This window comes from Coriobacteriaceae bacterium, assembly GCA_025992705.1.
In the GTDB taxonomy this organism is placed as follows: Bacteria; Actinomycetota; Coriobacteriia; order Coriobacteriales; family QAMH01; genus QAMH01.
Window position 1 is genome coordinate 403700 of the sequence record DAJPGJ010000001.1, and the last position, 57671, is coordinate 461370.

Sequence of the window (57671 nt, forward strand, 5' to 3'; positions counted from 1 at the left end):
TCTCGATCGATCCGCGCTCCAATTGGCTCTCCACGCGTGCGGTCTATCACCTGCAGCTGCGCCCTGGTACCGACACGGCTCTTGGCATGGCGATGCTCAACATCATCATCTCCGAGGACCTCTACGATCACGACTTCGTCGACAAATACTGCTACGGCTTCGAGCAGCTCGCCGAGCGCGTGAAGACCATGACTCCCGAGAAGGCGGCCGAGATCTGCGACCTCGACGTTGACGACATCTACGGTGCAACCCGCATGTACGCCTGCGCCGACAATGCCGCAATCCTGTGGGGACTTGCCACCGACCAGAAGGCCAACGGCACTCAGTCAGGTCACACGATCATCGCACTCGAGGCCATCACCGGCAATCTCGACATTCCCGGTGGCCAGCTGCTCGGTGATGTGAGCGACTCGCTCGGCGACCTCGGCTTCGGTTGGAAGGAGCTCGGTCCGGAGCTGCAGAACAAGATCATCGGCCTGTACGAGTATCCCGCATATGTCGGCATGGTTCTCAACTCGCACGCCGACCTCACGCTCGAGGCCATGGAGACGGGCGAGCCCTACGAGATCCACGGCGGCTTCATCGCGTCGACCAACCTGCTTGCCGGCACCTGCGCCGCCCAGCCCAAGCGCTGGCATGACGCCATGGTCAAGCTCGACTTCGTCTTCGCGGCCGATTGCTGGATCACCCCGACCGTCCAGTGCTGTGCCGACGTCATCCTGCCGCTCGCGACCTACGCCGAGCGCCAGTCCATGGTCGGCACGCACTACGGCGCATCGCCCAACATGCTCGGTGCCGTCGTCGACGCCGTCAAGGTTGGCGAGACCAAGGGTGACCTTGAGATCCAGTACGAGCTTGGCTGCCGCCTCAACCCCGGCACCTACGAGCGATTCAAGGATTTCGAAGATTTCCGTGCCGAGTTCCGCCTCGGTAACCTCGGCATGAGCTACGAGGAACTGCGCGAGAAGGTCGTCGTCCAGCGCAACGTGAGCTACAAGAAGTACGAGACGGGCAAGCTGCGTCCCGACGGCAAGCCCGGCTTCAACACGCCGACCGGTCGCGTCGAGCTCTACTCGACCATGTACAAGCAGTTCAACGAGGATCCGCTGCCATACTACGAGGAGCCGCAGCGCTCTCCGGTGTCGACGCCCGAGCTCATGGAGGAGTATCCCTTCGTGCTCACGACCGGCGCCCGCACCTACGCGTACTTCCATTCCGAGGGAAAGCAGATTCCGCTGCTGCGCGAGATCAATCCCGATCCGCTGCTCGAGATCAATCCCAAGGATGCGGAGAAGCTCGGCATCATCGATGGCGAGTGGGTCAACGTCGAGAACGAGTTCGGCAAATGTGAGCTCAAGGCCAAGGTCACGCCCATCGTGAAGGAAGGCGTCGTGCATGCTCAGCATGGTTGGTGGTTCCCCGAAGAGGACAGAGAGGAGCCGCATCTGTTCGGCGTGTGGCGCTGCAATATCAACGAGCTCGTACCGCATAAGTTCGTGGGCAAGCTCGGTTTTGGCGCGCCGTTCAAGTGCCTGCTCTGCAAAGTCGAGAAGCTGAACAAATAGGAGGGGAAACCATGAGAAACGGACTGCTGATTGACTACGAGTTCTGCACGGGCTGCCAGTCCTGCGAGGTCGCGTGCCAGAAGGAGCATGGGTTCGAGGCTGGCACCTGGGGTATTCGCGTCCTTGACGAGGGCCCCTGGGAGGTCGATGCGAAGACCATGAACTGGAACAAGATTCCCACGCCCACGACGCTGTGCGACCTGTGTGCCGAGCGCGTGCAGAAGGGCAAGCTCCCGAGTTGCGTGCATCACTGCCTTGCGGCTGTCATGAAGTTCGGCCCAATCGACGAGTTGGTGAAGGAGATGGACAAGAAACCCAATCAGGTCATGTTCGTCCCTGGACCGTATATCTGCAAATAGCATCGTGCGTGGGGCCGGGTCTTGTACCCGGCCCCATTGCATCGCCGCAGGTGGCAACAAGGGGACAGACCCCCGGCGTTGTCATTTCGAGCGAAGCGAACGAAGTGAGCGTAGTCGAGAAATCTCGGTTTACGCTCCGCTAGCAGCGACGGGGAAGATTTCTCCACTCCGGCGCTTCGCGCCTCCGGTCGAAATGACAAAAGGAGCTACGGCAACAAGGGGACAGACCCCTATCAGCGCGAGGGATTTTATAGGAGAGCAACCGAAGGGATGGATATGGCGTCTTTTAACGATTACGAGTACGTGTTTACGCCGCTCAGGGTAGGTAGGCAGGTGCTCAAGAACCGCATTATCTTTTCGCCCATGGTTTCTGATTACACGACCGCAAATGGCGAGCCGACGCAAGGTTACATTGACTTTGTCGAGGAGCAGGCCAAGACGGGTGCGGCGCTCATTACGTTGGGGGCGACGCCGGTCAACTGGGACACTGCCCCCGATTATCCCGCCGAGCTGAACGTTACCGAGGATACGCGCATCAATGGTCTGGTACTGCTGTCCGAGGTCGCGCATCGCCACGGGGCCAAAATCTCCGTCGAGCTCGTTCACGCCGGTCGCGGCGTGCACCCCGAACTCATCCAGAGCGAGTACGGACTTGCGCCCACGCCGCTGCCCATTCCGGGGCAGTACCCGTATCTCAAGGAGATGGAGTTCCGCGACATGGAGAACATCATCGCGGACTATGTCGATTGCGCGGTGCGCCTCAAGAAGGCCCAGTTCGACGGCGTAAACATTCACGCCGCACATGGCAACCTGATTGCGGCGTTTCTTTCGCCGCTCACCAATCACCGAAACGACAACTTCGGCGGCAGTTTCGAGAACCGTTGCCGTTTCCCGTTGATGCTGCTCAAGGCCGTACGCGAAGCCGTCGGTGACGACTTCATCCTTGACATGCGCATCAGCGGCGACGAGATGGTCGATGGCGGCATGGAGGTCGAAGAAGTCATCGAATTCCTCAAGCTCGCGCAGGAATACCTCGACATGGTCAACATCTCGGCCGGCCTCATCGTCGATTGGCGTGCGCAGCTCTTCACGATGCCGCCCTACTACCAGCCGCATTGCCTCAATAGGGAGCTGTCGCGCAAGGTCAAGGAATGCAAGGAAATCACCATTCCCGTCTCCGTCGTCGGCTGCATCACCAATATCGACGAGGCCGAGGACATCATTGCGAGTGGGGCTGCCGATGCGTGCTACATCGCGCGTGCCCTGCTGGCCGACACCGAGATTCTCAAGAAGTCGTATCGCGGCGAGCCCGAGACGGTGCGCCCCTGCCTGCGTTGCCATTCGTGTGCGGCGGGCGGCGGCAACCACATGTCGTGTGCCATTAACCCGCAGCTTGGGCGCGGTTATCGTTACTGGGAGATTGTGCCGGCGGCCAAGAGCAAGAAGGTCGTCATCATCGGCGGCGGTCCGGCTGGCATGATGGCGGCGCAAACCGCGATCAGACGCGGTCACGAGGTCGTGCTGTTCGAGAAGTCCGCATCGCTGGGCGGTGCGCTCAACGACATCAACAAGCTACCGTTCAAGAGCGATTTGCTGAAATATACGGAGTGGGACGTCAAGCAGACGATGGAATGTGGTGCTGACGTGCGTCTCAACACCGAGGCGACCCCCGAGCTCATCATGGCCGAGAAGCCCGATGCGCTCATCGTCGCGCTGGGCTCCGTGCCGGTCAACCCGCCCGTTCCTGGTCTCGACCGCGACAACGTGTATGGCGTGCGCGATGTCGATTCCGGACGCAAGAAGGTGAGCGGCAAAGTCGTCGTCTGCGGTGGTGGCGCGAGCGGCTGCGAGTCCGCGCTGGCGCTTGCCATGGAGGGCTGCGAGGTCACGCTCGTCGATCGTGTTCCGCTCGACAGGTTTGCCGCTGGCATGATTCACATCACGCGCGGCATGTTGATGGCGCTGCTTGAGGAGTACAAGGTCCGCATTCTCGATGAGCGCAACGTCGAGGCCATCGACGATGATGGCGTGCACGTGCAGGACAGGAATTGGCGTCGCGAGGTCATTCCCGCTGATTACGTGGTCAACGCCATGGGTATACGCCCCGTCGCGCCCGACCAGTTCCGCGAGCTCATCCCCGAGACGTACGTTGTGGGTGACTGTGCGGATATTGGCACCATCAAAAAGGCGAACCACAGCGGCTTTGACGCAGCGCTCGAGGTGTAAACGCGCAGGTGGCAATAAGGGGACAGACCCCCGTTTGTCAGGTGTGGCAAGCGGGGGACAGACCCTCCTGCATCATCGCAGATGGCAATAAGGGGACAGACCCTCCATTGTCATTTCGAGCGCAGCGCAGCGAAGTCGAGAAATCTTGGCGATAAGGGGACAGACCCCGGAGAGGAACGATCATGGACAAGATCATCATTGAACCTATCACCAGCATGAAGAACGCGTTTTCCGTCGCTGGCCAGAATGTCGTTATTACTGGCGGCAATCGCGGCCTGGGCCGCGGTATCGCGCAGGCGTTTGCCGAGTGCGGCGCCAACGTCGCGATTCTGTGCCGGAATGAGGCGTCTGGTAACGAGGCCGCCGAGCAGCTGCGCTTGCTCGGATCGCGCGCCATCGCCGTAAAGTGCGATGTGGGGGATTTCGATTCCGTGCTGAGGGCCAAAGAGGTCGTCGCTAGCGAGTTCGACCACATCGATACGCTCGTCAACAACGCGGGCATTGATGGCAAGCACGGCGTCTTCGACGACGCGCGTCTCGAGGAGTTCAAGCGCGTCATGAACGTCAATCTCGATGGCGTCGCCGCCATGATCCAGGTCTTCGGACAGTGGATGATGGACGAGGGCCGTGGCGGCGAGATCATCAACATCTCGTCGATTGGCGGCCAGGCCATCGGCGACCCGCGCTCTCATCCCATGCCTTCGTACAATGCCTCGAAGGCCGCCCTCGATCACCTCACGCGTCACCTGGCGATCGTCATGGGCGACTACGGTATCCGCGTCAACTCGATTGCGCCCGGTCCCACGCATTCCGATCTCGATGCAGGCCTTCCGCCGTCGATTACGGAGTTCATCGACGTGACGATGCCGATGCATCGCTTTGGCGAACCGCTCGAGATTGGTGCGTTGGCGGTCTTCCTGTCATCGCCGGCTGCGGCGCAGATCACGGGCGTTGTCGCCAATCATGATGGCGGTACCATGTGCGTCGGCCTGACGTTCTAATGGCAATAAGGGGACAGACCCTCCCGCATCACCGCAGGTGGCGATAAGGGGACAGACCCCTGTTTGTCATGCGTGGCAACAAGGGGACAGACCCCTGTTTACGGACCCCTGTTTACGCCGCCCGCTTCCCGCCGCGCGTGTGAGTTGCAAGGGTCTGTCCCCATCGCGTCATCGTCGTAAAATCGAGGAGTACATATATGCCGAGTTTCAACAATTTCCCTCACATCTTCACGCCGATTAAGATTCGCAATTTCGAGCTGAAGAATCGCCTGGTTTTCTCGCCGGTCGTCTCAGGTCATGCGGGTGTTGTCGATGGTCAGGTTACCGAGGCGCTCGTGCAGTTTCTCGGCGCCCAGGCTCGCAGTGGCGTCGGCATGGTCACAATCGGCGCATCGCCCGTCGACCAAGGCCGTGCACGCGATTTCTTCGGAAGCCTTTCCGTTTGCAAGGACGAAGACATTCCCGGCCTGCATCGCCTCGTCGAGGAAGCACATCGCTATGGCGCAGCGATTTCGTGCGAGATCCTGCATGCGGGGCGCATCGCGCAACCCAACGCGCTCGCCGGACGCAAGGCATGGGTGCCGTGGCTCACGCCCGACATGGACCCCGAGCTGTTCGAGGAAGTTACCGAGGAGCAGATGGACGAGGTCATCGACCTCTTCTGCAAGGCGGCCGTGCGTCTGCGCGACGCGGGTTTCGACATGGTGCTCATCCACGGCGCGCATGGCAACTTCGTGAGTGCGTTCTTCTCGCCGCTCACCAATCAGCGTACCGACGAGTACGGCGGATCCTTCGAGAACCGCATGCGCTTCCCGCTCAAGCTCGTGAAGGCTGTGCGTGAGGCCGTGGGCGAGAACATGGCCATCGACTTCCGCATCAGTCAGAACGAATACGTCGAAGGCGGCACCACGCTCGAGGATGTCATCACCTTCCTCAAGGCGGCCGAGCCCTATATCGATGATGCGAATCTCTCGGGCGGCTGGATTTTCGACCCGGTCTACGTCAAGTACATGATGCCGGGTTATCCGCAGGAGCTGTGCCTCAACATCCCGCGCACGGCCATCGTCCACGAGCAGCTCGATATTCCGGTCACCTGCGTCGGTAACATCCCCAACATCGAGACCGCCGAGCAGATTCTTGCCGAGGGCAAGGCCGACATCGTCGCCTTCGCGCGCAATATCCTTGCCGATATGGACTTGGTGAACAAGGCGTATCGTGGCGAGGAGGACACTATCCGCCCGTGCCTGCGCTGCATCGAGTGCGCCTCGCGGCCTGCCGTGGGCGGTGGCGTGCGCTGCTCGGTCAATCCGCAGCTTGGCCGCGAGCTTTACTATCGCGAGATACGGCCGGCACTTACCAAAAAGAAAGTGGTCGTCATCGGTGGTGGTCCGGCTGGCATGATGGCGACGCAAACCGCCGTCAAACGCGGCCATGACGTCGTACTATTCGAGCGCGATGAAGAGTTGGGAGGCCGTCTCAAGGAAGCGTCGGTCCTCTTCTGCAAGGAGCCGTACCACAAGCGCTATCTCGCCTGGGACAAGCGTGCAACGCTCGAGAGCGGCGCGGACATCCGGCTGGGTGTGGAAGCGACGCCGGAGCTCGTCATGGCGGAGAATCCTGACGAGGTCATCGTCGCCATTGGCGGCGAGCACATCTGCCCGCCCATCCCCGGCGCCAACGGAGACAATGTCATCACGGTGACCGAGGCCGACCTGGGTCTGGCGCCCATCGGCAAGCGCGTCGTGATCGTGGGTGGCGGCTTTTCCGCGCTCGAATGCGGTATCCAGCTCGCCTACGAAGGCCATGAGGTCACGGCCATCGATGCGCTGCCCGAGGACAAGCTCTGGCGCGAGGTCATGAACGAGCTACGCAGCGGTCTCATCGAGCTGCGCGATCGTTACGGCGTGCAGCTCGTTGACGAGGCCATGGTGAAGGAGATTCGCGAGGGGTCCGTCGTGTATACACGTGGTGGCGAGGATTTCGAGATTCCCGCCGACACGGTTGTCATGGCATGCGGCTTACGTCCGAACAAAGAGATCGTGCAACAGTTCGTGGAAATGATGCCGCAGGTCACGGTCGTGGGCGATGCGCGCAAGACGGGCAACATCTTCTCGGCGAACATGAGCGCCTTCGATGCGGCGGTAGAACTCTGACAAAAAGGGGACAGACCCCTAGTTGTCATTTCGAGCGCAGGCGCGAAGCGCCGGAGTCGAGAAATTCCGCTCAGCAAAAAGGGGACAGACCCCCACGGGAATGGCGGGGACAGGCCCTCAGGGTCGTCCCCGTGGCGCCCGCGCGCAAAAAGCGCTCACCTCTAGGGTCGGGTGATGTTCCGCGCGCAAAAACGGCGGGAGTCTAGGCAGGCGGCGTGGCAAATCCTAGAGAGGAGGCAGATACGCGCACCCGGCCCCCGCAAATCCTAGAGAAGCGCCAAAAACGCGCAGCGGGCGGGCATTCGCGTATGGGAAGATGGAAGACCTCATATTCCCATCTCGTATTTACACGCTGCGATATTGCAATTTCACCTTTTCCGTCCCGGTTGAATACCATATGAATCGGAAGACGGATCCCAAGCAATTGGATATGCCCCCCAAACCCTCCTCGGATCCATATTCCTTTCCCTCATTATCCGAGCGCCCTACCCCCCCCCTGGGCGCTCGGACCCAAACATTTCATTCACGCGCACACATTGAGTCCTCCCGCATTTGAAATGCCGGATCGTCTGCCAAGCCCTATTCCCGTTGGGAATGAAATACCCCCTGAAATGGCATTTTATGTATGCCTGGCATTCCATCTATACTCGCGCTGTTGGTCACGCACGCAACGGAGGAGAGGATTATGCTTACTGTCGAATCTCACGAGTATGATGCCAGCACGGGTATCGATACCTACGTCTTTAGTCCGGGCAGCATGAAGGCCAAGGTCAAAGTCATCCAGGAGGATGGCGATCCTGAGGTTCTTCTTGGCGTTGACGGCATGGCGGTTCAGCAGGATGTTGTGGGTGAGCCCACGTGGACTGTCTGCGCTAACAAGGAGATTGTCAACATTGCCCTCGAGGAGTGGGAGAAGCGCAAGGCTGCCGAGAAATAGGCGTCAGCGACACCACGCATCATAGGTTCAATGAGAGGGGAGGCACACTGCAAGGCGTGCCTCCCCTCCTTGTGTTTGAGTGCTGGGTTTCCTAGTCTTGCAGCAAGGGATTGAACTCTCGTACCTCGCCAGTCGTCTCGTCGATACGCCCCATCTTGCCGCGATGCATGTTGCTGGCATACGACGCGCCGCATGTTGGGCAGTTGCTGACGCCCGGTCGAATCGGCTCACCACAAGCTGAGCACGTGAGCTCCATGCGCGTCGAAAGCATTCCGCACTTGTTGCATCTGCTGCATTGATAGCAGGGCATCGCTTCTCCCTTTCCAATCACGAACTCTCGGCAAGGGTATCCTTGCCAATAATCTCGATAGCTTCGGGAACGAGAGGGTTGCGGCTATTCTTCGAGAAGAAGACGGCAACCGGGAACGTTGCATCAGCATCGGATATGGGGATTTGCTGACAGAACGGAAGGATGCCAATGCCGACTCGCTTGATGAAGTTCTCTCCGAGGATGAGCACCTCATCGGTGAGGCCTGCTGCCACGGTGATAAGGTCGGTGAGGCGCATCGAGTAGCAGCGTCTGATTTTTGGGGCAAAACCGTGGGCCCTACAGCGTTCTTCGATAAAACGCCATGCTTCGGAAATATGGGATCCTTCAATCTTGATGAAAGTCTCATTTTTCAAATCATCAAGAGATATCGTTTCCTGACCCGCAAGCCTGTGATCTTTGCTAACGACGGCAACCCACGAGAGCGTCCCTATGGGGACCGAATCGAGCATGTCATCCATGCTGCTGATTTCATAGGCATAATCAAATACGATATCGACATCATCTTCTCGAAGGAGCTCAGACGGGAGCCTGTGCTTTGCCGGTCGCACTTCGAGGAAATTGCGTCCATGTCTTTCGCTCATGGCCACGAGCATGTTGCTTAGTGTTTGCGAGACTAACTCCTCTTCAACGAAACCGCCCACTCTTAGTTGGGGTGGTGGAGTCGCTCGCAAGCTTTTGACCATGGCATAGAAGCCTTTTTGGCTTTCTATAATCTTGTACGCATAGGGCAACAGCTCAGTGCCGGCTCTCGTGAGGCGAAGGGCACTGCCCGATCTGTCGAAAAGCTCGATATGAAGCTCGCGCTCGAACGAGCTGATATGTTTGCTCAAAGTGGGTTGTGACATGTTGAGCATGCGAGCCGTTTCCGTGAAATTCAGCCGCTTTGCCAACTCGGCGAACTCCTGAAGAATATCCGTGTCCATGCCTTACCCCCCGGTAGCAACAGTCTGACGTGGTATTCAATTGCGATTCGGTGTAGGACGCCCCTGAATCGTCCAAACAGAATCATGGAGAACGAAAGAGATGATAGGTCAGAATGAGACTATAAACGAAATAGCAAAAGTGCATATATTCAATTCCAATTATGGCATCGCCTATCAATTCTCTTGCACTTTCGGCATACCCCAGCTTTCGTTATTGAAACATCGCATTTTTAGTATGCATCGCCATGTTGTTATACCTAGCTCGGTGGTTTGGATTGAGGAGAATCGAATAGTGCCACCCACGGTGCTATTCACAATCTAGGGAGAGGTGAACTATGACGGCTGCAACTGCTAACAAGGTCAATCAGCATATTGGCAAGCTGATGGTGCCTATCATGGCGATTTATGCGCTCGGCGCTTCGCAGGGTGGTATTAACGCTGGCATTGCTACGATGGGTGCTGCATTTCCGGAGGCCGGCGCAAACATCGCCTGCGTGGTCTCAATCGTTGCCCTTGGAATGATTCCGGCGGGCGCCATCACAGGAATTGTTTCGGGTAGGTACATCAAGTACCGCACGTCCATCCTCGTCGCGATCGTTCTGTACTTGATTTCGGGTCTTCTTCCCGTTTTCATGGGAGATTCGATGGGCTTCACCGGCCTGCTTGTATCGCGCTTCATTTTTGGCGTTGCGGTTGGCTGGTGCTATCCGCTTGCACAAGCTCTCGTCTTCAAGAGCGTTGACGATGAGCACCAGCGCGCAAAATGGCTCGGTATCGGCTGGGCTTTCGTGAATATCGGCTCGGCTCTGATGGAGCTTTTCGGAGGTTATCTGGCACTTGTCGGTTGGCAGATGTGCTTCTGGGTTTATGCCATCGGCATCATCCCCTTCATCTTCGTTCTTCTTTTCCTGAAGGAGCCTGAGACTGACGCCCAGCAGGCTGCGGAACGCGCCGCCGCTCATGGCACGACCGCAGGCAAGGCCCATATCCCCGCACTCGCGTTTGTCTACATGATCATGCTCACGCTCACGACCGGCTTCGCGATGCCGACGATTCTGTATTGCTCCTTCATCGTTCCCGATTCCGCTGTTGCGGGCATCACGCTTTCCGTCATGACGCTCGTTGGCGCGGTGTCCGGCTTCACCCTTGGTCCCGTGTATAAAGCCATCGGCAAGTGGACGCTTCCGGTTTCCGTCCTTGTGCTCGGCATCCTCTACTGCGTTGCCGCCGCCTTCTCGGCTGATTTCCAGATGATTCCTTATCTCATCGGCTTCCTTGCCGGTCACTGGGGCTTTGCAATCGTCATTCCGGCCACAGCGGATATGATCACCAACCTCACTCCGATCGGTGCTGCAACGCGCGCGATGGGCTGGAACACGGCTTTCCATCAGATTGGCTGCTTCATCGGCACGCCGGTTGGCGTCTTTGTCCTGGGTCTCGTAGGGAGCCAGAATCCCGTCGATTGCGTCATGCCGTGCTCCATTGCAATTGTCGTGCTTGGCGTCATCTACTGCATCATTGCTGCCTTCACCAAGATGGAGAAATACGGCGAGAACTATGAGATTGAGGCTGAGGCGAAAGCAAATACCGAGGTCTAGAGAACTCGTTCGAACACAGCCCGACATAAGCGGCTTTTATAAGCTAGCGAATTGCCAAGTGGACCCCCAGACTTCATCAGGTCTGGGGGTCCGTTTTTTTGAAAATCGGAGATCAGAATCAGAGAATCAGGGGTCTGTCCCCATCTTCCCACCAGCGGCGATGAGGGCCTGTTCCCGCTTTTCATTCTTCTGCGGCATATGGCGATGCGACGGGCGAATGACCGCCACGTAAATCATCATTTTTAATATGCAATTCCCCCTTCATATACTCCATCTGTTTGACAGCTGAATGCGTCGTCAATCGTGCGTCCATGTGACACAAACCACCACCTTGTGCACGCATGTGCCGTAGGAGTCGCAGGGACTTGGCGATCGAGCATGACATGCCACCCAAGAGGCATGTCGCGAATCGCGCATTCTGCAGTGTCGGAGTTGTTAGTTTGCACGAGAGTGAGAGGAGTGACGATGTCGGAAAACTACTACGAGAGCCATAAGGGCGAGTGGCAGTGGCAGGATGGCGAATACACCGTGACCCGCACCACTACCTGGTCGGGCCCCGGCTGCCATGACGGCTGCGGCGTTCTCTACTACACCGACAAGAACGGAAAGCTGGTAAAGGTCGAGGGCGATCCCGACAATCCCTTCAACCAAGGCACGCTGTGCATGCGCTGCCTCGAGATGCCCGAGTACGTCAACAACCCCACGCGCCTCGGCCATCCGATGAAGCGTGTCGGCGAGCGCGGCGAGAACAAGTGGGAAGAGATCAGCTGGGACGAGGCCCTCGATATCATCGAGGAGAAGGTTCGTGCCATCTGGAAAGACTATGGCCCCGAGGCCATCGTCGCTCATGTCGGCACCGGTCGCAATAACAACGATCACATTCCGTACATGACCTATTCGGCATTCGGCTCGCCCAACTTCTCGATGGGCTACCTTGCCGGTGACTCTTGCTTCTGCCCGCGTTCTGCCTCCATGGCGTCCATGAACGGCGATTTCTTTATTGCCGACATGTCTCAGCAGTTCGAGAGCCGCTATGACGAGGAGAACACCGAGTGGCGTTGCCCCGAGGTCATCGTGAACTGGGGCTGCAATGCTGTCGTTTCCAACTCGGATAACTTCTTCGGCCATTGGATCGTCGACTGCATGCAGCGCGGTGCCAAGATGATCACCGTCGATCCGGCTCTCACCTGGCTCGCGGCGCGTTCCGAGGTTTGGCTCCGCGTGCGTCCCGGTACCGATGCCGCCCTGGCCATGGCCATGATCCACGTCATCGCCAAGGAGAACCTCTACGATCACGACTTCGTCGAGAAGTGGTGCTACGGTTTTGATGAGCTCGTTGAGCGTTGCGAGGAGTGGACACCCGAAAAGGCCGCCGAGGTTTGCTGGGTCGAACCCGAGAAAATCGTTGCTGCTGCCCGCCTATATGCGCAGGCAAAGCCCGCCACCATCCAGTGGGGCCTCAAGGTCGATCAGACCACGAACGCCACCGCGACCGCAAACGCCATCAACGCCCTGTGGTCCATTACGGGCAACGTCGACATCCCTGGCGGCAACATCATCATCCGCAACGCCTACCAGCAGAACCTGTCCTACGGTTATAGCTATCGTGACCTCACCCCCGAGGTCCAGGCCAAGCGCCTCGGTTCCGAGTTCCCGCTCATGAGCCGCGCTGGCTATAGCTCCTCGGCCCATGCGGACTCCGTTCTCAAGACAATCGAGACCGCCGATCCGTATCCCATTCGCATGGTGTGGATGACCTCCACCAATCCCATCGCCAACATGGGTGCCGATGCTCCGCGTCTGTATCGTGCTCTGCGTAGCGTCGATTTCGTTGTCGTGAACGACTTGTTCATGACGCCCACCGCGGTCGCATTCGCCGATCTCGTCTTGCCTGCGGCCATGAGCCCCGAGCGCAATTCCCAGCGTTGCTGGTGGGTGCCTCATCGCACCATGGTCAAGGTCACGCAGCACGAGGAATGCGTGGGCGATGATGAGCTGGCTCTGATGGTCGGCAAGCGTCTGCATCCGGAGAACTTCCCCTGGAAAGATGGTGTCGAGTGGATTGATCACATCCTCCAGTACGAGACCGATGACAAGCTTCCGTACAAGACGCTCGAAGAGGGCAAGAAGCAGGTTTGGTCCTATCCGGACTTCGAGTACCGCAAGTACGAGAAGGGCCTTCTGCGCTTCGATGGCGGCCCCGGTTTCAACACCCCGACTGGGCGCATCGAGCTCTACAACACCAACATGATGCTGTGGGGTTACGACGCGTTGCCTGAGTTCAAGGAGCCCAGCTGCTCGCCGTACGAATCCCCCGAGCTCTACGAGAAGTACCCGTTCGTGCTCACGACAGGCGCCCGCTCCTATGAGTTCTTCCACTCCGAGCATCGCCAGGCCGGTACGACATCGCGTGAGATGCATCCGAATCCCATGTTCGAGATGAACCCCAAGGCCGCGAAGAATCTCGGAATCGAGGAAGGCGATTGGTGCTGGCTCGAAAACCAGCGTGGCCGCTGCCGCCAGAAGCTGCGTTTCAACCCGTCGCTCGACGAGCGTGTGGTCCGCGCCGAGCACGGCTGGTGGTTCCCCGAGACCGAGGGCGCCGAGCCCAACCTGTTTGGCGTGTTCGACTCCAACATCAACAACCTGACGCCGCAGTGCGAGAACGGCGACACGGGATTCGGTGCCCCGTATGCCAACCAGCTTTGCAAGGTCTACAAGTGCACCGAGGAGAACAGCAAGGTCATGCCGAGCTACCACGTGACGATGGAGGACGGCTACTCGAAGGACATCGACGAGTCCAACGGTGACGTGAAGGTGGGGAAAACTTATGAGCGCTAACGCATTGATGATCGACTACGAGTTCTGCACCGGCTGCCACGCCTGCGAGGTCGCCTGCAAGAAGCACCTCGAGGTCGGCGAGGGCCAGTACGGCATCCACGTCCTGCAGGACGGCCCCAGGGAGCTTCCCGACGGGCGCTGGGAGTACAACTTCCTGCCCATGCCCACGTCGCTTTGCGACATGTGCGCGGGAAGGATCGCCGAGGGCAAGGACGCCGCCTGCGTGCACCACTGCCCGGCGCACTGCATGTACTACGGCACGGCCGAGGAGATGGCGGCGCTGGCCGCCGGCAAGGCCAAGAGCGCGGTGTTCGTCCCCGTCGCCTAGTCGGAACACGAGCTGGGGGCGTCTCGTGACGCCCCCTCACTCTGTAGTAAAACGATTGAGAGGTTGAGACTTTCATGGCAAGCAAATACTACGAAGAGCATAAGGATGACGTCACCTGGCAAGATGGCGAATACACCGTGACCCGCACCACGACCTGGTCGGGCCCCGGCTGCCACGACGGCTGCGGCGTCCTCTACTACACCAAAAACGGAAAGCTCGAAAAGGTCGAGGGCGATCCGTATAACCCCTTCAACGGTGGCACCCTTTGCATGCGTTGTCTCGAGATGCCGGAGTTCGTCAATCATCCCCAACGTGTCACCTCGCCCCTCAAGCGCGTGGGCGAGCGTGGCGAGAACAAGTGGGAAGAGATCTCCTATGACGAGGCATACGACATCATCGAGGAGAAGGTCCGCGAGATCTGGCGTGACTACGCCCCCGAATCCATTTCCTGCATGATGGGCACTGGCCGTAATGCTTGCTGGCAGGTTCCTTATCTCTGCTATTCGGCATTCGGTTCGCCCAACTTCTGCCTTGGCTTCCTGTCTGGCGAATCCTGCTTCCAGCCTCGTTCCGCTGCGATGGCGTCCATGAACGGCGACTTCTTGATTGCTGACATGTCGCAGCAGTTCGAGAGCCGCTATGACGAGGAGAACACCGAGTGGCGCGTCCCCGAGGTCATCATGATTTGGGGCAACAATCCTGTCAGGTCGAACTCGGACAACTTCTACGGCGGCTGGGTCGTCGACTGCATGCAGCGCGGCTCCAAACTCATCACCATCGATCCTTCGCTCACCTGGCTCGCGTCACGTTCCGAGCATTGGCTGCGCCTACGCCCCGGTACCGATGGCGCGCTGGCTCTCGGCATGCTCCACGTCATCATCGAGGAGGACCTCTACGATCACGACTTCGTCGAGAAGTGGACCTATGGATTCGACGAGCTGCGCGAGCGCTGCAAGGATTGGACGCCCAAGAAGGTTTCCGAGATTTGCTGGATTCCGGAAGAGGAGATCGTTGCGGCTGCCCGTATGTACGCGCAGGCAAAGCCCGCCACCATCCAGTGGGGTCTCCCGATTGATCAAGCGGTCTGGGGTATTCCGTCGGCCATGGCCATCAACGCCCTGTGGACCATCACGGGCAACGTCGACATCCCTGGCGGCAACATCATCATCCGCAACGCATTTGACCAGAACGTCTCCTACAACTATGGCTTCAACAACCTTGCTCCCGAGGTCCAGGCAAAGCGCATCGGCGCCGAGTATCCCCTCATGGCCAAGGCGGGCTTCAGCTCCACGGCCCATTCCGACTCCATTCTGAAGGCCATCGAAACCGGCGACCCGTACCCCATCAAGATGCTCTGGCTGCAGTCGACCAACCCCATCGCCAACATGGGCTCGGATGCTCCGCGTATCTACCGTGCGGTAAAGTCCCTCGACTTCGTAGTCGTGGTCGACATGTACATGACGCCTACCGCGGTCGCATTCGCCGACCTGTTCCTGCCGTGTGCCATGAGCTGCGAGCGTGATAGCCAGCGCGTGTGGTGGGTCCCGCTGCGCGGCATGAAGAAGGTCACGCAGTTTGGCGAGGTCAAGTCCGATGAGGACATCATCATCGATTTGGGCAAGCGCTTGCACCCGGAGAACTTCCCGTTTGACAACGAGATCGAGTGGGCTGACAACATCCTCAAGAACGAGACGCCCGCCTATGGTGGAGATTTCGACCAGCTCGTCAACCATGACGTGTGGAAGTATCCCGAGTTCCATTACCGCAAGTACGAGATTGGCGAGGGCCGCTACGACGGCCAGGTCGGTTTCAACACTCCGACAGGTCGTGTCGAGCTCTACAACACGACCATGATGCTGTGGGGCTACGATCCGCTGCCTGATTGGGAGGAGCCGACGAGCTCTCCGTACCGTACGCCGGAGCTCTTCGAGAAGTACCCGTTCGTGCTCACGACGGGCGCCCGCTCCTTCGAGTTCTTCCACTCCGAGAATCGTCAGCCCAACACCACCTCGCGCGAGCTGCATCCCATGCCCAAGTTCGAGATGAGCAAGAATGCGGCCGAAAAGCTCGGTCTGGAAGATGGCGAGTGGTGCTGGCTCGAGAATCAGCATGGCCGCTGCCGCCAGATTCTGCGCATCAATCCGTCGCTCGACGACCGTGTGGTCCGCGCCGAGCACGGCTGGTGGTTCCCCGAGACCGAGGGCGCCGAGCCCAACCTGTTCGGCACCTTTGATTCCAACATCAACAACCTGATCCCGCAGTGCGATAACGGTGTCACCGGCTACGGAGCACCCTATAAGAACCAGCTTTGCAAGGTCTACAAGTGCACCGAGGAGAACAGCAAGGTCATGCCTGGTTATCACGTGACGAGGGAAGATGGTTATTCCAAGGACATCGACGAGTCCAACGGTGACGTGAAAGTAGGTATGACGTATGAGCGCTAACGCATTGATGATCGACTACGAGTTCTGCACCGGCTGCCACGCCTGCGAGGTCGCCTGCAAGAAGCACCTCGAGGTCGGCGAGGGCCAGTACGGCATCCACGTCCTGCAGGACGGCCCCAGGGAGCTTCCCGACGGGCGCTGGGAGTACAACTTCCTGCCCATGCCCACGTCGCTTTGCGACATGTGCGCAGGGCGCATCGCCGAGGGCAAGGACGCCGCCTGCGTGCACCACTGCCCGGCGCACTGCATGTACTACGGCACGGCCGAGGAGATGGCGGCGCTGGCCGCCGGCAAGGCCAAGAGCGCGGTGTTCGTCCCCGTCGCCTAGCGTGTCGTAAGGCCTAGGGCGCTAGGCTCATGGCCGGGGCTAGCAATCGGGGGACAGACCCTTTATTCCGTCGCCAGCGGGAAAAGGGGGACAGACCTTCGATTGCCTGAAGCAGGACCGTCTCGCTTGATAGTGGCGGGGCGGTCCTGCTCCTTATTCAGCTAGACATGAACATCCGATTTGATGAGAGGCGGATTATGAGCAATACCGCTGAACCGGCGGGAAAGGCCGGTCCATACCAAAACGTCTTCGTCGTCGCGATCGTGCTGTTCCTGGTGGCGACGGCGGTCACCATCATGCAGTACAAAATCCCGACGATCATGGTTCCCATCATGGAGCAGTTTGCAATCGATGCAAACACGGCTGCATGGACCATGTCCATCTTCACGTTTACGGGCATAGTCCTTGCGTTGCCCGTGGGCATGCTTTCCAGGAAGTTTGGTCCCAAGAACCTGATCATCGCTGCGCTCATCCTGGATATCGTCGCCAGCGTGGCGGGGGCCTTCGTCAGCGACATCGCCCTGCTGCTCGTGACTCGCGCGCTCGAGGGAGCCGCCCTGGTCTGCGTCATCGCGTGTGGACCGGTCGTGTTGCAGCAGACGGTCGATCCGGCCCGCATGGGCATCGCCACTGGCATCTGGATGCTTGGCGGCATGCTGGGTGCCACTTTCGGTGGCATCTTCACGCCGCTGCTGTACTACAACACGGGCTTTGCCGGCCTGTGGATTGGCTACGCGGTTTTCGCCGCCATCGCCCTGATTGCCTTCGTACTCGTCATCAAGATGCCTCCCGTTGACACGAGTGCGGCCGAACAGGTGGCGCTTGCCAATGCGGACAAGACCTTCGGTGAACGCTTTAAAACGGAATATCGCGTCTTCTTCAAGCCGAACACCTGGCTGTTCTATCTGCCGCATGCCATTTTCCAGATTTTGCTCCTCGCCGTGCTTTCGTTTGCGCCTACTGCTTTGCAGCAGCAGGGGATGGATCCGGCGCTTTCCGGTCTGGTGAGCACCATTCCGATGCTTCTCGCCATCATCTCGTCGCTTGCGTTTGGTGCCATTTCTGACGCGATGCATCGCTGCAAGCCGCTCGTGATTATCGGTATCGTCTCCATGGCAATTTGCACGCCCATCATGCTCAACGTCACAGGCCCCGTCTTCTGGGGAACGCTCGTGGTCATGGGCTTGCTCTCCATGGGCATGCCCACCGTTGTCATCGCGGCATATCCGCAGGTGCTGGGCGATCCCAAGCTCATGACCGTTGGCATGGGCGTTTTGCTGCTCGTGCAGAGCATCGGCCAGTTCCTGGGCTCCCTTGTTCCGGGCATGCTGTTGGGTCCCGACATTTCGAACTGGTTTGTCTGTGGTGCGGTTTTGTGTGTGCTGGGCCTTGTCGGCGGCCTTTCGGCAATCCTCTGCAAATTCAAGTAACCGCAGGTGGGAAGAAGGGGACAGACCCCTGATTGCCGATGAGTCCATGTCGGGGAGGAGCGTTATAGCGCGATGGGTGGCGTGAACCGCGGCGACCGGACGATGCTCGCCGTTCTCATTGGCATGGGCTTCGTCGCCGCATTCAATGAGAACACGGTCAACGTCGCTCTCGTCTACATCCAGGCGGAGTTCGATGTCTCGAGCGTCGCATCGCAGTGGCTGGTGACGGGCTACATGATCGTCTCCGCGATAACGAGCGCGATCTGTGCGTTCCTGCAGCATCGCTTTCCCCTGCGCCGCATCGTCTTTGCCGCTGGGATTGTCTTCGTGGCAACTTCGTTCGCGGCGATGCTGGCGCCGGGCTATCCGCTTCTCCTGACCTTTCGGTTGCTGCAAGCGATCGGCACGGGGCTCTTCGTTCCCATCATGGTGACGACAATACTGAAGGTGACGCCACGCGAGCAGATGGGGACGGTGCTCTCGGTCGGAAACATGTGCCTGACGCTCGGCCCGGCGCTCGGACCGGTCGTGACAGGCGCCATGATCTCGCTTTTGGGCTGGCGCACCGTCTTTCTCCCCGGCGCCATCGTCATGGCGCTCTTGCTGGTGGCAGCGGTGTTCTTCGTATCCAACGTGCACGAGACAGCTGCGAGCAGGCTCGACGCGCCCTCGGTTTTCCTCGCATCGGTTGGGCTCACTTTCTTCATGTACGGGCTTACCCAGATATGCTCGGACATCGTCATGAGCGCCTGCACCCTCGCGATAGGCATCGTGTTCCTGGGAGTCTTCGCACGCAGACAGCATCGCATCCCCGACCCGTTTCTTAATCTATCCCCGTTTACCAATCCTGCGTATGTACTTGCTTGCCTAATGCTTGGGATTGCAATGATGACTTCGTTTTCCACGACGGTTCTGCTGCCGCAATACCTGCAGGAGGGCCTTGACGTGTCGGCGCTGGTGACCGGGACGCTCATCTTGCTGCCCGTCATGTGCAACGTCGCGTTCAGCGTTCTGGGAGGGCGCCTGTTCGACACCCATGGCGAGACGCCGTTGTTGCCATTGGGATATCTTCTCATGGCAATTGGGATGCTCGTGATGTGCTTGGCAGGACGAGGGCTTTCGCTGGTATTCGTGATCACGGGTGCCTGCGTCACATTCGTTGCCTTGGGACTCGTCTACACCGCGACGCAGGCGGCGGGACTCAAGCGCTTGTCCCAGGCCGAGCACGCACACGGCGTCTCGATCATGAACGTTCTGGTGATGGTGGCCGGCGCTCTGGGAACCTCGCTATATGGTGGGGTTGCCCAGGCGGGCACGGGCGGAGCGATTGCACGTGGGATTTCGGAAGGCGCGGCCCAGGGAGCCGGTTTTGGCGATGCGATGATCCTCGGCACCGCGCTTGCGGCTGGTGCTCTCGTCCTCGCCCTCATCCTCGGCAAGAAGCGCGCTGGGAATTAGGGGACAGACCCTTCCTTGTCGCCGGTGGCAACAAGGGGACAGACCCTCTTTGGTGGACCTTTTTGGCATGTGGAGACACGGCGATGATTACGAAAACGAATGCCCTCTCGCAAATCGGCATGGGACATTCGGCGCTGCATTCCTCATTTGGAGACCCTTGCAAGCGGATACTGAATTGGAATTATCTCCATTCTGCATAAATCTCCTATGCTTTTCCCAATGTTGGTCGAAAGACTTAGAGAGGGAGGGAAAATGAAGAAAAACATTTTCGCTTTAGCGGCCGCCATTGGTCTGACGATTGCTCTTGGAGCAAGTCTGGTTGGATGTGGTGGATCATCGGGTGGAAGCAACGCTGCATCTGATGCCAGTGCACCCATCAAAGCGGACGCTAAGTGGGAAAAGGTTGCGACCGTTCCCGACACGGCCATTATCGAGGGCATGAACTTTCGTGATGGTGAGCTCTGGTTCATCGACGTCGGCACGTCGCGTATCTTCAAGCTCGTAGGCGATGAGGTGCAGACCGTATACGCTGATCCCGAGAAAAAGGCCATGCCCAATGGTGCCAAGTTCATCGACGAAAACACGCTTCTCATCACCGACCGTGCGCAAGGACTTTGCACCTATGACGTGAACACCGGTGAGTACACGGTGAAGGTCTCTGGTGTTGACGGCCAGAACTTCCTCGGTCTGAATGACATCGTGCTTGATGGCCAGGGCGGTGCCTACTTCACTGATCCGGGTCAGTCCGACTACCTCAATCCTGAGGGCAGTGTCTACTATGTGAATTACGGCGATGGCAGTTACAAGGTCGAGAAGTATGCCGGCAACTTTGCGTATCCCAACGGCATCACCATCTCGCCCGATGGAAAGTTCCTGTACGTGGCGGAGTTCAACACCAACTCCATCGTGCTCGTGCCTTCCAAGACCTACACCGATAAGAAGGACACGCCCTACGTCTTTGCTCGCCTGAACGGTGGCCATGGTCCTGATGGCGTTCTCACCGATGAGGCTGGCAACGTTTACGCCGCCCACCTCAATGCCGGTGAGATGGTCGCGGTTTCGCCCAACGGTTTCGAGATTGGTGCCTGGAAGCTTCCCGAAGGCGCTACTGACCTCGTCAGCAATTTGTGCATCGGCCCGGATGGCTACATGTACATGACCGAGTTTGGCAGCGGTACGATCTGGAAGATCCCCACCAGCGCAAAGCCGAATCCTCTGGCGTAATTCATATAACAGAAAGGCTTTCGAGAGGGTGCTGCGCGTGCGGCACCCTCCTTTTTCATGATATGGCAATAAGGGGACAGACCCCCGATTGACGGAAAGAAGCGAATCCGCCAGCGTTCCTTCGCAGGCTTCGAAGGAATACTCGGTCTAAAATCCCCGTTGAGAGGCATCGATGATCAGGGAAGCTCCGCTGGTATAGGAAGACTCATCTGACAGCAGATACAACGCCCCATAGGCCATCTCGAGAGCCGTAGCGGCGCGACCCGCTGGAAGCCGCTCGACGATGGCGTCAAAGCCCGCAGTTCCCGGCCCGGTGAGCACCATTTCGGTTTCCACGAGCCCAGGGCACAAGTTGTTAATGCGGATGCCCTTGCCGATGAACTCCTTGGCGATGCAGTGGGTCATATGGTTGACGCCAGCCTTCACGAAGCAGTACAGCGCGCCACCAGGTACATCATTGTCAATGGCGGCGAGGGAGGTGCAATTGCAAATCGCGCCTCCGCCCTGGCGTTCCATCTGGGGGATGACGAGTTGCATCATGCGCAGGTAGGAGTAGCCGTCCAAGTCGGTGAACCTGTCCCAATCCTCCCGTGTGAGTTCCAGCGTCGGCTTCGATATGAGGCAGCCGGCGTTGTTGAGCAGGCCGTCGATAGAGCCAAAGGCCTTGAGGGTGCCGTCAACGATGGCCTGGCGATCGGCTTCCTTCGTGATGTCGGCGTTTACGAAAACGGCTTGCCCGCCGTCGCGCCTGATGCGGTCCACCACGGCTGCACCCGCGTCTTTGCGACGGCCGACCACCGTCACCTTTGCCCCTTCCCAAGCAAAGAGGATGGCGCACGCCTTTCCTATGCCCGAAGTGGACCCCGTGACAATCACGACCTTGTCCTTCAATCGTCCTGAAGCGGGTCGAAGGTCGGTCACATCCGGTTCTTTTCGCACGTCCATGAAATGTCCTCCTCAGGAATCCGGTGGTGAATTGATTCACGTCGATTCTAAGGTCCTGAACTGGCATTTCCCTCATTCGACTCTGGAATGGGAACCGGGGGACAGACCCCCGATTGCGACCCTCGATTGTCGGAATACATCCTGCAGCTTTGGCACAACGTTTCCGTTGGCATTTCGCTCACAATCGAACGGGCTCGCATCTATGTCGCCTCAGCCGTGATATAGTTGTACTAGCATCTCGCGCTTGGCGCGAGGGCAGCCAAGCGCGCGGGGATGTCCCCGCGCATTTTGTTTATCAGGAGGGTGGGAGTGTCGGGTACTCTTCAAGCTCTTTGGTGGCCGCCGTTCCTTCAAGGCCAATCACCTCAAGCAGATGCGTAAGAAGCTGCACCATTAATTGACATTTCCAACCTAATCACCTGTCCTTTGTGTCACTCCGGGGACACCTTTCTCAATGCCGCATATGAACTCTCTATTCCTTTTCGCGAATAAAGCGCTATACTCTGCTCACGCCATGATTTGCCCGAAGGCCGTCGTGCAGCGGCCTAGGGAACACCCATTGGTTGCACCGGGTGCATCGAGGTGGCGCACGATGCATCGCCTCTCGCAAAGGAGCGTGCAACATGGGCACCGTCAAAGCCGTTTGCACCAGCACCGTCAAGGGCATTCAAAAATCCGAGCAGCAGCATATCGACCTCATTCCCGATTGGGGCATCGAGGATGATGCCCATGCCGGCCCATGGCATCGTCAGGTGAGCCTTCTCGGCTACGAGCGCATCGAGGCTTTCAAGAGGCTCGGCGCCGATGTAGAGAACGGTTCGTTTGGCGAGAACATCATCGTCGAGGGCTTCGACCTTAAATCGCTTCCCGTCGGCACGCGTTTTGTCGTGGGCGACGCGGTGCTGGAACTCACGCAGGTCGGCAAGCAGTGTCACAAGCACTGCGCGATCTACCACAAGATGGGGGACTGCATCATGCCGCGTGAAGGCGTATTCTGCAAGGTGATTAAAGGGGGACGCGTCTGTGCGGGCGACGCCTTCGACATCATTGGCGAGGTACCCGCTGCCTCTTCGTACGACCCCTACGATATCCACGCATCGCGCCTCGAGACCTCATCGGCGGTCGCCTAATTGGTACTAGAATGCACGTATGCATAACGGAAATCACGAAAAGGGAGGAATATCCCATGCGCATACACAAGAACGTCTTTGAGCTCATTGGCAACACGCCGCTTGTCGAGCTGACGAATTACGAGAACAATCACGGCCTGGGCGCCAGGCTCATCGGCAAGGTCGAGTACTTCGAGCCTGCCGGCTCGATCAAGGACCGCATCGCGAAGGCCATGATCGACGAGGCCGAGGCAAACGGCCTGTTCGATGCCGACACGGTCATCATTGAGCCTACGAGCGGCAACACCGGCATTGGCCTTGCCGCCATCGCTGCCGCTCGAGGCAACCGCATCATCATCACGATGCCCGATACCATGTCTGTCGAGCGGCGCAATCTCATGCGCGCCTATGGTGCAGAGCTTGTGCTCACGCCTGGCGCAGACGGCATGAAGGGCGCCATCGCAAAGGCCGAGGAGCTTGCCGCGGAAATCCCGAACTCGTTCATTCCCTCCCAGTTCACCAACCCGGCCAACCCGGCGATTCACTATCGTACGACGGGCCCCGAGATCTGGGAGGCTACGGACGGCAAGGTTGACATTCTGGTTGCCGGTGTTGGGACGGGTGGCACGATCAGCGGCACGGGCGCGTATCTGAAGGAGCAGAACCCGGACGTGCGGGTCGTTGCCGTGGAGCCGGCGGACTCGCCCGTACTCTCGGAAGGCCGAAGCGGATCGCACGGCATACAGGGCATCGGCGCCGGTTTCGTGCCCGAGACGCTCGACACGGACGTCTACGATGAGGTCATCACAATCACCAACGAGGAGGCCTTCGAGGCGGGTCGTGAGCTTGCTGCTCATGATGGTCTGCTCGTTGGCATCTCGTCCGGTGCCGCCGTTGCCGCTGCAACGAAGCTCGCCCAACGCCCCGAGAACGCCGGCAAGAACATCGTGGTGATTCTGCCCGACACCGGCGAGCGCTACCTCAGCTCCGCCATGTTCGACTTTGGGGAGTAAATATCGTCAGCAGTGGGACAAATGACTTGTCCATTTGTCCCATGCGATAGCGTCTATAATGGCGTCCGAAAATCTCTGAGACGGAGGGCGTCGTGCGCTTGCGATACCGATTGATGCAGCTGCTGCGCAGGCACTGGATGCTTGGCACCGCGGCGTTTGTCGCCCTCGTTTCCATGTTCTTCGTGCCGCCTGACGGGGCGTATCTCGGCTACTTTGACTGGAAGACCATCGGATGCCTGTTCTGCGTGCTGGCTGTTGCGAGCGCGTTGCGAAACGCAGGTGTCTTCGACTGGGCCGCCCGCGCCGCCATCGCGCGCTTCGGAAGTCCGCGCAAGCTGGCGATGACGCTCGTGCTCGTCACGGCCGCGTTTTCGATGGCGTTTACCAACGACGTCGCGCTCGTCATCATGCTGCCGCTCTCGGTGGCCGCTCTTGTCGAGTCCGGCCAACCACGGCTCGTGCCCGCCGTCTTCGCGTTGCAGGCGCTCGCGGCGAACCTCTGCGGCATGGTGACGCCGTTCGGAAATCCCCAGAACATCTATCTTTACTCCTACTTCCACGTTGAGCTGGGCGAATTCCTCATGACGATGGCCATGCCGTTTCTCCTGTCCGTCGTGGGTGTCGTCTTCGCGACTTGGTTCATGACGGGACGTGGCATTGTCGAAGACGACAGCGTTTCGATGCAGCCGCAACAGGGCACGTCAGACGAGGACGTCATGGCCCCCGCGGCTTCAGCCGCGATGCTCGACCGACGACGCCTCATAGTCTACGTGCCGCTCTTCGTCATCGCGCTACTCGCGGTCTTTCGCGTAATCCCCTTTGGCATTGCCGTCATCATCGTAATCGTGGCGCTTCTCATTCTCGATCGTGATGCGTTGCTTAAGGTCGACTATCCGCTGCTCGCTACGTTCCTCTGTTTCTTCGTCTTTGCAGGGAACATGGCGCGCATCCCGGTGCTGGAGGAAGCGCTTCAGCCGCTCATGGGACAGTGGGGCTTGCTCACCTCCGCTTTGACCAGCCAGGTCATCAGCAACGTGCCCGCCGCGGTGCTGCTCTCGCACTTTGCCGACGCGTGGCAACCGCTGCTCATCGGCGTGAATATCGGGGGAGCGGGCACCTTTGTGGGATCGCTCGCGAGCCTCATCGCGATTCGCCACTTTGCCATCGCGCGCACGATGGTCCCGCGCCTACGTGAGCCGGATGCGCCGGACACGGCGTCCTTCCTTCGTCTCTTCGGCATCGTGAACGGCGCGTTCTTCATCGCGCTGCTTATCATCTGCCAGCTTGCGCTAGCATAATACGGCAAGCTGGCAACAGGGGGACAGACCCCCGAACCCAAAGCTGACAATAGGGGGACAGACCCCCGAACCCCTGACCCCCGCCCCCCCCCCCCTCCTTGCGCACGCACGATACTGCACCAAACCGATTACCGACATTCATCTACCATTAGCATTAATCCAATAGAGACATTTTGCACTTAACTATTTGCATGCGTCCAATAGATGCTATAGTCTCCGCGCTCAGTCACGATTCACGAAAGGGAGACCACATGAAAATAAGCAAGAAGATTGGAGTGTTGGTAGCCGCTCTTGCCATGAGCGCCCTGCTGACCGTGTCTCTCGTTGGTTGCGGTGGCTCAGGCCAAGGCAGCAACAACGATTTCATGGAAAAGGGCGATGGCGAGCATCTGGTATGCGCCGTCACCGGCAAGCTCATCAAGATTGCTCCGGCCATTCTCGCCGATCAGCTTGGCTACTTCGAGGAGGAGGGCTGCGACGTCGAGTTCCAGACCGTCGCACTCGCCGATGCCATGGCCTCGATGTCCGTCAACAAGCTCGACATCGACCTCTTCGGCATTGTCCCGGCATGCTCCTATGTGTCGCAGGGTATTCCCATCTACGTCTTCGGCGGCACCATTCTCGATGGTTCGGAGTTCATTTCCACCACCGGTTTCAATCGCGACCTCAAGACTGCCGAGGACTTCCGCGGTCTCAAGATTGCCTGCCAGCGCGAGGAGAGCGGCCAGATCTACCTGAAGGCCTATCTCCAAGACAACGGCCTTGAGCTGGGCAAGGACGTCGAGTTCGAGTACGTCGATAATCCCACCACGGCTCTCGAGGGTCTGCGTTCGGGTCAGTGCGACCTGTTCATCGCCAACAATGCCATGGGCTACACCTATTCAACCTCCATGGATGACATCAAGGTCGCTGGTGCACCTGCGGACGTGACGGGCGATTATCCGTGCTGCCGCCAGAACTGCTCCGACGACGCCTATCACAACAAGTTCCAGTCCCTCGTTGACTTCGAGGTCGCCCTCATTCGCGGCTATGACTATTACCTCAACAACAAGGAAGACGTCATCAAGCGCATGGTCGATTACTCCGCCCAGACCCCCGAGTACGTCGAGGCGGCCCTCTACGGCACCGATTCCTATCGCAACATGATGGACCTCACGCCCGATCCCCATACCAACGAGATTGTGGACTATTACAAGGCCATGCTCTCCATCGGCGAGATCGAGGGCGACGAGAACGCGATGGATCAGTACGCCACGAGTGAGGTCTACAAGCGCGCTCTCGATCGTCTGGTTTCGCAGTATCCCGACAACCAGACCTATCAGAAGCTTGCCGCCGACTTTGCCATCTACAACAGCTAAGTCCCTTTCGGCTGTCAGCGTTGCCCCCAGGGCGGTCCTGTTTGCGCAGGGCCGTCCTTCCCCATATGTAAGACGAGAGACAAGAAAACGGAGGGTGATGATGAGCTCGCTCGACATGATTGACGTGTCCTATGCCTACCCCGACGAGGTGGACAAGTTCAAGACACGCAAGCACCGCCATGTGACCGTAGAGGATATTCCCGATGAGGACCTCGTGCTCAAGCACCTGAATCTGCACGTTGCGGACGGCGAGTTCCTGTGCCTGGTCGGGCATTCGGGGTGCGGCAAGTCCACCACCCTTCGCATTCTTGCCGGCCTGCAAAAGCCGTTGGGAGGAAGGATTCTCATTGGCGACGAACCGCTCGATGGTCCCGGCATGAACCGTTCGGTGGTCTTCCAGAACTATGCGATCTTTCCCTGGATGAAGGCGAAGCAAAACGTCGAGTTCGGCATTCATCAGGCATCGCTCGAGCTACACCGCAGTTTGAGCAAGGAGCGCATCTCCGAAATTGCCGACGAATACCTGGCCAAGGTCAACATGAGCAAGGCCGCCGACTTGTACCCCTATCAGCTTTCCGGCGGCATGCAGCAACGCGTGGCCATTGCCCGCGCGCTTGCAATGGACACCGAGATGCTCCTGTTCGACGAGCCCTTCGGTGCGCTTGACATCAAGACGCGCCGCGAGCTGCAAGGTCTCATGGAGGGCCTGTGGATGTCGGACGAGTCGCGCAAGACGGCCATCTTCGTTACCCACGACGTCGAGGAGGCGCTGCTTTTGGCCGATCGCATCGTGTTCATGAGTGGCGGCCGCTTCATCGACGAGTTTACGCTCGACATTCCGCGTCCGCGTGATCCCGAGGCCTTCTTCGAGACCGATGTCTACAAGGAACGTCGTGCGTACCTTATGGAGCTGTTCTACGCGGCCGAGGAGACGAAGCTCGATCAGGCCGACCGCGAACGCGTATACGAGGAGGTGATGTAGATGCCGCGCAAGATCAAAACGCACCTGGTCATCTCACATGTGCTCCTGCTTGCGCTGCTGGGCATCATTTTCCTCATGCCCAATACGCGCACCAATGTCGCACCCGTAACAGGCGAAATCATCGCCATCTGCTGCATCGAGCTCTTCTATCTGCTCGCCCTGGCTCTAGGACGGCGCAAGGATCCCATGCCAGAGGGCTCATCCGACATCATCCTGATCGTCTGGGTGATTTTCATCGCCTGGGAACTTGTTGGCCCCAAGCTGGGCATTGCCCATAACGTGCTCATTCCTTCGCCGGAAAACGTCTTCAACGTCTTCGTCGAATACAGCGGCGAGCTTGCGATGAACGTGGTCTCCTCGTTGCAACTGCTGCTCACGGGCTACATCCTGGGGACGATTCTCGGCATCATCCTCGGCATCATCTGCGGATGGATTCCGCGCCTGCGTGCGATTTTCTATCCGATTGCCAACGTGTTTGCGCCCATCCCGTCGGTCGTGTTCACGCCGTTCCTCGTCATCATCATGCCCACCTACCGCTGGGCGGCCATCATGGTCATCCTCATTGGCGTGTTCTGGCCGCAGTTCCTGTCCATGATCCTGCGTGTCGGGTCGCTGCCGCCGGCAATCGTGGATAACACGCGCGTGCTCATGGTCAATACGCCGACCATGATCAGCAAGGTCATCATTCCCTATATCATCCCGGACATCCTCAAGGGCCTGCGTGTGTCGCTCACCACGGGTTTTCTGATGCTCATGTACGCCGAGAGCTTTGGCGCCAAGTCTGGCATCGGATACTGGATATCCAATGCCAACGTGTTCGCGAACTACGCGAACATCTACGCGGGCATCATCACCTGCGGCATGACAGTCACGGTGCTCAACTACTTCTCCGGCTGGCTGCAGAAGAGGTTCACCACATGGCGTTAGGGGAGTGGTGGCAATAAGGGGACAGACCCCCAATCGCCGCAGGTGGCAATAAGGGGACAGACCCCCGATTACCGCAGGTGGTGATAAGGGGACAGACCCCCGATTACCGCAGGTGGTGATAAGGGGACAGACCCCCCACTGTCATTTCGAGCGAGCGGAGCGAGTCGAGAAATCTTGGAAATAAGGGGACAGACCCTTTACGGCGAATGCCGATACAGGTTGCAAATCAAAAAGCGAAAGGATTGAAATGAACAACGAGGTCAAGGAACTCATCGACAAGGTGTATGACGAGGGCGTGCGTGGCGCGTCCCAGCCGCGTGAGGTGATCATCAGATTGCTGGAGCTCGACCCGAGTTCCGAAGAGGTTTCCTATCTGAAGGAGAAGGCCGCCGAGCTGGCGCACATCGCCACGGGCAACAGCGCCTCTATCTCGGGTGCCATCGGCGTGGACCTGTGCAGCTGCGACATGAACTGCAAGTTCTGCGCGTTCGGGACCGAGTGGGGGCTTGTCGAGGAGGACGTGATCTACTCCAAGGAGGAGATCATTGAGCTCGTGCGCGCCTATGTTGAGGCTGGTGTCACCACCATCACCCTGCGTTCGACCGAGTTCTACGACATGAACGTGCTGTCCGAGTGGCTCGCCGACATTCGCGAGGCGGTGCCGGGCAGCTATCTCATCAACCTTAACGTGGGCGAGATGAGCCCGGCCATGGCCGAGGCGGCCTACCAGGCCGGTGCCACGAGCGCCTATCACGTGATCCGCATGCGCGAAGGCATCGACACCCCCTTTGACGTCGACCTGCGCTGGAAGACCGTCGACGCCATCAGCAATTCGCCGCTCCGATGGCTCACCTGCGTCGAGCCCCTGGGTGTCGAGCACACCAACGAGGAGATTGCGGATCGCATTCTGGAGAATCTGGCTCATCGCCCCTATGCGATGAGCGTCATGGCTCGCGTCAACGTGCCCGGTACGCCCTTCGAGGGCATGGATGAAATCAGCGAGGAGCGCATGTTGCACTTGCTGGCGACGCTGCGTCTAGTGGTGGGCACCAAGGTGCGCAGTTGCGGCATGCACCCGGCCATTCCGGCGGCTCTCTACGCCGGAGGCAGCAACTTCACCGTCGAGCGAGGGGCCAATCCTCGAGACACCACCTTCAACGAGGACGTCTGGCGGGGCTTTACCGTGGAGGAGGCCAAGGCGCTTATCGAGGAAGCCGGTTTCGTCTGCCGTCCCGAAAACCCCGATCCGCGTTTCCCCATCGACGGCAAGCAATGGTGGAAGGTGGGTGACCCTGCCGACTACATCATGCCCGATCCCGTCGAGAACGCCGGCGCTGGTTGCTGCTGCGGCCCCCGCAAGAAAAAGTAGCAGCTGGCAACAAGGGGACAGACCCTCGTGGCAACAAGGGGACAGACCCCGCAATTGTCATTTCGAGCGAGCGAAGCGAGTCGAGAAATCTGGTAACAAGGGGACAGACCCCTGTCTGTCCCCAATTTCCCTCCATTCCCCCAAAGCCGCTACAATAGGGCGCATCAATACACCGCGCGAAAGGAATCATGGAATGATCGAGCGCTACACGCTGCCCGAGATGGGCCACATCTGGTCTCTCGAGAACAAGTTCGACGTTTGGAAGGAGATCGAGGTCCTCGCTTGTGAAGCGCAGGCCGAGCTGGGGCAGTGCGGCATCACCGCCGAGGAGGCCGCGTGGATTCGCGCGCATGCCGATTTCACCGTGCCCGAGATCGACGAGATCGAGAAGGTCACCAACCACGATGTCATCGCCTTCACGACCGTCATGGCGAACTACATCGATGCCGACGTGCCCGAGGGCGAGCCCAAACCAAGTCGCTGGGTGCACTACGGCATGACGAGCTCCGACCTTGGCGACACCGCCCTGAGCTACCAGGTCACGCAGGCCCTCGACATCATCATCGCCGACGTGAAGCGCCTGGGCGAGACCTGCAAGCGCCGCGCGTTCGAGTTCGAGGATGCCATCTGCGTGGGCCGTACCCACGGCATCCATGCCGAGCCCATGACCTTCGGCATGAAGTTCGGCAGCTGGGCCTGGGCGCTCAAGCGCGCCGAGACGCGCCTGCAGCAGGCGCGCGAGGTTGCCGCCACCGGAGCCATCAGCGGTGCGGTTGGCACCTACTCCAATATCGACCCCTTCGTCGAGCAGTTCGTTTGCGAGAAGCTTGGCCTCACGCCCGACCCGCTTTCTACGCAGGTCATCGCACGTGACCGTCATGCGCAGGTTATGTCTGCGCTTGCCGTTACGGCCTCCACGCTCGAGTCCATCGCCATGCAGATTCGCCTGCTCCAGCAGTCCGACGTCATCGAGGCCGAGGAGCCCTTCACCAAGGGACAGAAGGGTTCGAGCGCGATGCCCCACAAGCGCAATCCCATCACGGCCGAGCGCGTTTGCGGTCTGGCTCGTGTGGTCAAGGCGAATGCGCAAGTCGCATTTGACGATGTGGCGCTTTGGTACGAGCGCGACATCTCGCACTCCGGTGCCGAGCGCGTCGTCCTGGCAGATAGCTTCACCGCACTCGACTACATGTTCTCGAAGATGCAGTGGATGCTCGACGACCTCAACGTCTACGTGAATAAGAGCCTGCACAACCTGTGGCGCACGCGCGGTCTCATCTTCAGCTCGAAGGTCATCCTCGCGCTCGTCGATACGGGCATGATCCGCGAGGACGCGTACGTCATCGTGCAGCGCAACGCCATGAAGGTGTGGGACGACATCCAGCAGGCCATCGACGGGCCCACCTTCCGCGAGAACCTCGAGGCTGATCCGGATTGTCCGCTCACGGAAGCGCAGCTCGACGCCATCTTCGACCCGGAAAGCTTCCTGGGTCACAAGGCCGTCATCTTCGACAAGCTCAAGAGCCTGGAGTTTTAGGAGCACTCATGGAAAATCAAGCGCAGGAGCCGGAGTTTCTGTATCGCACGCATGGCACGTGTTCGCGTGCCATCAAGTTCGATCTCGACGATGAGGCGCGCGTGAAAAACGTCGAGTTTATCGGCGGGTGCAACGGCAACGCCAAGGGCATCGCTTCCCTCATCGAGGGCATGCCGGCGGATTGGGTCATCGAGCGTTGCGCGGGGACGCAGTGCGGCGGCAAGGCAACGTCCTGTCCCGATCAACTCTCCCGTGCCCTCACCTGGGCCATCGAGCAACGGCAGGCGTAGATGAGCCACGACGGGGACGCGTTCGCAAACAAGAATCCGCAGCTGTCACGACGTGCTTTCTTGCGTCTGGGTGGCGGCGCGCTTGCCTGCGCGACGGTACTCGGCGCGCCCGCGTTGCTCACGGGTTGCGGGGGCAACTCGGATAGCGGCACGCCAAGCACGCTCGACGTGTCGACCAACGACGTCGTCACGCTCGATGCCTTTGCCGAAATCGAGGACACGACGGGATACTTCGAGATCAAGGATCTTGCGCAGTACCCCAAGGGGACGATGCTCTATGCATCCGAGGACGTGACGGCGGCGGCGCTGCTTACGGGCGAGACGGCCTCGCCTCTGTCGACCTGCTCGCTCGTCAACCTGGGTACCGGTGCCATGACGCCGGCGCTTGATCGCGCCGTCAATCATGACATGGGCTACAGCATCTTTGCCGTGCGCGCATCCAAAGAGCTGCTCGTCTGGGTCGAAAGCAACTACCTCACCTCGGATTGGATGGTGTACTGTGCCACGATCTCCGATGGCAGGTTAACTGGTCAGCCCGTCAAGCTCGACGAGGGCAATGTCGAATTCGACACGCCTGAGATAGCCGTCATCGGCACAGCGGCGTACTGGATCGTGCAGCCTGCCGAGGGCGGTCCGCGCACGACGGAGAACTCGTACCTGCGCGTTGCCACGGGCGGCTCGCGTTCGTCGGACATGATTACTTCGGAAGGCCGATTCAACGGCGGACTCTCCGTAAGCGGGCAAGTGCTTACGGCCATGCCGAGGGCCAAGGCGTCGAGCGGCGTGTACTACGAGCTCACGGCGATTGCCGCAGGCTCGGGGTCGGTGGTTGCGTCTCAGGTGATGCCGCACTCGTTCCGCCCGTCAAACGCCATCTACATGAACAACGCCTTCGCGTTCACGATTCCCGCGTCCTACGATTACGGCGGAGGTATCGCAAACGTCGGTACGTATTACCCGATAGCGGGGAATACGTGGCTGCGCCTGGCGCGACAGTCACTCACGCCGCCGGGCATCTGCAATGGCTGGCTGTTCGCGAAGTCGAGTTCGCGCACGGTGTTCATCGATACGCAAGAGCAGAAGTACTTCGTCGTCAACGCGCCTGATGGCTGTACGGATTACGGCGACTATTCGGTATGCACGGGCGAGGTTTCTCGCGTCTACAATTACGCGACCGTCAACAAGTACGAGGGCACCGAAAGGGCGACGCAGGTCGTCTTGCGCTCGATTACGCCCATCCCTGCTGGTCAAAAGCCTGTTCCGCCTGCTCTGGATCCAACTGATCCCACGACACAGCCAAGCACGACCCCCACGGAACCCACCGAACGATAGGCCTGGTGGCAACAAGGGGACAGACCCTTGCATGTCGTGCGCGGCAATATGGGGACAGACCCTTATCTGTCATCTCGACTGATGCGATGAGGGGTCTGTCCCCTTGTCGCTAACAGCCCTCGCGCGGAAATGAAGGGTCTGTCCCCTTATTGTCACCAGCGCTGACGCAGGCGGTGCGCAATGGTACACTGCGTAGATGGAAGAAAACCGAAAGGAGCCTCATCGTGGACACCGGTTCTGAAGCCCGTCGCATCTTGCTCGTCGAGGACGAGAAAGCCATTCGCGACGCCGTTGCTGCCTATCTTGAACGTGCCGGTTACTGGGTGACGCCGGCTGCAGATGGCCAGGAGGCCGTCGATGCGTTCTCCCTGCATCAGTTCGACCTCGTCATCCTGGACCTCATGCTTCCCAAGCTTCCGGGCGAGAAGGTCTGCCGCATCATCCGCGACACATCTGACGTCCCCATCATCATGCTCACCGCCAAGGGCGAGGTCGAGGACCGCATCGTCGGTCTCGAGCTTGGCGCAGACGACTACCTCATCAAGCCCTTCTCGCCGCGCGAGCTCGTTGCGCGCGTCCGCGCCCTGCTGCGCCGCGCCCACATCGACTCCGAGCCGCAGCGCGAGGTGCTCGACTTCGGTGGCCTGACCATCGATCTCAACGGTCACAAGGTTCTTGTCAACGACGAGGAGATCGACCTCACCGCCAGTGAGTTCAAGCTGCTCACGACGCTGTCACGTTATCCGGGCCGCGTCTACTCGCGCATGGAGCTCGTCGAGAAGGTGCTCGGCTACGATTTCGAGGGCTACGAGCGCACCATCGACAGCCACGTGAAGAACCTCCGCGCCAAGATCGGCGATGATCCGCGCAATCCGCGTTGGATTTACACCGTGCACGGCGTCGGCTATCGCTTCGAGGTGCCCCGAGACGGCGAATCGGCTGGTCAAGAGGCCTAGACGTCCATGAAGAACAAGCGCAAGACCCGCGAGAGGAAGCCTCTCTCGTTTGCAATCTACGTCATGGGGGCGTTTTTGCTCACGGCGGCCATGACGGTGCTCATCACGGCTGCCGCCATCGCGATCGTCTGGAACGTCGGTTACGCCGGCGCGCCAAGTGACGAGGAAATCTTCGCCGCCGTGCTCATCTCCGGGGCCATCGCCCTCGTGCTCTCCATCATTCTCGGCCTCTACTTCGCCATCGGCATCGCGCGTCCCGTCGGCCGCATCGCAGATACCGCCTCGGCAATCAAGGAAGGCAACCTCTCCGCCCGTACGGGGCTTGGCGGCGATGATCAGCTCGGTCAGCTCGGCCAGCGCTTCGACGAGATGGCAGACGCCATCGAGCGCGACCGCGACCTCGAGCGTCAGCTCATCGGCGACGTAGCCCATGAGCTGCGTACGCCGCTCATGGCCATCCAGGCCACGGTCGAAGCCATCCAGGATGGCGTCTTCGAAGCAGATGAGGAGCATCTCAACACCATCTCGTTCGAGACGCGTCGTCTGGGTCGTCTGGTCGAGGCGCTTCTGCACCTCAACCGTCTCGAGAACGGCACGGCTGAGGTCAAGCGCAATCTCGTCAATCTCAGCAGCGTGGTGAATGGCCTTTCGACGACGCATGAAGCGCTTCTCGAAAGCTCCGGCATCATGTTCTTCACCGATGTCGATCCCAACGTCATGATTATCGGCGATCAGGACCTCATCTCACAAGCCGTCGCCAATCTGCTTTCCAATGCCGTGCGCTACACGCCCGAGAACGGCATGGTCAGTCTCGAGCTTACGCGTGATAACGGGTACGCCAAGATTTCCGTGCGTGATACGGGCGTTGGCATTTCCCAAGAGGACATGAAGAAGGTCTTCTCGCGCTTCTGGCGTGCCGACGTCGCACGTCAAAGCGTCGATGGCGGCTTGGGTATTGGCCTCGCGCTTGTCAAGGAAGTCGTCGACCAGCACTTCGGCGACGTCTCCGTTTCCTCCACGCTCGGCGAGGGCAGTACCTTCGTGATGCGCATTCCGCTGGCGCCCGAAGACCATGCCAAACCCATGCCGTCGACGCGCAGGAACACTTCGCGCAGGCGTCAGGAGCGTGCCGCGCGCAAGGAGCAGGAGAAGCTCCGCAAGATTGAGGAACGCCAGGTCAAAGCACGTCGTAAGGCGCGCGAGGCAGGTGCCGGCTTGAGCGCGACGCAAGAGCTCAAGCTCTTTGGGCTGCGCGTGCCGTTACCCGCCACAAGGCAGCAAGAAGTACGGCAACAAGAAGCCCGGCAACAAGAAGTCCGGCAACAAGAAGTACACACGAGAAACAAGGAAGATGATATCCATGAGTGAAATGGCAATGCGTCCTGATTCGCAGGGCAAGGTCCGCGATCTGTACGACCTGGGCGACAAGCTCCTCATCGTCGCAACCGACCGCATCTCGGCGTTCGACTACATCCTCAAAGACGAGATTCCCTACAAAGGCGAGGTTCTCACGCGCCTTTCGCTCTTCTGGTTCGACTTGCTCGCGGACATCATTCCCAACCATCTGATTTCCGCGGACGTGGCCGATCTGCCCGAGAAATTCAAGCCATATGCCGAGTGGCTGAACGGCCGTTTCATGCTCGTGCGCAAGGCCGAGATGTTCCCCGTCGAGTGCATCGTGCGTGGCTACCTTGCTGGCAGCGGTCTCAAGGAGTACCGCAAGCAGGGTACCGTTTGCGGCATCGAGCTACCCGAGGGCCTCATCGAGGCAAGCAAGCTGCCCGAGCCCATCTACACGCCGTCAACTAAGGCCGAGATTGGCGATCATGACGAGAACGTGAGCTATGAGCGCACGGTCGAGATGCTTGGCGAGAAGGATGCGAGCGCTCTGCGCGACGCATCGCTTGCCGTCTACAAGAAGGCAGCTGATTACGCTGCCCAGCATGGCATCATCATCGCCGATACCAAGTTCGAATTCGGCACGATCGATGGCACGCTCACCCTGGCCGATGAGGTGCTCACACCGGATTCCTCGCGCTTCTGGCCGCAGGATGCCTATGAGCCGGGCAAGAGCCAGGCAAGCTTCGACAAGCAGTTCGTGCGTGATTGGCTCGATGCCAATTGGGACCGCACGGGCGAGCCGCCGCAATTGCCGGCCGACATCATCGAGGCGACCTCGAACAAGTACATCCAGGCCTACGAGCTCATCACGGGCGAGCGTTTCGTTCCCGCGAATCTGTAACATGCGCTCCACGCGCATGCGCCGCCCGTTGTATCATAGGCATTTACACACTACAGGCATTCGAAAGGCGATTGACGAATGACGCAGCGTAATTTCCAAAACGCACGCAATCAGGGCGATGGTCCCAAGGGCAAGTCGAGGAAATCGGCAAGCTCCGCGAAGCTCAAGTCCAAGGCCGGTGCGTCGGTATACGCCCCGTCCAAGGAGGCCAAGGCCAAACGCGCAAAGCAGGAAGCCAAGGCAAGGAAGAACCAACCGGTCGAGACAAAGGCGAATGACCCAGTCGAGCAACAGCGCCGTCGCGAGCGCGCCATGGTCTCGATGATGCGCGACTTGCCCGAGTACAAGTTCTGGCGTCGCATCTGGTGGATTGCCATGGGCGCTGCCTTCGTTGTCATCATCCTCACCTGGCTCCCCAACATGCTCATCAGCAGCGGCGTGCTGGGCGAGGACTTCCAGGAGACCGCAAGCTGGATTTCCACCATTGGCTTCATCTTCGCGATCGCCGCACTCGTCATTGCGTTCTACATCGACCTGCGCAAGATTCGCAAGATTCAGAAGGCGCAGGAGGCAAAGGCCCGCAACCTCACCAAGGCCGAGCGCCGCGAACTCGATGATGCCATCGCCGCATCCATCGAGCGTGACCAGCAGCGACGTGCGGAGCGCAAGAGCAAGATGCCTTGGGGCAAGAAGAAGCCGCAGGAATCCGCCGAAGATAGTCCGAGCGACCAGTAAACAGGAGACGCGATGCTGCTCACCGCGAAATACGTCATTCCCATTACCTCCCCATACATCGAGGACGGTGCCGTTCTCGTGCGTGATGACAAGATTCTTGACCTGGGGCCTGCGTCCCAGCTCAAGGACAAGTACTCCATGGAGGAGGTTCGCGATTTCGGGCTCTCCGCCCTCATGCCCGGCTTCGTCGACTTGCATACGCACCTTGGCTACACGGCGCTGCGCGGCATGTTCGGCGATCTGCCCTATGCCGACTGGAAGCGTCACGTGCTGCATACCGAGCCCTTCTTCACCGAGGAGGACTGGATTGACTCGGCGCGTGTCGGTGCGCTCGAAGCCGTCGCCAGCGGTATCACGACGATAGCGGACATCTCCGCATCGGGTGTCACGCGCATCCCCGCCCAGGAGATGGGCCTGCGCGCCCGTGTGTACTACGAGGTGCTGACCACGCAGAAAGAGCACGTCGAGAGCGTCGTGCATGAGGGTCTCGAGAAGATCGAGCGCTGGAAGGACGAGTGCGGAAGCGACCTGCTCGACTTCGGTCTTGCCCCCGGCCCCGTGTATGGTTGCCATCCGAGCGTCTTCCAGGCTATCGCCGATGTCGCGATTGAAAAGAACATCCCCGTTGCCATGCACCTTGCGGGAAGCCAGGAGGAGGCGGACTTCATCCGTTACGGCTCCTCGCCGTTTGGTGTCCATGTGAGCGAGCATGAGCAGGGCAAGCTCGCTGCCGCGTATCCGCCCTGGCTACCGGCGGGTACCTCGCCGGTGAGCTACGTGAGCAACTGGGGCATCCTCGACGTGCCCGGTATCCTTGCGATTCACTGCGTCCATGTCGATGATCGCGATATCGGCATCCTTCGCGACAAGCAGGTGCGCATCGGCTATTGTCCGCGCATCAATGCCAAGCTTGGCATGGGGTCGATGCCGCTCGAGAAGTTTTGGGCCGCAGGCCTTACCATCGGCTTGGGTACGGATTCTCCGGCTGCCGTCGACACGACCGACATGATCGACGAGATGCGCATCGGTCTCATGATCACCCGCGCGACGAGTTCCGAGCGCTTCGTGCAGGCATCTGCCAAGAACGCCCTGCGCATGGCGACCATCGGCTCGGCGGAAGCCCTGGGCATCGACGACAAGGTCGGTTCGCTCGAGGCAGGCAAGCAGGCCGACATCATCGCCATCGACTTGCACAACTCGCATCAGAATCCCACGACCGATCCGGAGAGCGCCGTCATCTACACGGCCAACCAGGACAACGTCAAGATGACCATGGTCGCCGGCCGTGTCCTCTACGACAACTTCGTCCATGTGTCGGGTTGCGATCGCGATGCGATTATCGATCGAGCGCGCGCCTTGCGCGTGCGTATCCGCGAGGAAGTCAGCGACGATGCGCTGCGCAGGTCGCTCATCGAGCACGCGCCGCAAGACAAACAGGACCGCTACAACAGATAGGGTCGTCATGTCGAACAAGAACAAGTCGTATCAGAAGAACAAGCAGCAAAAACTCGAGCAGGAGCTGGCAGCCCAGTACCGTCGCGAGCAACACGACCGGCGCATGCGCCTGCTCAAGACCATCGGCATTACCATTCTCTCGGTGTTGCTGATTATCTCGTTCTGCTTCCCCGCGTTCACGATGCTGTTCTAGTAGTGTCGGGTAAGGGGGGCAGGAAGCTGACTTGCTAATTCTGCTGTCTGTCTCTGTAGTGACCGCCGCACTGGATAATCTCGATCTTGCCATTGTGTATCCGGTACACGATACGATTGGCTTTATCGATTCGTCTGCTCCACCAACCGGACAAATCGCCTTTCAGGGGTTCGGGCTTCCCAATGCCCTCATATCCGTTTCGATCAATATCGCGTAAGAGCGTGTTGATGCGTTTGAGGGTCTTTTTATCTTGTTCTTGCCAATAAAGGTAGTCTTCCCAGGCATCATCGTCCCAGGACTTATTCATCATCTGGCTCCATCAGCTCATGAACTTTGCCGTGGCCCTTTTCCATGCGCTCCTTTGCTTTTAGCAGCCTCTCTTGGTTTGCGCTGCTGTAAAAAGGATCCATGTTATAGGAGACGATTTCAAACGGCAGACGATGTTCGCGTAGGACTGCCTTGGCGAACAAGTTGATTGCAGTTGATGTGTTCATGCCGACATCTGAGCAAAACATCTCAAGTCCTTTCTTAACATCCTCATCCATGCGCACGCTCAGTGTTGTCATTGTCATTAGAATCACACTCCATTCATACAATGTATGAACAGAATAATATAATTGAAGGTAATTTTCTATATCATGTAATCTGAGCATTGATGAATCCTTTGGAAAACGATACCAGGAGCCTCTGTTCTGCCTCCACCCATGCTTCGTCTCGATGTGGCCGCTCCAGCACGAACGCCGCCCTGCGGCATGAGAGCAGACGACCCGGCCTTACGTTGCGCTCGGAGCGCAGCACGATACCGTTCCGGTCAGCGAAGGCGATGTCGAGGGCGTAGCGCATGCCGATGGTGTGCACGCTCTTGCAGAGCACGAGCACGAGCACGCGACCGCCGTCACCCCATTCCGCACGCGTGCCAAGCAACCCGCGCGCCCGGGCGATCATGCTGGTGGCGATAACGACGCGCATGTTGTCCAGGCTTGTCATAGGAGCTCCCCAGGCGTGTAAGGGTCGACGGCGATGTTGCACTCGTGTTCGAGCAACGCCGGAGCGCCTGCGATGGAGAGCGGCCACGGCGCGAATCGAAACGTGCAGCGATAGACCGACATGCTTGCCAACGCCACCCCGGCATCTTCGTAGCTCACCTCTATCGAGGAACCTTCTTTGGCAAAATCGCTTTCGAGGGCAGCGCGTATTGCCGCGGTACGCGCACCGAGCTCGTATCCATCCATAGGGGCGCTTGCTGCTTGGGCAAGAACGCGTTGGGGAGCGATGTGATCGAAGCGTGCGCACTCGCCTGCGAAGACAAGCATATCGACGGCGATGACCAGCACGATGAGGATGACGGGCATGACAACGGCAAGCTCGACCGCCATCTGCCCATGTTCGCGACCTCTGCCTTCGCGTGTCTGAAGCATGTCGTCAACCTCCCAGTGTTCCAAGGAAGCTGCCAACTGCCTCCCTGACTCGTGCATCGATATCGTTGGGAACGGGCAGATATAGCTTGCCATCGCTGGTGCCGAGGCCTATGTCGGCAAGCGGAATCTCTGCAAGCTCGAGCCCGTACTCGTCTAGAAGTCCCGCGACTTCGGGGACGGCCTTGATGTCGTTGACGAGGGCGTTCATGTCGCCCGTGCTAACCGCTCCGTATATTTGCGCCATGTCCTTCATGCGTGCGAGAACCTGCGCAGCGCTACTCGATTCTCGTTCGAGTATGCGGGCCGTATTAACAAGCACTGGTTTGTACGTATCGAGGTCCGCCGGCTCGAGGCTTGCCGAGCTGAGCGCATTCTCAAAGGCCGAAACCGCACTATCCGAAAGCGTGGTGCCAATGAGGGGTATAGCCCCGAGGACCTTGCGAAAGCCGCCCTTGATTCCCTCCGTCGTGTTCGAATACGCCAGCAGCATGCTTGACCACGCCCCAAAGATTAGCTTGGCCGACCCGGAGACGAGACATTCCTGGGGGATGAGACCCTCGGCGACGCCAGAGATGACACTGCCTTGGTCGCTTGCCGCATCGGGGGCAAGTGTTGCGCCAGAGATTGCGATGCGTGCGGGCAATTCCGACTCGTTGCTAACGAAGGGGATGGCGCTTGCTTGCACAGATGGCGCAAGCACTACGCAGATGCAGCCGTATCGTCCGGGTGGCTGGGGGTCGTATCGTTTGGCTGCGAGGGAATCGAGCGCTTCCGAAAGCCGCTCGCCAATTGACTCCTTCGCCTCATCAAGCGCCTGCTTTGCCTCTGCGCCATCGGAAAGCGCCTGGGCGTAGTCGCGCGAAGCTTCCACGAACTCCCGATAGTGATATTCAAACCCGTTGTTTATGGAAGTCGAGGCGCTTGGGACGCGTCCCAAGGTGGTTGCAGAGAACTTGCATGTCGGGCAGCGTTCGACAGCGCCCGTATCGATTGCGCTCACCGCGGCCTGTCCCGAGCGAGTTCCCTCGACGCAGGTTGGGCATCTGGCGTATCCGTGCAAATAGCGCTTGTCGCCATTGACGGAGACGGGATAGATCGCACTCGTGTAGAGAACGGTTCCCCTGATCTGCTCCGTGTTCCTGGCGAGCTGTACGAGATGCGGTATCTCAGCTCCGTTTTCTCCGACCTCGATGTATCCTCGTCCCACTTCGTACTGGGCATAGGCGTAAAACTGCTTGCGGGCAACCGATTCGGCAATTGCCTCGGGTGAACCCGACGCGGCTTGTCCCGGTTCGGCAGCATAACGTGCGACGTAGTATGCCTTTGCTCGCTCAAGTCCCACCGAAAAAGTCCAGCGGTCAGGTGATGAGATGTAGGGGTTGCGCGCCTCCGAAATGTTCGAGAGCTTTCCAGCACGCTCGTACATGCTCATGCCGCTATTGCCGCAATCGGCTCGCCACGCGCGCTCCTTGGCGGCATCTTCACGTTCTTGGGCCTCCTTCTGTCGCAAGCTCGCCTCTTGAATCGCGGGTTCTTTCGATTCAATCTCGGCTGCAGCCTCCTTGACCTTCTCGTTATCCGGGATTGAGACATCGATCCCTTGCGTGGGAGACGTGATGGCGATGCCTGCGTAGGGAATGCCACTTGCGTCTGCGTTGGCTTGCACGACCTGGGCGGCACGTACGGCACAGACGGCGGGAAGTGCCTTTTGCGCCGCGTCTAGCCCCTTGGCTGCCGTCTCGGCAAACTTGTCTCGGGCTTGAAGCACCTTCGAGCCCGTGTTTGCGATTTCAGCTGCAGCGCCCTGGCCACCGGGGATGAATGCGGCGACAGCCGAGACGGCATAGACCGTGAGGCCAAGCAGCGAAAGCGAGAGGGCGGTGGCATCGACAACCTGGGCGGCGGTCACAAACTCGGCAACCACGTTGTCTGCCGCAAGAGCCCCCGCATCGGCGACGTATTGTATTTGCCCTGACTGCGCACCGACACTTATGCCTCTCGCGCAGGTAAACACCAAGGCACAGACAACGAGGAGCGCGATGGCAGCGGCGGGCGTGGTAAATCCACCCTCTCTACGCGTGAAGGACGGATGCTTGCTCATTCCCATTTTCCGATCCAATCCGAAGGGTCGTACCCCTGCTCGCTAACCCAATTGGGGGTGGGCGAGCAGGAAAGCTCCACGTGCTGAATGACGGCACCGTTCTCGTCGACAGCGTTTGTGAGCCCAGCGAGGATTCCAAAGAGCGGAAGCGGCTGCACATGGTTCTCGATGCTGGTCTGCGCCGTTCCATCATCCGAGCATGACCAGGCGATGTTCCAGGTCTCATCGGCGTGGAAGATCGGGACTTTTGGTATCGCCTCAAGTCGATGCTCGATATAGGCGCGCGTGCTTGCGTCATCGCCCGAACTCGTTGCGACGAGGCGGCAGGCTTCCGCGGCCGCAGTGTTCATGATGCAGCGGTTGTAGAGCAAGATGGCTGGCTGCAGCAGCAGGCCGAACACCACGAAGAGTACGGGCAACAACACGGCCGCCTCGACGGTCGACTGTCCCGATTCAGAACAAGAGCGCATCGAAAACCCCTTCTACGCATCCAAGCGCATGCGAAGCGCTTGCCTGAATGAGAGAGCTCAAGCCGCCTGTCGCGATGAAGCGCCAGAGGGTTGCGAGTGCACCCATGAGCGCAATGAACGTAAGCCCGACGATGAGGTATTCGACCGATGCCTGCCCGCTCTCATGCAATCGTTTGCGCATCACAGACCGTTGATTCCACTCGAGATTGCATCCCAGAGCTCGCCAATGCGGTCACGAAACGCCGCGATTGCAATCATGGCGATGACGGCAAGCACGCCGACAAGAATTGCGTACTCGGTTGTGCCTTGGCCTTTCTCAGGCAACGTCTTGATTCTTGCCGTTGCCTTGATATAGGCGCCTAATGCACGGTTTTTGATCTTTTGCATGATGTTCTCCTTGCTCTCTTCTAGAAACCTGTCTGGACAAATTGGAGAAGCACCGGCCCCATGACCAAGATGAGCATGGCGGGCAGAATGCATATTCCCGTTGGAATGAGAAGCTTGACTGGCGCCTTTGCAATCTGGCGTTCGATGGCGGCACGTCTTTGCTGTCGAACGTCGGCGGAGAAGCGCCCCAGCATGTCGGCGAGTGGGGAACCGTGGTGGATGGCCTGCAGGGACGTCTCGGAGAAGCGTTTGAGTGCTTTCGAGTCGATGCGGGACGAGAGCGCGGCCAGGGCCTCCTTGCGCGAAGCCAATCCGCTCTTCCATTCGAGTTGTGTCTCGCGCATGTGATAAGCGAGCGCGTTATCGAATTTGGCGCAGTACAAGTCGAGCGCCGCATCGAAGGACAGGCCGGCACGCACGCCCATGGCGACAATGTCTGCCATCACGTCGACCTGCTCGTCGCAGGCGCTGCGTAGCTCGCGTGCCCGTCGTGCGTCGAGCATGGTAGGCGCGCGACGCGAGAGCACATAGGCGAGGACGATGCAGGGCACGAGCAACCCGAGAGATGTGGCGTAGGAGATGACGATGCCTGCGCCGCAAAACACCAGAAAGCTCAGGGTGGGATCACGCAGAATGTCTTCGATGCTCACGGCTCGCTGTGGTTGTGCCACGAGCTTGATACGCGTCCAGGCAAGCCGCACGCAGAGGCATGCGCACGCGCAGGCGAGCAGGCATGCAGAGAGTCGAAGCAGGACGGCAAGCATCTATACCATCTCCTCGAGATCGACCGTGAAGTCGATGGCAAGCGCACGTCGCACGAGGAGTATGCCTGTCGCCTCGAGCAACATCGCAAGCGCGAAAAGGCATATGCCAAGCGGGGATGCGAGAAATCCCGTCAGATATCCAGGCGAGAAGACCGAGAGAATGCCGAGCAGCGCAAAGGGCATGAGGGCGACGATGCGGCTCGATAGACGTCCCTGTGCGGTCTTGGTGCGCAGATCTTCCTTGAGTTCTGCGGCTTGCTGGAGCAACGCCGAGACGTTTTGGAGTATGGTCGTGAGGCTGCCGCCGGACTGATGCTGAATCTCCATGGCGACGGCCAGGTACGCGAACTCCGAACCGCCTGTTCGGCCACGCAGCTTCTCGAGCGCCTCGTCGAAGCCCTGGCCAGATTCGAGATCCCAGACCGTGCGCTTGAGTTCGCCGGCGAGGGGCTCGTCGCAGTTGTCCGCCGCGTAGCGCAGCGCCATGACGAGCGATGACCCTGAGTCGAGCGCGATGCAGAGCAGGCGCAGAAGCTCGGGCATGCCCTTCTGCAACTCTTCGGCACGCTTCTTTTCACGGGCTTTTCCCAGGATGGGAGCCAGCAGTTTGGTCGAGGCGATGCGGCTTTTGGCACCCTCGAGCACGAGCCGCCTGTCAACGTGCGCGAGCGGCAGGGTACGCCGCAGATGCGCGAGCAAAGGCACGGCTTTCCGGACGCAAAGGAAAGCTGCGATCATGCTTGCGATCAGCAGCATCGCACTGATTGCACCCATTGCGCCACCTCCTCTTCGCCCGCAACATCCATGAAGGGAAGCTCCTCGATCCATGCAGGCAAATCGCTCCATTCGTAGCGCTGCATGCGTCGGTCCCAGTGCACGACTGGCGTGAAGCGTTGGCATTTGCGTGCAGATCCGGTGTCTCTGCCGCGCATGGCAATTTGCGTGATGCGGCGCTTGCCGCCCGAGAGACGGTCCTGTTGCACGATGAGGTCGAGTGCCGATGCGACCTGCTCCTCGATGATTTCGACGGGGAGGTCCATGCCATAGCGAACCATCATCACGAGGCGCGGGATGACCTCGGCGGGCGAGTTGGCATGCAGGGTCGTGAGCGATCCGTCATGCCCCGTATTCATGGCCTGCAGCATGTCAAGCGCTTCGGCACCGCGACACTCGCCAACGATGATGCGGTCAGGGCGCATGCGCAGCGCATTGGTGACGAGGTCGCGTATGGTGACCATGCCACGGCCTTCAGCGTTGGCAAGCCGCGCTTCGAGCCGGACGACGTGTGGGTGCTGGTCGAACCTGAGCTCGGCGCTATCTTCGATCGTGATGACGCGCTCCTCGTAGGGGATGAGGCGCGAAAGTGCGTTGAGCAGCGTTGTTTTGCCGCCGCCCGTGCCGCCCGAGACAGCGATGTTCTTGCGCGCGCGTATGGCCCAGGCAAGCAGCTGCGCCATCTCTGGCGTAAGCGCATCCAGCCCGACAAGCTCGTCAAGCGTGAAGGAGCGCTTGCGGAACTTGCGTATGGTAAGCGTGCTTCCGCTCATCGAGAGGGGAGGGATGACGACGTTGACGCGGTGCCCTTCTGGAAGGCGGGCGTTCACGAGAGGGCACTGCTCGTCGACGCGCCTGCCGAGTGGCGAGACGATACGGTCGATGACGAGACGCAGCTGCTCTTCGGAATCGTAGCGCTCGCTGCTCTTGCATACGATGCCGTCGCGTTCGAAGAAGACGGAGTGAGGCCCGTTGACCATGATCTCGGTAATCGAGTCGTCTTTGAGCATCTTCTCGATGGGACCCAGGCCGAGCACCATGTCGAGCGTGCGCTCGATGAGGACGGCACGATCGATGTCGCTCATGGGTGCGAAATCATGCGCGCTCAGAATCTGCTCGATGCAGACGGCGAGCTCCTGTCGCGCATGCTCGCGTCCCTGGTTCAGAAGCTGCGCGATGCGTTCGCTCGGGACTTCGCGGTACAGCAACTCGCGTAGGTGCGCGTGAATCTTCTCGGAGACTGCGCCCAGCGCCTCGTCTGCCGCAGTTTGCGGACTTTGCCGTATGTAATCGCCGAGTTTCATGCGAAGAATCGCCTCGTCTTCCTGCGCTCGGTGGGCGAGAACTCGACGCCAATGCGGGGGAGGAGCCTGGCGAGAAGCTGTTCGACATCGGGCACGGGCGCCGCTGCGTCTTCGATGAGCTCCTCGATGCGCTTCATGCCAACGAATGCTTCGACCGATGCCTTGCCGTCCGCGAGCCTGAAGAGCTCATCGCAGCCGAGCGAGCCTTCGATGCGGTCTATCTCGCTGCGGGGGATTCCCGAGGCACGGTTGAAGACGTGCGCGATGCGCGCGAGGGGGATGCCGAGACGCTGGCAGAGCTCGAGTGCCTTGATGGCGCCGTATGCCGATGCCCTGCGCTGGTCCATGACGAGCAGCACAAGCTCGGAATTGCACAGGAGCTCGCCCGTGAGCCCCGACCAGAATTGCCCGGTATCGGCGATGATGAGATCATAGTTTGCCCGGGCGTTTTCGACGACGCGGGCCACCGCATCCGATACCTCCTCGGCGACCTCGGGCAAGACGGGTGCTTTGAAAAGGTCGAGTTGTGCCGAGATGGGGACGGGAATGCAACCTTCGCCCTGCGCGAGCGAGGAGAGCTTGACATCGAGGCCGAGCCAGAAGCCCATGTCGCCGAATTGCAGGTCACCCTCGACGATGGCGGTCTTGATGCCATGTGCCGCTGTTAGGTGGCCGATGATGAGCGCAATTGTGCTCTTGCCAACGCCGCCGCTTGCCGATACGAGCGTGATGAGCGGAGCACGTCGCGTGCCCTGCGCGGAATATGTGCTGGATACCATGTCTCTCATGTCAGTCCCCCTGGTTTGCCGCGCTGTTGCCAGGTAGGACGAAGTGGATGGTTCCCTTCGAGGCTGCTGCGATGAGGTCGCTCACGCTCGAGGGTTTGACGGCAAGTGTGACCCAGGAGATTTGCTTCTCTTTGCTGTCTTCGAGCGTGCTCGTTTCAAGGACGAGGATATGCTCGCCGAGCATCGTGATCTCTCCTGACGAGGCTTCAACGTAGACGTCCACAACCGAACCGGCGCGTATCGCACCACCTACTGCGAGCACGTCATCGGATGCGACGCTTGCAGCTGCCAGGCCGTCTGGCACGGTGATGCGCGATGAGCCATCACCGACACGCTCGAGCAGCACGGGCTCGTTCACGCGAATCTCCGTCTGCGCGACGAGGCCCTGAAGCTCCTCGTAGCTCTGTGCCGCTTGCCCCTGGGGCAGAAAATCGACCAGCCATTCCTGCACGCTCGTGTTGGACTCGTCGATGGTGCCGCCGATGGGAATCGTCTTGTTCGCCACGAGGACTTCGGCGCGCTCCCCGCCGTAGCTGCGAATCGCCGACGCACGTGCCATGGACGCCTCGGACTGAATCGTTGCCGTATAGGCAAATACGCAGAGTGCGGCGATAATGCCACATGCTCCTGCGATGAGCGCCTGTTTTCGTTGCTTGGTCATCTCTCCTCCGAAGCCTTCGGTTTTGGAGACATGACTATGCGACGGATGGCACCGAGCCAACCACCCCGACAATCTGTACGTTTTCGGACTAAATCAGGAGCAATCCCGGACTGATTCCAGAGCAACTTCCGAAACCCCGAGGTAGCGGACGCCCTGCCATTTCGAGCGGGCGGATGCCCCCTCTGTCATTTCGAGCGGGGCGAAGCGGAGTCGAGAAATCTCCTCGCTCTATAGATGTCTGATGATGTTACGGAACTCTTCCTCGGCATCGCTCTTGGTTGCGGCGATGATGGTCTCGCCCGGATACAGCACCGTATCGCCCGTGATCATCACGAACTCGTCATCGCGAATGACGGCGATGAGCTGCGTATCGTGCGAGAAGGGGATGTCGGCCACGCGCACGCCGCCCTTGTGGCGCATCTTGGCGGGCAGCTTCGTCTCGACCATCACGATGTCACCCTCGCGCAGCGAGAACACCATGCGCATATCGCCGACGATGGCCTCCTCCTCGACCATGCGCGCAATGAGCTCGGTCGACGAAACGGGCTCGATGCCCACCTCGTGGAAGATACGGCCGTTCTTGGGGTTGTTGACGTTCGCGATGCAGCGCGGCACGTTGAACGCGGTCATGGCGATCTCGCAAGCCACGAGATTCGTCTCGTCATGGCCCATGAGCGCGACGAAGAGGTCGGCGTCATCGACACCGGCGTCGAGCTGCACGGCAGAATCGGTGCCGTCGCCTTCGATGATGAGCACCTCGGGCGGCAGGGTGTCGGCAAGGTGATCGATGGTTTCGCGGTCTTCTTCGATGAGGGTGATGCGGTGGTTTTGCTCAAGCATCATCGAGATGAGGTACTCTGCCGTGGTTGACCCACCGCTAATGACGATGAACATGCGATCAGCTCCTGATAAAGCGCGAAAGACGGCCGAAGTCCTCGCGGGCGACGCAAACGATGGCCACGTCGCCATCATGCAGAATCGTATCCTGCGAGGGGAGGATGGTTTCGTCGTCATGCTCGACGGCGACGACGCGCGCATCGTAGTCCTTCTCGAGCTCGCTGCATGACATGGTGGTGTCATCTTCGAGGTTGAAGGCAAAGCGTGCTAGCTCGTAACTGCCGAAGGTGTCGATGTGATGGCCATGGCCCGACTGGATTTTCGAGAAGATCTCCTCGGCTACGAGCGTTGTTCCGCAGGCGAAGTCAATGCCAAGCTGCGCATAGGTCTTCTCGCGACGCGCCTCGTAGAGACGCGTGATGACATGCGGGACCTCATAGATGCGTCGTGCAACCTCCGCGATCATGAGATTGGCATTATCGTTGCTCGTGACGGCGGCAATGACGTCAGCTTCGTCGATGCCGGCGTCCATGAGGGCGCTCTCGTCGAAGCCGATACCGCGCACGATGCGGCCGTTGAAGTCGCGTCCGAGGTTCTTGAACGCATCGGCGGCGCGGTCTATGACCGAGACGTTATGCCCGTCTTCGGAAAGCAGCGTCGCCAAATGGCTTCCCACGCGGCCGCAGCCCACGACGATAATGTTCATGACGCGCTCCTTCGTTCTACTGCGCGGCTATCACGTCACAGCCCATGTACGGACGCAGTGCCTCGGGAACCGTGATGGTGCCATCGGCGTTCTGGTAGTTCTCGATGATGGCGGCCATCGTGCGCCCGACGGCAAGGCCGCTGCCGTTGAGCGTGTGTGCGAAGTGCTTCTTGCCGTTCTCGTCGGTGAACTTGATATTGGCGCGACGTGCCTGGAAGTCTCCGCAATTGCTGCAGCTCGAAATCTCCTTGTAGGCGCCGTAGCTCGGCAACCACACCTCGAGGTCGTAGGTCTGGCGGGCCGAGAAACCGAGGTCGCCCGTGCACAGGCTGATGACGCGATAGGGAAGGCCCAGCTCCTGCAGGATCTTCTCCGCGCAGGAGGTCATGTTCTCGAGCTCGGCGTCGGATTCGTCCGGCTTGGCGAAGCGTACCATCTCGACCTTGTCGAACTGGTGCACGCGAATGATGCCGCGCGTGTCGCGACCGGCGCTGCCCGCCTCCTCGCGGAAGCATGGCGTGTATGCGCAGTAGCGGATGGGCAGTTCCGCGCCGTCGAGCACCTCGTTGGCATGCAGGTTGGTGAGCATGACCTCGGCCGTGGGGATGAGGTAGAGCCCCTCGGTCGTCTTGAAGAGGTCTTCCTCGAACTTGGGCAACTGGCCCGTGCCGGTGAGGGTCTCCTTGTTCGCGAGCGCGGGAACCCACCACTCGGTCGACCCCCACTTGATGTGCTCGTTGAGCATGAAGTTGATGAGCGAGCGCTCGAGGCGGGCACCGGCACCATGCAGTGCGTAGAAGCGCGCGTGGGCGAGCTTCACGCCACGCTCGAAGTCGATGATGCCGAGCTCAGGGCCGAGGTCCCAATGCGCCTTGGCCTCGAAGTCGAACTCGCGCGGCGTGCCCCAGCGGCGTACCTCGGGATTATCGTCCTCGTCATCGCCGATGGGCGTGTTGGGGCCGGGAATGTTGGGAATGGAATAGGTGAGGCCGTTGAGCTCTTCCTCGATAGCCACGAGGGCGCCATCAAGATTGTTGATCTCGTCACCGACGTCGCGCATGCGAATCTTGGCGTTTTCGGCCTCTTCGGCGTTGCCCTCCTTGAGCATGACGCCAATCTGCTTGGAGACGGTGTTGCGCTCGGCTTTGAGGGACTCGACCTTCTGGATGATTTCGCGGCGTTCTTCATCGAGGCGACGGAACTCGTCGTAATCCCATTTTGCATGGCGATTCTTCAGAGCCTCTTCGATGGCGTCGGGGTTCTCGCGAATGAAGCGAATGTCGAGCATTGTTCCTCCTGTGCGTGCGCGCGTTGTGCCGTTCGAAATGTGTTGCGAGCAAGTATACCTCTCACGGCGCGTTTTGCGGTACCATGCGACCCGTGACTTTTAGCTGGGAGAGAGCATGTTCGACGAATACTTCGCATACTTTGGTTTGACGGGGGGCGTTCTCCTCATCATTGGCGTTGGCCTGCTCCTCTTTCTGCTGATTGCCATCATTCTCGAGCGTCGAACCAAGTTGCTCTTCCCCGAGCGGCATAAGCCCGCGTCAAAGTCAGATGACGATTTTCTGTCCTTTGACGATGACGAGGACGAAGACTAAGTCTACGGGTACACTTAGCCCGATTCGTACGTGACGATCCAAGCAAGGGAGCACGACATGATTAAAAAACGCCTTATCGCATGCTTTATCGCGGCGATCATGTCCTGTACCTGCCTGTTCGCGTTTGCGGCATGCGGGTCGTCAGATGCCAACGAGCTCGTGGGCGAGTGGAAGATCAAGGACACAGAGGTCACGGTCGTCTTCTCGGGGGATAAGTTCAAGCTTGTCGGCAACACCTTTGACTACACGATCGACCCTGGTTCCAAGACCATCACCTACAAGTCGGGCGATGCGACAGGCGAGGCAAAGTATAGCTTCGGCAACAACGGTCAGCAGCTCACGCTCGACGAGAGCGATGGCGCGGGTGGTACGAAGACCACCGTGTTCGATAAGGTTTCGAACAATGGCGATGCCGAGCCATCGGCCAATGGCGCGGTGGCCGAGGGTGACGCTGCTGTCGAGTAGGCAGCCACTTTACATGTATTTTACGCATCTCCATTGCCATCAAGCGCTACAATGTTCCAACGCTTGCGAGTGCGTCGCATGGGCTTGGGCGGCATCATGTCCCGAACCTGGTCAGGTCCGGGAGGAAGCAGCCATAAGGGGCCTCTGGTGGGCGCCCAAGTCCATACGGCGCACTTGTTGTGTGAGTTAGGGAGCAATGGAAGTAATACAGTTTTTCATCGACCTACTACGTGATCCGCGTGGATTCATCGCGCAGTGGATCATCGAACTGGGTCCCGTGTGGGTCTACACACCGTTGTTCCTCATCATCTTCGTCGAGACGGGCCTGGTCGTCACGCCGTTTCTGCCGGGCGACTCGCTGCTCTTCTGCGCGGGCATTTTCGCGGCCGATGGTGGCGGCCTCAACATCTTCGTGCTCATCATTCTCATGACGATTGCCGCCATCCTGGGCAACACCTCCAACTACTGGATTGGCCGCAAGGTGGGTCAGGCTATCGTGGCAAGTGGTCGCGTCAAGGCGCTCACGCCCGAGCGCATCGAAAAGACGCAGGCCATGCTCGACAAGTATGGTTCGATTGCCGTATTCCTTACGCGCTTTTTCCCGATCATCCGCACTTTTGCGCCGTTTCTGGCAGGCATGGGCGAGATGCACTTCGGGCGTTTCACGCTGTTCAACGTACTCGGCGGTGTCACCTGGGTGTGCCTGTTCACGCTGCTGGGCTACTTCTTCGGCGGCGTGCCCTTTGTCCAGGACCATTTCGAGCTTGTCATCATTGGCATCGTGGTCATCTCGTTTATCCCCACCGTTGCCGGCCTCATCAAGGCCAAGATGAGCAGAAAAAGCGCCAGCAGGAAGAGGCGGACGCCGAGTAGACTGCTGCTGGGACGCTATCGAGACAGATGTACCTGTCCAATGTGTCTCATATTTGTCCTGCTTTGGCAAGAATCCCGAGCTATGGCACCTCCCATGTGCCACATCTCCCTGAACTTGCCGCATCTGCCAAAACCGCCGACCTCTGGCACATCCGACGTGCCAAAGCTCGCATAACTTGACGCGCCGGCGGAAAAAGGCGCGCAGCGGGATGCCGTCTCGCCTCCCACCCGCGTTTCGACAAGGTGACAGAATGCTAAACTGAGGCGCCGTGGGGTTAGAATCTCCGCAAGCTTATCGTTGAACGAAGGCAGGATTCATGGCTCTTTCGCTGTATCGCAAGTATCGTCCCGAGGTGTTCGCCGATGTCGTCGGCCAGGAACATGTCGAGAAGACGCTCATCAACGCCATCTCGGAGGGCGCAGTTGCCCATGCGTACCTGTTCTGCGGACCGCGCGGAACGGGCAAGACCACGTCGGCGCGTCTGCTTGCCAAGGCGCTCTTGTGCGAGTCGGCCCAAAACGGTCAGCCTGATGGCGCATGCCCGCAATGCCTCGAGATCGCGCAGGGTACGCATCCCGACGTCTTCGAGCTCGATGCCGCAAGTCGCACGGGTGTCGACAACGTGCGCGAGGAAATCATCGGGCGTGTGGGGTTTGCTCCTACGCGCGGTCGCTTCAAGGTCTACATCATCGACGAGGTGCACATGCTGTCGACGGCGGCGTTCAACGCGCTGCTCAAGACGCTCGAAGAGCCGCCCGAGCACGTCGTCTTCGTGCTGTGCACGACCGATCCGCATAAGGTCCCCGAGACTATCCAGTCCCGTTGCCAGCGTTTCGACTTCCGCCGCTTCTCCGTCGAGGAGATCGTGGGTTATCTCGAGCGTATTAGCAAGGGCGAGGGCTTCGAATACGAGCCCGAAGCACTTGAGTTCATCGCTGCAAAATCTGCCGGTGGCATGCGCGATGCCACGACGGCGCTTGAGCAAGTCGGTGTCTATACCGAGGGCAAGATCACGCTCGACGAAGCGACGCGCATGTTCGGCCAGATCGACATTGCAGCGCTTTTCGAGATTGCGGGATACATCGTGCGACGCGACACACCGTCGTGCTTCGTCTGGATTAACGACCTCGTGGGCCGCGGCGTCGACCTCGCGCAGTTTGCGCGCGACCTTGCTTCGCACCTGCGCAACCTCTATGTGACGGCTATTACCGGCGGCGAGAACGGTATTGTTGCCTGCACGGCTGCTCAGCTCGAGCGCTATCGCCAGCAGGCAGTCGAGTTCGGCGGTTGTCGACCGCCTCGCGCGTGCGCTCGATATCTGCGGCGCGCTCGTCGCAGAGCTACGCAACTCCGCCGATGCGCGCCTGAGCGTCGAGATTGCGATGACGCGCCTTACGCGTCCTGATAGCGAGCTTACGCTCGAGGCGCTTGCCGAACGCACTCGAGGCTCTCGAGCTCAGGCCCATCGATGGCGGCAGCACCTGTCATTTCGAACGCAGCCGAGAAATCCCAGCCAGCGCCTACTGCGGGTAGTAGCGTGGGAGATTTCTCCACTCCGTCGCCTTACGGCGACTCCGGTCGAAATGACAATGAGGCGATGCCCTACGGCGACTCCGGTCGAAATGACAGCCTTGCGGACGAAGCGTCCCCCTCTGTCATTTCGAGAGCGAAGTGAGCGACAGCGAGCGCAGTCGAGAAATCTCCCCTGCGGCCGACATGTCACCCGAACGCCTACTTGCCGCCTTGCTTTCCGTGGTCAAGCGCGAAGACGCGGCCACGGGCGCGTTGCTTTCGGTGCGTTTCGCTATCCACGGAGGATGGGCAGTACCAGCTACTCTTCCCTACGGGCTCTGACTTCCAGATGCGGCATCGTGAACGGCCCCGATGCCAAGGCCATCATCAACAAGGCCTTTGCCGAGGTGCTTGGCCATGAGGTGCACTTCAGCTGCCAGATCGGGTCGTTCTCGGGCTTATCTGCCCAACCGGCGCCGCTGACGAGCGAGCCTCCCGTGAGCATTGCCGATGATGTCCCGCCGATAGACGATGGATATTTCGAAAGTCTGGTGGCTGAGCAGCAGGCAACTCCTGTCGATGAGATGCCAGCCGATTTTGCCGACGCCCTCTCCGCATTCGGAGCAGGGTGTTAAAGTACAAGAGATAAACGACGAGGAATAAGGAGCCACAATGGCTAAAGGAATGAACCCGCAGGCGATGCTCAAGCAGGCTCAGAAGATGCAGGCCAAGATCCAGGCCGTGCAGAGGAGGCTGCACGCGAGACGGTCGAGGCAACGGCTGGCGGTGGCATGGTCACTGCGACCGTGTATGGCGACCTGCGTATCAAGAGCATCGAGATCGACCCTGAGGCGCTCGACCCGGAGGACGTCGAGATGCTGCAGGACATGATCGTTGCCGCTGTCAACGAGGGCATCGCCGATGCTCAGGGCGATGGTCGAGGAGCGCATGAGCGCCGTCACGGGCGGTATGAACATCCCCGGGCTTTTCTAGCCGCACATGAAGAAGGAAGCTTCCATTCAACATGCGCTCGAGGAGATCGAGCGCATGCCGGGCATTGGCCCCAAGTCCGCGCAGCGCATACTCAACTGGCTCTTGACTAGCGATGATGAGGGTTGCGCTTGGCATTGCCGAGGCTATCGTCGACGTCAAGAAGGCCATTCATCTTTGCCCGCGTTGCCATAACTTCGCCGAGGGCGAGCTCTGCGCGATTTGCTCGGACCCGCAGCGCGAGGCTGCGACCATCTGCGTCGTTGCCGAGCCGCGCGACGTCGAGGCCATCGAGCGTACGGGAATCTATCAGGGCCTTTATCACGTGCTTGGCGGCGTCATCAATCCCATGGAAGGCTCGATGCCCGAGGACTTGCACATTGCCGACCTTATGGCGCGCTTGGGCTCCCGAGGCTGTCGAGGAAGTGCTCGTCGCCACGAACCCCGATGTCGAGGGGCGAGACTACGGCGAGCTACCTGGCCCGCATCATCAAGCCGCTGGGCATTCGCGTGACGCGCTTGGCAAGCGGCCTTCCCGTGGGTGGGGAGCTCGAATATGCCGATGAGGTCACGCTCGGCCCGCGCCATCGAATCCGCCGCGAGCTGTAGGCTCGCCCACATGTCACGTTCCCGTTACCGGCACTGCATCATGCTGGAGTATAATAGCCGCTTACATTGCAAATCCCTGCGCAGCACGCATGCGCATGCTAAGCGAAAGAGCAACACGTGTCAGATTCAAAGGAATCCGAGGTCTTTCAGCACTTCGGCGCCTATAGCGGTTTATGACCAAAGCTACTATAGCCACTTCAACGTCAAGCGCGGTCTGCGCAATGCCGATGGCACGGGTGTCGTGGCTGGCATCACGTCGATATCCAACGTGCATGGCTATCTCACGGACGAGGGCGTGCGCGTGCCCGATGAGGGACGTCTGACCCTGCGCGGTTATGACATCGAGGACCTTGTCGATGCCGCTGCCACCGAGGGCCGCTCGGGTTATGAGGAGCTCGCGTATCTCCTGATAGCGGGCGATCTGCCCAAGCGTGCCGAGCTCGAGCGCTTCAATGCCGCCATCGACGGCTATCGCAATTTGCCGGATGGTTTCGTCAACAACCTCATCATGAACTACCCCTCCGAGAACGTCATGAACATGATGGCGCGCAGCGTGCTCATGCTCTACGCCGCCGATGGCGCAGACGAGATCGATGCCATCAACAAGCGCCACGAGATCGAGGTTGCCGTTCAGCTCCTGAGCCGTCTGCCGCGCATCGCTGCCCTGTCCTACCTGGCGAGTCGCCAACGCACCGTTCCCGGCAGCCCCATGTACATCAATCCGCCCAAGCCGGGCCTTTCGACTGCAGAGACCTTTCTCTACATGCTGCGTCACGACATGCAGTACACGGCCGAGGAAGCGCGCATGCTCGACATCATGCTCATGCTGCATGCCGAGCACGGCGGCGGCAATAACTCGACCTTCACCACGCGCGTACTCACTTCGAGCGGCACCGATGCGTACTCGGCATACGCCGGTGGCATCTGCTCGCTCAAAGGACCGCGTCATGGCGGTGCAAACATCAAGGTCAGCGAGCAACGCCGTGATCTCATGGAGCAGGTGCGTGACATCAGCGACGAGGGCCAGATTGCCGATTACCTGCGGCGCGTCCTCAAGAAGGAAGCCTTCGACAATAGCGGCCTCGTCTATGGCATGGGCCATGCTGTCTATACGTTGAGCGATCCGCGTGCGGTCATCTGCAAGAAGTACGCGCGCGATCTCGCGGCTGGCACGGAGTACCAGCAGGAGTTCGAGCTCATCGAGACCATCGAGCGTCTCACCCCCGAGCTCTTCGAGGAAGCGCGCGGCTCGCGCAAGGCGATTTGCGCCAACATCGACATGTACTCGGGCCTCGTGTACACGATGCTCGGCATTCCCGAGGAGCTGTACACGCCACTGTTCGCCACGGCCCGCATGGCTGGCTGGGCAGCGCACCGTTTCGAGGAAATCGTCGAGGGCAAGCGCATCATTCGCCCCGCGTACAAGGCAATCAACAGCACGCGTTCGTACATTTCCATGGACGAGCGCGAGCAGGCAGTGCAAGAAGAAGTCGTCGAAGAGATCGATCAGGTGCAGACGTTCTACAACGACTAGGCAGACAAGCAACGAGAAGCGAAAGGGCGTGCTCGTATGGCAGAGGAACTGAAGATTGGTACGGCAGAGGAGCGCGAGGAGCTGGCCGAGCAGGCGCTTACCGACGAGAGTCTTGTCGATGCGCTCGCGCAGGAGATAGCCGGTTCAAGCAGGATTCGTCGTCAGAAGGCCGCCTCGACCGTCGCGCTCATCGCCGACAAGGACGCAAGCGTTCTGCTTCCCTATGCCGATGACATCGCCAGTGGCCTGACCAAGCCCGAAGCACAGACGCGCTGGGAAGTTCTGCATGCGCTTGACCAGATGGGCAAGGCCGGCCAGCGCTATGACGAGGACGTGCTCGTTGCGGCGGAGGACTCGCTGTATGACGAGACGAACGGCTTCGTGCGCGAGGCCGCGTTCCACTTCTTCTGCGGCTACGGCAGCGCGTCGGTCGACAATTCCGAAGAGGTCTGGACGCAGATCGACGAGGCCATCCAGTGCTATCACGGCAACCCCGAGTTCACCGACATGCTCATGCAGCTCGTCGCCTTTGCCGAGGGCAACATCTCGCTTGCCACGAGCTCCGCGCTCGCCCAGCGCATGAAGTTCGATTCCGAGAACGCATCGGGCACGCTGCGCATGCGCTCGGAGCAGATCGTCGCCGCTCACAAGAAGCGTCTCGAGAACGAGAAGTAGCTCGCGACCTTCTATCGCTTGTGTACGGGATGCAGGCTGAGCACCTCTGCCAATCTGCTGGCATAATACCGCGTGCCATTTGACGTGCCGCACTCCTCGCCGATGTTGAGGAGCAGAAGCTCTATGACCTCGCTGCGATTCCTGAAGAGCATGGGATACTTGCGCACAAGCAAATCGAGAAAGCCCACCGCGTCCACGTCAAGGGTGACGTGTATGTAGCGCGAGGCCATGAGCCGAGGGTTCCTGATCTGGTCGATAACCCTGTCCGCTCGCAGCCGCACCAAACCGATGACGAAGCTATCATCGGGTTCTGC

At 59.6% G+C, this 57671-nt stretch carries 57 protein-coding genes, 1 other RNA gene and 3 pseudogenes (2 of these 61 running past the window's edge); 41 read left to right on the forward strand and 20 right to left on the reverse strand.

The window, feature by feature from the left end:
- The 6 genes from OIM11_01665 to OIM11_01690 all read left to right on the forward strand — a co-directional run.
- Positions 1–1565, forward strand: partial view of a molybdopterin-dependent oxidoreductase gene (locus OIM11_01665; protein HJI99855.1) — the 3' portion only. The gene continues 727 nt to the left of window position 1, outside the view; the window shows 1565 of its 2292 coding nt (coding positions 728–2292); the start codon falls outside the window, past its left edge; its stop codon occupies positions 1563–1565.
- Positions 1566–1576: 11 nt separating this feature from the next.
- Complete coding sequence (locus tag OIM11_01670; protein HJI99856.1) at positions 1577–1924, forward strand: hypothetical protein; 348 nt, start codon at positions 1577–1579, stop codon at positions 1922–1924.
- A gap of 276 nt (positions 1925–2200) precedes the next feature.
- On the forward strand, positions 2201–4150 hold the full coding sequence (locus OIM11_01675; protein HJI99857.1) for an FAD-dependent oxidoreductase: 1950 nt from the start codon (positions 2201–2203) through the stop codon (positions 4148–4150).
- Between the two features lie 182 nt (positions 4151–4332).
- Positions 4333–5151 carry an SDR family oxidoreductase gene (locus OIM11_01680; GenBank protein HJI99858.1) on the forward strand — a complete coding sequence of 273 codons (819 nt, stop codon included), beginning with the start codon at positions 4333–4335 and terminating at the stop codon, positions 5149–5151.
- A 197-nt stretch (positions 5152–5348) separates the two neighbouring features.
- Positions 5349–7304 carry an FAD-dependent oxidoreductase gene (locus tag OIM11_01685; GenBank protein HJI99859.1) on the forward strand — a complete coding sequence of 652 codons (1956 nt, stop codon included), beginning with the start codon at positions 5349–5351 and terminating at the stop codon, positions 7302–7304.
- A gap of 685 nt (positions 7305–7989) precedes the next feature.
- Positions 7990–8241, forward strand: a complete 252-nt coding sequence (locus OIM11_01690) for a hypothetical protein (GenBank protein HJI99860.1) — start codon at positions 7990–7992, stop codon at positions 8239–8241.
- 91 nt (positions 8242–8332) lie between these two features.
- Here OIM11_01690 and OIM11_01695 read toward each other — a convergent pair whose 3' ends face one another.
- Both OIM11_01695 and OIM11_01700 read right to left on the reverse strand, forming a co-directional pair.
- Entirely contained in the window at positions 8333–8551 is a 219-nt protein-coding gene (locus tag OIM11_01695; protein ID HJI99861.1) for a hypothetical protein, read from the reverse strand.
- 17 nt (positions 8552–8568) lie between these two features.
- The gene (locus tag OIM11_01700; protein ID HJI99862.1) at positions 8569–9495 is read right to left on the reverse strand and encodes a LysR family transcriptional regulator; all 927 of its coding nucleotides are present in this window, start codon (positions 9493–9495) and stop codon (positions 8569–8571) included.
- A 335-nt stretch (positions 9496–9830) separates the two neighbouring features.
- Between OIM11_01700 and OIM11_01705 the strand changes: the two genes are divergently transcribed.
- From OIM11_01705 to OIM11_01740, 8 genes are all read left to right on the forward strand, one after another.
- A complete protein-coding gene (locus OIM11_01705; GenBank protein HJI99863.1) occupies positions 9831–11093 on the forward strand; it encodes an MFS transporter in 1263 nt (420 codons plus the stop codon).
- A 465-nt stretch (positions 11094–11558) separates the two neighbouring features.
- Complete coding sequence (locus tag OIM11_01710) at positions 11559–13934, forward strand: molybdopterin-dependent oxidoreductase (GenBank protein HJI99864.1); 2376 nt, start codon at positions 11559–11561, stop codon at positions 13932–13934.
- Positions 13924–14262 (forward strand): 4Fe-4S binding protein, encoded by a 339-nt coding sequence (locus OIM11_01715; protein ID HJI99865.1) that lies wholly within the window; start codon positions 13924–13926, stop codon positions 14260–14262. The genes OIM11_01710 and OIM11_01715 overlap by 11 nt, the downstream gene beginning before the upstream one ends.
- 74 nt (positions 14263–14336) lie before the next feature.
- On the forward strand, positions 14337–16706 hold the full coding sequence (locus tag OIM11_01720; protein ID HJI99866.1) for a molybdopterin-dependent oxidoreductase: 2370 nt from the start codon (positions 14337–14339) through the stop codon (positions 16704–16706).
- Positions 16696–17034 carry a 4Fe-4S binding protein gene (locus tag OIM11_01725; GenBank protein ID HJI99867.1) on the forward strand — a complete coding sequence of 113 codons (339 nt, stop codon included), beginning with the start codon at positions 16696–16698 and terminating at the stop codon, positions 17032–17034. Before OIM11_01720 ends, OIM11_01725 begins: the two co-directional genes overlap by 11 nt.
- Before the next feature lie 197 nt (positions 17035–17231).
- Positions 17232–18464 (forward strand): MFS transporter, encoded by a 1233-nt coding sequence (locus OIM11_01730; GenBank protein HJI99868.1) that lies wholly within the window; start codon positions 17232–17234, stop codon positions 18462–18464.
- A 72-nt stretch (positions 18465–18536) separates the two neighbouring features.
- Positions 18537–19922: an MFS transporter gene (locus OIM11_01735; GenBank protein HJI99869.1), complete on the forward strand. Its 1386-nt coding sequence runs from the start codon at positions 18537–18539 to the stop codon at positions 19920–19922.
- Positions 19923–20174: 252 nt separating this feature from the next.
- On the forward strand, positions 20175–21146 hold the full coding sequence (locus tag OIM11_01740) for an SMP-30/gluconolactonase/LRE family protein (GenBank protein HJI99870.1): 972 nt from the start codon (positions 20175–20177) through the stop codon (positions 21144–21146).
- 147 nt (positions 21147–21293) lie between these two features.
- Here the strand turns inward: OIM11_01740 and OIM11_01745 are convergent, their stop codons facing one another.
- Complete coding sequence (locus OIM11_01745; protein HJI99871.1) at positions 21294–22091, reverse strand: SDR family oxidoreductase; 798 nt, start codon at positions 22089–22091, stop codon at positions 21294–21296.
- A gap of 623 nt (positions 22092–22714) precedes the next feature.
- On the opposite strand from OIM11_01745, the gene OIM11_01750 reads away from it, so the two are divergent.
- The 16 genes from OIM11_01750 (at position 22715) to OIM11_01825 (ending at position 38887) form a co-directional block, all read left to right on the forward strand.
- A complete protein-coding gene (locus OIM11_01750; GenBank protein HJI99872.1) occupies positions 22715–23221 on the forward strand; it encodes an MOSC domain-containing protein in 507 nt (168 codons plus the stop codon).
- A 56-nt stretch (positions 23222–23277) separates the two neighbouring features.
- Positions 23278–24213: a cysteine synthase A gene (gene cysK / locus OIM11_01755; protein ID HJI99873.1), complete on the forward strand. Its 936-nt coding sequence runs from the start codon at positions 23278–23280 to the stop codon at positions 24211–24213.
- Positions 24214–24305: 92 nt separating this feature from the next.
- Complete coding sequence (locus OIM11_01760) at positions 24306–25511, forward strand: SLC13 family permease (GenBank protein HJI99874.1); 1206 nt, start codon at positions 24306–24308, stop codon at positions 25509–25511.
- A gap of 251 nt (positions 25512–25762) precedes the next feature.
- Positions 25763–26869: an ABC transporter substrate-binding protein gene (locus OIM11_01765; GenBank protein ID HJI99875.1), complete on the forward strand. Its 1107-nt coding sequence runs from the start codon at positions 25763–25765 to the stop codon at positions 26867–26869.
- A 100-nt stretch (positions 26870–26969) separates the two neighbouring features.
- Complete coding sequence (locus tag OIM11_01770) at positions 26970–27851, forward strand: ABC transporter ATP-binding protein (GenBank protein HJI99876.1); 882 nt, start codon at positions 26970–26972, stop codon at positions 27849–27851.
- Positions 27852–28778 (forward strand): ABC transporter permease subunit, encoded by a 927-nt coding sequence (locus OIM11_01775; GenBank protein HJI99877.1) that lies wholly within the window; start codon positions 27852–27854, stop codon positions 28776–28778. It abuts the gene before it with no gap.
- A gap of 247 nt (positions 28779–29025) precedes the next feature.
- Positions 29026–30147 carry a hypothetical protein gene (locus tag OIM11_01780; protein HJI99878.1) on the forward strand — a complete coding sequence of 374 codons (1122 nt, stop codon included), beginning with the start codon at positions 29026–29028 and terminating at the stop codon, positions 30145–30147.
- A gap of 193 nt (positions 30148–30340) precedes the next feature.
- Positions 30341–31684: an adenylosuccinate lyase gene (purB, locus tag OIM11_01785; GenBank protein ID HJI99879.1), complete on the forward strand. Its 1344-nt coding sequence runs from the start codon at positions 30341–30343 to the stop codon at positions 31682–31684.
- Between the two features lie 8 nt (positions 31685–31692).
- A complete protein-coding gene (locus OIM11_01790) occupies positions 31693–31974 on the forward strand; it encodes a TIGR03905 family TSCPD domain-containing protein (GenBank protein HJI99880.1) in 282 nt (93 codons plus the stop codon).
- Positions 31975–33306 carry a hypothetical protein gene (locus OIM11_01795; GenBank protein HJI99881.1) on the forward strand — a complete coding sequence of 444 codons (1332 nt, stop codon included), beginning with the start codon at positions 31975–31977 and terminating at the stop codon, positions 33304–33306.
- Positions 33307–33530: 224 nt separating this feature from the next.
- Positions 33531–34262 (forward strand): response regulator transcription factor, encoded by a 732-nt coding sequence (locus OIM11_01800; GenBank protein HJI99882.1) that lies wholly within the window; start codon positions 33531–33533, stop codon positions 34260–34262.
- Positions 34263–34268: 6 nt separating this feature from the next.
- Entirely contained in the window at positions 34269–35630 is a 1362-nt protein-coding gene (locus tag OIM11_01805; GenBank protein ID HJI99883.1) for an ATP-binding protein, read from the forward strand.
- Positions 35623–36504 carry a phosphoribosylaminoimidazolesuccinocarboxamide synthase gene (locus tag OIM11_01810; GenBank protein ID HJI99884.1) on the forward strand — a complete coding sequence of 294 codons (882 nt, stop codon included), beginning with the start codon at positions 35623–35625 and terminating at the stop codon, positions 36502–36504. The genes OIM11_01805 and OIM11_01810 overlap by 8 nt, the downstream gene beginning before the upstream one ends.
- 78 nt (positions 36505–36582) lie before the next feature.
- Positions 36583–37239: a hypothetical protein gene (locus tag OIM11_01815; GenBank protein ID HJI99885.1), complete on the forward strand. Its 657-nt coding sequence runs from the start codon at positions 36583–36585 to the stop codon at positions 37237–37239.
- Positions 37240–37251: 12 nt separating this feature from the next.
- Positions 37252–38694, forward strand: a complete 1443-nt coding sequence (locus OIM11_01820) for an amidohydrolase family protein (GenBank protein HJI99886.1) — start codon at positions 37252–37254, stop codon at positions 38692–38694.
- 7 nt (positions 38695–38701) lie between these two features.
- Positions 38702–38887: a hypothetical protein gene (locus tag OIM11_01825; GenBank protein ID HJI99887.1), complete on the forward strand. Its 186-nt coding sequence runs from the start codon at positions 38702–38704 to the stop codon at positions 38885–38887.
- A gap of 34 nt (positions 38888–38921) precedes the next feature.
- Here the strand turns inward: OIM11_01825 and OIM11_01830 are convergent, their stop codons facing one another.
- The 16 genes from OIM11_01830 to serS all read right to left on the reverse strand — a co-directional run bounded on the left by OIM11_01830 (position 38922) and on the right by serS (position 50385).
- A complete protein-coding gene (locus OIM11_01830) occupies positions 38922–39194 on the reverse strand; it encodes a Txe/YoeB family addiction module toxin (protein HJI99888.1) in 273 nt (90 codons plus the stop codon).
- Positions 39187–39453, reverse strand: a complete 267-nt coding sequence (locus tag OIM11_01835) for a type II toxin-antitoxin system RelB/DinJ family antitoxin (protein ID HJI99889.1) — start codon at positions 39451–39453, stop codon at positions 39187–39189. Before OIM11_01835 ends, OIM11_01830 begins: the two co-directional genes overlap by 8 nt.
- 70 nt (positions 39454–39523) lie before the next feature.
- Entirely contained in the window at positions 39524–39874 is a 351-nt protein-coding gene (locus tag OIM11_01840; GenBank protein ID HJI99890.1) for a DUF192 domain-containing protein, read from the reverse strand.
- On the reverse strand, positions 39871–40305 hold the full coding sequence (locus OIM11_01845; protein ID HJI99891.1) for a hypothetical protein: 435 nt from the start codon (positions 40303–40305) through the stop codon (positions 39871–39873). Before OIM11_01845 ends, OIM11_01840 begins: the two co-directional genes overlap by 4 nt.
- A 4-nt stretch (positions 40306–40309) precedes the next feature.
- On the reverse strand, positions 40310–42406 hold the full coding sequence (locus tag OIM11_01850) for a hypothetical protein (protein HJI99892.1): 2097 nt from the start codon (positions 42404–42406) through the stop codon (positions 40310–40312).
- On the reverse strand, positions 42403–42876 hold the full coding sequence (locus OIM11_01855; protein HJI99893.1) for a pilus assembly protein: 474 nt from the start codon (positions 42874–42876) through the stop codon (positions 42403–42405). The genes OIM11_01850 and OIM11_01855 overlap by 4 nt, the downstream gene beginning before the upstream one ends.
- Positions 42860–43057, reverse strand: a complete 198-nt coding sequence (locus OIM11_01860; protein ID HJI99894.1) for a hypothetical protein — start codon at positions 43055–43057, stop codon at positions 42860–42862. The genes OIM11_01855 and OIM11_01860 overlap by 17 nt, the downstream gene beginning before the upstream one ends.
- Positions 43057–43263 carry a class III signal peptide-containing protein gene (locus OIM11_01865; GenBank protein ID HJI99895.1) on the reverse strand — a complete coding sequence of 69 codons (207 nt, stop codon included), beginning with the start codon at positions 43261–43263 and terminating at the stop codon, positions 43057–43059. Before OIM11_01865 ends, OIM11_01860 begins: the two co-directional genes overlap by 1 nt.
- Before the next feature lie 20 nt (positions 43264–43283).
- Positions 43284–44027 (reverse strand): type II secretion system F family protein, encoded by a 744-nt coding sequence (locus OIM11_01870; GenBank protein ID HJI99896.1) that lies wholly within the window; start codon positions 44025–44027, stop codon positions 43284–43286.
- A complete protein-coding gene (locus OIM11_01875) occupies positions 44028–44801 on the reverse strand; it encodes a type II secretion system F family protein (protein HJI99897.1) in 774 nt (257 codons plus the stop codon).
- Positions 44774–46105: a CpaF family protein gene (locus tag OIM11_01880; protein ID HJI99898.1), complete on the reverse strand. Its 1332-nt coding sequence runs from the start codon at positions 46103–46105 to the stop codon at positions 44774–44776. The genes OIM11_01875 and OIM11_01880 overlap by 28 nt, the downstream gene beginning before the upstream one ends.
- Complete coding sequence (locus OIM11_01885; protein HJI99899.1) at positions 46102–46893, reverse strand: hypothetical protein; 792 nt, start codon at positions 46891–46893, stop codon at positions 46102–46104. Before OIM11_01885 ends, OIM11_01880 begins: the two co-directional genes overlap by 4 nt.
- Position 46894: 1 nt before the next feature.
- The gene (gene cpaB, locus OIM11_01890; GenBank protein ID HJI99900.1) at positions 46895–47554 is read right to left on the reverse strand and encodes a Flp pilus assembly protein CpaB; all 660 of its coding nucleotides are present in this window, start codon (positions 47552–47554) and stop codon (positions 46895–46897) included.
- Between the two features lie 228 nt (positions 47555–47782).
- On the reverse strand, positions 47783–48448 hold the full coding sequence (locus OIM11_01895) for an NAD-binding protein (protein ID HJI99901.1): 666 nt from the start codon (positions 48446–48448) through the stop codon (positions 47783–47785).
- Between the two features lie 4 nt (positions 48449–48452).
- Positions 48453–49097 (reverse strand): TrkA family potassium uptake protein, encoded by a 645-nt coding sequence (locus OIM11_01900; GenBank protein HJI99902.1) that lies wholly within the window; start codon positions 49095–49097, stop codon positions 48453–48455.
- Between the two features lie 16 nt (positions 49098–49113).
- Positions 49114–50385, reverse strand: a complete 1272-nt coding sequence (gene serS, locus OIM11_01905; protein ID HJI99903.1) for a serine--tRNA ligase — start codon at positions 50383–50385, stop codon at positions 49114–49116.
- Positions 50386–50500: 115 nt separating this feature from the next.
- On the opposite strand from serS, the gene OIM11_01910 reads away from it, so the two are divergent.
- From OIM11_01910 to OIM11_01960, 11 genes and pseudogenes are all read left to right on the forward strand, one after another.
- Entirely contained in the window at positions 50501–50698 is a 198-nt protein-coding gene (locus OIM11_01910; protein ID HJI99904.1) for a hypothetical protein, read from the forward strand.
- A gap of 57 nt (positions 50699–50755) precedes the next feature.
- Complete coding sequence (locus tag OIM11_01915; GenBank protein ID HJI99905.1) at positions 50756–51163, forward strand: hypothetical protein; 408 nt, start codon at positions 50756–50758, stop codon at positions 51161–51163.
- 75 nt (positions 51164–51238) lie between these two features.
- An RNA gene (gene ffs, locus OIM11_01920) (signal recognition particle sRNA small type) lies at positions 51239–51334 on the forward strand.
- A 25-nt stretch (positions 51335–51359) separates the two neighbouring features.
- Positions 51360–52004, forward strand: a pseudogene (locus OIM11_01925) (VTT domain-containing protein).
- Positions 52005–52353: 349 nt separating this feature from the next.
- Positions 52354–53442, forward strand: a complete 1089-nt coding sequence (dnaX, locus tag OIM11_01930) for a DNA polymerase III subunit gamma/tau (protein HJI99906.1) — start codon at positions 52354–52356, stop codon at positions 53440–53442.
- 266 nt (positions 53443–53708) lie between these two features.
- The gene (locus OIM11_01935) at positions 53709–53891 is read left to right on the forward strand and encodes a hypothetical protein (protein ID HJI99907.1); all 183 of its coding nucleotides are present in this window, start codon (positions 53709–53711) and stop codon (positions 53889–53891) included.
- 17 nt (positions 53892–53908) lie between these two features.
- A complete protein-coding gene (locus OIM11_01940) occupies positions 53909–54184 on the forward strand; it encodes a hypothetical protein (protein ID HJI99908.1) in 276 nt (91 codons plus the stop codon).
- A 37-nt stretch (positions 54185–54221) separates the two neighbouring features.
- Positions 54222–54542 (forward strand): annotated as a pseudogene (locus OIM11_01945) (YbaB/EbfC family nucleoid-associated protein).
- A gap of 6 nt (positions 54543–54548) precedes the next feature.
- Positions 54549–55148: pseudogene (gene recR / locus OIM11_01950) on the forward strand (recombination mediator RecR).
- 10 nt (positions 55149–55158) lie between these two features.
- Entirely contained in the window at positions 55159–56682 is a 1524-nt protein-coding gene (locus OIM11_01955; GenBank protein HJI99909.1) for a citrate synthase, read from the forward strand.
- A 36-nt stretch (positions 56683–56718) separates the two neighbouring features.
- Complete coding sequence (locus tag OIM11_01960; protein ID HJI99910.1) at positions 56719–57357, forward strand: hypothetical protein; 639 nt, start codon at positions 56719–56721, stop codon at positions 57355–57357.
- Between the two features lie 11 nt (positions 57358–57368).
- Here the strand turns inward: OIM11_01960 and OIM11_01965 are convergent, their stop codons facing one another.
- A protein-coding gene (locus tag OIM11_01965; GenBank protein HJI99911.1) for a hypothetical protein crosses the window boundary here: on the reverse strand, positions 57369–57671 show its 3' portion. Its footprint extends 168 nt past the window's final position; 303 of the gene's 471 nt are visible here — the last part of the coding sequence; the start codon falls outside the window, past its right edge; it ends in the stop codon at positions 57369–57371.

Excerpts from the sequence above, each read along its gene's own strand:
- OIM11_01670 (HJI99856.1), top strand. The coding sequence starts at position 1,577 with ATGAGAAACGGACTGCTGATTGACTACGAGTTCTGCACGGGCTGCCAG.
- OIM11_01675 (HJI99857.1), top strand. The coding sequence starts at position 2,201 with ATGGCGTCTTTTAACGATTACGAGTACGTGTTTACGCCGCTCAGGGTA.
- OIM11_01680 (HJI99858.1), top strand. The coding sequence starts at position 4,333 with ATGGACAAGATCATCATTGAACCTATCACCAGCATGAAGAACGCGTTT.
- OIM11_01685 (HJI99859.1), top strand. The coding sequence starts at position 5,349 with ATGCCGAGTTTCAACAATTTCCCTCACATCTTCACGCCGATTAAGATT.
- OIM11_01690 (HJI99860.1), top strand. The coding sequence starts at position 7,990 with ATGCTTACTGTCGAATCTCACGAGTATGATGCCAGCACGGGTATCGAT.
- OIM11_01695 (HJI99861.1), bottom strand. The coding sequence starts at position 8,551 with ATGCCCTGCTATCAATGCAGCAGATGCAACAAGTGCGGAATGCTTTCG.
- OIM11_01700 (HJI99862.1), bottom strand. The coding sequence starts at position 9,495 with ATGGACACGGATATTCTTCAGGAGTTCGCCGAGTTGGCAAAGCGGCTG.
- OIM11_01705 (HJI99863.1), top strand. The coding sequence starts at position 9,831 with ATGACGGCTGCAACTGCTAACAAGGTCAATCAGCATATTGGCAAGCTG.
- OIM11_01710 (HJI99864.1), top strand. The coding sequence starts at position 11,559 with ATGTCGGAAAACTACTACGAGAGCCATAAGGGCGAGTGGCAGTGGCAG.
- OIM11_01715 (HJI99865.1), top strand. The coding sequence starts at position 13,924 with ATGAGCGCTAACGCATTGATGATCGACTACGAGTTCTGCACCGGCTGC.
- OIM11_01720 (HJI99866.1), top strand. The coding sequence starts at position 14,337 with ATGGCAAGCAAATACTACGAAGAGCATAAGGATGACGTCACCTGGCAA.
- OIM11_01725 (HJI99867.1), top strand. The coding sequence starts at position 16,696 with ATGAGCGCTAACGCATTGATGATCGACTACGAGTTCTGCACCGGCTGC.
- OIM11_01730 (HJI99868.1), top strand. The coding sequence starts at position 17,232 with ATGAGCAATACCGCTGAACCGGCGGGAAAGGCCGGTCCATACCAAAAC.
- OIM11_01735 (HJI99869.1), top strand. The coding sequence starts at position 18,537 with ATGGGTGGCGTGAACCGCGGCGACCGGACGATGCTCGCCGTTCTCATT.
- OIM11_01740 (HJI99870.1), top strand. The coding sequence starts at position 20,175 with ATGAAGAAAAACATTTTCGCTTTAGCGGCCGCCATTGGTCTGACGATT.
- OIM11_01745 (HJI99871.1), bottom strand. The coding sequence starts at position 22,091 with ATGGACGTGCGAAAAGAACCGGATGTGACCGACCTTCGACCCGCTTCA.
- OIM11_01750 (HJI99872.1), top strand. The coding sequence starts at position 22,715 with ATGGGCACCGTCAAAGCCGTTTGCACCAGCACCGTCAAGGGCATTCAA.
- cysK (HJI99873.1), top strand. The coding sequence starts at position 23,278 with ATGCGCATACACAAGAACGTCTTTGAGCTCATTGGCAACACGCCGCTT.
- OIM11_01765 (HJI99875.1), top strand. The coding sequence starts at position 25,763 with ATGAAAATAAGCAAGAAGATTGGAGTGTTGGTAGCCGCTCTTGCCATG.
- OIM11_01770 (HJI99876.1), top strand. The coding sequence starts at position 26,970 with ATGAGCTCGCTCGACATGATTGACGTGTCCTATGCCTACCCCGACGAG.
- OIM11_01775 (HJI99877.1), top strand. The coding sequence starts at position 27,852 with ATGCCGCGCAAGATCAAAACGCACCTGGTCATCTCACATGTGCTCCTG.
- OIM11_01780 (HJI99878.1), top strand. The coding sequence starts at position 29,026 with ATGAACAACGAGGTCAAGGAACTCATCGACAAGGTGTATGACGAGGGC.
- purB (HJI99879.1), top strand. The coding sequence starts at position 30,341 with ATGATCGAGCGCTACACGCTGCCCGAGATGGGCCACATCTGGTCTCTC.
- OIM11_01790 (HJI99880.1), top strand. The coding sequence starts at position 31,693 with ATGGAAAATCAAGCGCAGGAGCCGGAGTTTCTGTATCGCACGCATGGC.
- OIM11_01795 (HJI99881.1), top strand. The coding sequence starts at position 31,975 with ATGAGCCACGACGGGGACGCGTTCGCAAACAAGAATCCGCAGCTGTCA.
- OIM11_01805 (HJI99883.1), top strand. The coding sequence starts at position 34,269 with ATGAAGAACAAGCGCAAGACCCGCGAGAGGAAGCCTCTCTCGTTTGCA.
- OIM11_01810 (HJI99884.1), top strand. The coding sequence starts at position 35,623 with ATGAGTGAAATGGCAATGCGTCCTGATTCGCAGGGCAAGGTCCGCGAT.
- OIM11_01815 (HJI99885.1), top strand. The coding sequence starts at position 36,583 with ATGACGCAGCGTAATTTCCAAAACGCACGCAATCAGGGCGATGGTCCC.
- OIM11_01820 (HJI99886.1), top strand. The coding sequence starts at position 37,252 with ATGCTGCTCACCGCGAAATACGTCATTCCCATTACCTCCCCATACATC.
- OIM11_01825 (HJI99887.1), top strand. The coding sequence starts at position 38,702 with ATGTCGAACAAGAACAAGTCGTATCAGAAGAACAAGCAGCAAAAACTC.
- OIM11_01830 (HJI99888.1), bottom strand. The coding sequence starts at position 39,194 with ATGAATAAGTCCTGGGACGATGATGCCTGGGAAGACTACCTTTATTGG.
- OIM11_01835 (HJI99889.1), bottom strand. The coding sequence starts at position 39,453 with ATGACAACACTGAGCGTGCGCATGGATGAGGATGTTAAGAAAGGACTT.
- OIM11_01840 (HJI99890.1), bottom strand. The coding sequence starts at position 39,874 with ATGACAAGCCTGGACAACATGCGCGTCGTTATCGCCACCAGCATGATC.
- OIM11_01845 (HJI99891.1), bottom strand. The coding sequence starts at position 40,305 with ATGCTTCAGACACGCGAAGGCAGAGGTCGCGAACATGGGCAGATGGCG.
- OIM11_01850 (HJI99892.1), bottom strand. The coding sequence starts at position 42,406 with ATGAGCAAGCATCCGTCCTTCACGCGTAGAGAGGGTGGATTTACCACG.
- OIM11_01855 (HJI99893.1), bottom strand. The coding sequence starts at position 42,876 with ATGCGCTCTTGTTCTGAATCGGGACAGTCGACCGTCGAGGCGGCCGTG.
- OIM11_01860 (HJI99894.1), bottom strand. The coding sequence starts at position 43,057 with ATGCGCAAACGATTGCATGAGAGCGGGCAGGCATCGGTCGAATACCTC.
- OIM11_01865 (HJI99895.1), bottom strand. The coding sequence starts at position 43,263 with ATGCAAAAGATCAAAAACCGTGCATTAGGCGCCTATATCAAGGCAACG.
- OIM11_01870 (HJI99896.1), bottom strand. The coding sequence starts at position 44,027 with ATGCTTGCCGTCCTGCTTCGACTCTCTGCATGCCTGCTCGCCTGCGCG.
- OIM11_01875 (HJI99897.1), bottom strand. The coding sequence starts at position 44,801 with ATGGGTGCAATCAGTGCGATGCTGCTGATCGCAAGCATGATCGCAGCT.
- OIM11_01880 (HJI99898.1), bottom strand. The coding sequence starts at position 46,105 with ATGAAACTCGGCGATTACATACGGCAAAGTCCGCAAACTGCGGCAGAC.
- OIM11_01885 (HJI99899.1), bottom strand. The coding sequence starts at position 46,893 with ATGAGAGACATGGTATCCAGCACATATTCCGCGCAGGGCACGCGACGT.
- cpaB (HJI99900.1), bottom strand. The coding sequence starts at position 47,554 with ATGACCAAGCAACGAAAACAGGCGCTCATCGCAGGAGCATGTGGCATT.
- OIM11_01895 (HJI99901.1), bottom strand. The coding sequence starts at position 48,448 with ATGTTCATCGTCATTAGCGGTGGGTCAACCACGGCAGAGTACCTCATC.
- OIM11_01900 (HJI99902.1), bottom strand. The coding sequence starts at position 49,097 with ATGAACATTATCGTCGTGGGCTGCGGCCGCGTGGGAAGCCATTTGGCG.
- serS (HJI99903.1), bottom strand. The coding sequence starts at position 50,385 with ATGCTCGACATTCGCTTCATTCGCGAGAACCCCGACGCCATCGAAGAG.
- OIM11_01910 (HJI99904.1), top strand. The coding sequence starts at position 50,501 with ATGTTCGACGAATACTTCGCATACTTTGGTTTGACGGGGGGCGTTCTC.
- OIM11_01915 (HJI99905.1), top strand. The coding sequence starts at position 50,756 with ATGATTAAAAAACGCCTTATCGCATGCTTTATCGCGGCGATCATGTCC.
- dnaX (HJI99906.1), top strand. The coding sequence starts at position 52,354 with ATGGCTCTTTCGCTGTATCGCAAGTATCGTCCCGAGGTGTTCGCCGAT.
- OIM11_01955 (HJI99909.1), top strand. The coding sequence starts at position 55,159 with ATGTCACGTTCCCGTTACCGGCACTGCATCATGCTGGAGTATAATAGC.
- OIM11_01960 (HJI99910.1), top strand. The coding sequence starts at position 56,719 with ATGGCAGAGGAACTGAAGATTGGTACGGCAGAGGAGCGCGAGGAGCTG.